Source organism: Micromonospora sp. NPDC047707 (assembly GCF_040704235.1).
Classification (GTDB): domain Bacteria; phylum Actinomycetota; class Actinomycetes; order Mycobacteriales; family Micromonosporaceae; genus Micromonospora.
The window spans coordinates 1-56,898 of the sequence record NZ_JBEYSU010000035.1; the positions used below are offsets into that span (position 1 = coordinate 1).

The window sequence follows — 56,898 nt, forward strand, 5'->3', positions numbered from 1 at the left end:
TTGACGGCGTCCTCTACGACCCCACTAAACATCGAGCCGCAGCAATGCTCAGCGCGCCTGTCGCGGCGGGAGGTTGACACAGGGGGTGTCATCGGTGGAGCCTTCCTACAGGGTCGAGCGGCGGGCGTACTGGCGGCGGATCTTCTCGACCAGCCAGGTCACGTCGGGGCGCTGGTCGGCCTGCCGTTCGGGGTCGACCTTCGTCGGCGTTGTCTCGGGCACCTCCGCCGTGCTCTCGTCCGCGACGACCGGCAGGTCCTCCGGATCCTGCTCCGGATCGGCCAGGTCAGGCGGGACCAGCAACTCGGTGTCGCCGTCGTAGGTGAGGGCGGCGACGTCCTGGCGCAGGTCGACGGGGGTCTTGCTGCTACTCGCGGTGGCGACCGCCAGCAGCCGGGCCCGGACGTCGTCGAGCCCGGGCCGGGCGGTCGGGTCATGGGCCAGCATGGCACCGAGCAACGGCACCAACTCGGCAGAGACGCCGGAGAGGTCGGGCAGGTCGGTCGGCTCGGTGATCCGCAGCAGGAGGTTCCAGGAGTTGGTCGGTGGGTAGAGGCCGTGCCCGGTGAGGGCGAAGACCAGCGTGGCGGCCAGGCCGTAGATGTCCACCGCCGGCGTGAGGTCGCGCTCGCCACGGACCTGCTCCGGCGACATGTAGGCGGGCGTACCGACGAGTGCGCCGGCTTGCGTCAGGTAGTGCTCGCGGTCGATCAGCACCGCCAGGCCGAAGTCGATCAGCTTCGGGCCGTCCGGACCGAGGATGATGTTCTGCGGCTTGAGGTCACGGTGCAGGAGACCGACCTGGTGCACCCTGACCAGCCCGTCGGCGAGCATCGCCCCGACCATCGCGGCCATCGACAGCGACAGCGGACCTTTCGCGTCGACGTGCTGCCGCAGCGTGGCACCGGGCACGTACTCGACGGCCAGCCAGGCGGGATCGCCCGTGGCGTCGGCATCCTCCAGGCGCGCGACCCGGGAGCCGTAGACGAGTTTGAGGCTCTCCACCTCGGCGGCGAACCGTTCGCGCATCTCGGAGTCCGCCAGCAGTTCCTTCTTGATCACCTTGAGCGCCACCCGATCGGCGGTGGGCGAGACCGCGAAGTACACGGTGCCCATGCCGCCCGAGCCGAGCGGCCGGACCACCTCGTATCCGCCGACCTTCTCCAGCGCCATCAGACCCCCCACGCAGTGACACCCACCTGCACCGATGCGCCCGCCGCCGGCCCCACGCCCGGCGGACGCATGACCGTACAACGTTGGACGATTGCGATGCCAGCAGCCGAACGGCGGTTCTTCCGCACCGCAAGTTTCATGCTCCGTCTTGCGGGCGGAGACTGCCCTGGGCCAGGCCATCGGCGGTGAGCTGCACCAGCTCGGCGCCCAACACGGCAGCTTGTCGGATTGCCGACTCGAACGCGTCCAGCCGCCGGACCGCCTCCCCGTGCGCCCGCTGCTCCTGCAGCGGCAGCCGCCGCACCAGCGCCCGCCGGATGTCGAAGCGCAGCGTCCCGGACAGGCTCGACGCCTGCTTCTCGTTCGCCGTGTTGCGCAGTTGCCCGGCCAGGAACCACGGGTCCAGCGCGGCCGGGTTGGGCCGCAACAGGTACATGTTCGGCCCGAGCACCGCCTTCTCGTCGGTGATGACGCGGGCGGTGATCCGGCGAGCCACAACCGGCACGACGACATCCCCCGGCGCGAGCTGGATCGGCTCCCCCGCCGGCCCGTCGCCACGTGATGACGGCCCGGTCCCCTCGATCACATCCCGCGCGTGCAGTACCGGAAGCTCCGACTCCCCATCGGTGTCGCGCGCCGCCCGTACCGGCCCGAGCAACTGCAACGCTCCCGTGCGGGCCAGCTCTGCGACCGGCACGGCCGGTGATGTCGCCCCGTCGGGTGTGGGCGTGACCTGCGGAATCAGCGCCGGCAGGTCCCGCACGACGGCGGCGAGGCGCTCTCTGGTGCGTACCATCTGCTCCCCCGTCCGCTCGCCCCCGCCAGCGGGTTGGCGGCGGGCGGGCGTGAGGTCGACCTCCTCGTCGAGCAGCTCGATGACCGGAACCGCGCGGGCGAAGCCGGCCTCCTCGACGTCCACCTCCGGGGCGGCGGTGAAGGCCTCCCAGGTGGCGAGGATCCGGGGCGCAAGCTCCGCCAGGTCGCCGTCGGCGGCGTCGACCAGCAGGGTCCGCGCCGGTAGCGGCGCGTCCGGGGCGGGGCGTCGCAGCACCCACAGATGAAGGGGTACGCCGTGCGGCGCGGCCACCCCGCTGGGCAGCGCGATGACGGCCCGGAGCGCGCCGCGGCGCAGCAGCTCCGCGCGGATCCGCCGACCGGTGCGGCGCCCCGCGGCGGTCGGCGGCATGAGCAGTACGGCGTGCCCGCCGGCGTTCAGGTGTGCCAGGCAGTGCTGCGCCCAGGCCAGCTCCGGTTCGGTACGGGGTGGCACCCCGCCGTACTCCCAGCGCGGGTCGTAGCTGAGCTCCTCGTGCCCCCAGGTGGTGACCCCGAACGGCGGGTGGCAGACCACCGCGTCGAAGGTGTGGCCGGGGAAGGCGTCGGCGCGTAACGAGTCACCGGGGCGGACGTCGCCGGGGACCTCGCGTAGCGCGAGCCACAGCCCGGCGAGGGTGGCGAGGTCCTGGTCGAGCTCCTGCCCGTACGCCTCGGTGCACCCGGCGCGGACCGCGGCCCGCAGGGTGGCGCCGGAGCCGGCGGCCGGGTCGAAGATCGTGCCATCGCCCGCGCCGGTGAGCCGGACCATGAGGTCGGCCAGTTCGTCCGGCGTGGCCCAGGGGCGGCCGGGGACGGGCGCGGAGAAGCGTTGCCACAGCTCGTCGAACGCGGCCGGTGGCGTGAGCTCGTCGGCGAGGGCGTCGATGTCCGGCAGCAGTGGCTTGACGGCCGGGTCGGCCGTTACACGTTTCCCGGCGCGCTGTCGACTCAGGAGCTGGGCGCCGACGCCGGCGAGCGCCGCCGCTGGGCTCTCGGTGACCGCGGCGAGGTGCCGCCAGAGCCGCTCGGCGCGGGACAGCTCGGGAAGCTTGCCCTGCTCGCGTAGCCAGGCCTCCACCTCGCCGAGGTCGAACTCGGGGCTGGCCGCCGTGCCGCCGACCGGGCTCGGGAAGTCCGGGTGGCGTTTGCGCCAGTTGCTGACGGCGGCGCGGCCGACCCCGGCGAGCCGGGCGATCTCCGCTGCCGTGATGGTCGGGTTCACCTGCATCTCCGCAGTGTGTCACACATGTCAAGCATCATGCTTGTTGACAGTGTTCACGGCTCATGCTCTTATTGACGCCGCAACGTTCACACCAGGAGGACAACGATGCGCAAGACCACCACGTTCGCCCTGTTCGCCACCGCCCTCATCGCGCTGGGCTGCGGCGCCGGCGCCACCGACGAGGCCGGCAGCTCGGGCGGCAGCGACACCGCCGCCAAGGGCGAGGACAAGCCCAAGACGGCGAAGATCGGCCAGGCCGCCCGGGACGGGAAGTTCGAGTTCACCGTGAAGTCGAACAAGTGCGGCGTCGCCAAGGTCGGCTCCGACCTGCTCGGCGACAAGGCCCAGGGCCAGTTCTGCCTGGTCACGGTCAGCGTCAAGAACATCGGCAAGGAACCGCAGACGCTGATCGATAGCAGCCAGAAGGCGTACGCCGCCGACGGCACGGAGTACTCCACCGACTCGGAGGCGGCGATCTACGCCAACAAGGACCAGCAGACCCTGTTCGCCGAGATCAACCCCGGCAACCAGGTGACCGGCGTCCTCGTCTTCGACATTCCGAAGAAGGTCAAGCTCGCCAAGCTCGAGCTGCACGACTCGCCCTTCTCCGGCGGCGTCACCGTCGCGCTGAGCTGACCCTCCCTATCCCACGCCGGGGCGGGCCGATCACGGTCCGCCCCCCAGTTACCCGACTCAGTTCACCGAGGGAGCACGAGTCATGAAGGATCCCACCCGTCCGCACGCCCCAGCCGAGGCCACGCCTTCGCCGAGCGCGGCCGATCTCGGTGAGCCGGCCGACCCGGAGGGCGCGCGCGTGGGCGGGAGGCGCAACGGGAAGCTGCTGGTAGCGGTGGCGGCGACCGCCGTGCTGTTCATCGGCGCCGGAGCCGCAGCCGCTCTCACTGGCGACTCCCGAGACGAGGGCGAAGCCGAGCCGAAGCCGTCCCGACTCGCCGCTGCCCGGGAGGCGTGCAGCCCCGGCGACAGTCTCTACGCGCAACTGGGTGACGACGGTAGGACCCTGACGCTTCAAGGCGCTGGCGAGGAAACCCGGGGCCTTGAATACAACATCCTCAAGTGCTACTGGCGAGCGCTCGATGTTCCGGACGCGATCGTCGCGGAGATCGGTGCCACCCGTGCACTCGACGGCCGGCAAAACGGCGAGTGGGACACGATGCGCGCCTCCTGGAGCTACCACCCGGATAACGGGCTCCAGATGGTCTTCACCACCTCCGAGTGATCGCACGGCCCGCCAACCCAGGTCCTTCCGCAAGAAGAACGGACAACGGTCCTTCGCGATCACGGTGCCGTGAAGCGCTGGCGCGAGCGGCTTCCTTCTTACCCTCCCCGCAGTCCGCAACAGGAGAAATCGCCATGAATGATCAAGGCAATCCGAGTCCCGAACACCCCGCCGAGCCGACTGTCCCCGCGCCGCAGATCCCCTATCCGCCGGTCAACCCCGCGGCGCCCTCGCCGGGTACGTCCCTCCCGCCGGGAGCCACGCTCCCGGGAGCCGCCATGCCGGGCAAGCGCTCCAACACGCGTGCCTGGCTGGTCGGCGGTCTCGCCCTCGTCGTCGCCCTCTGCTGCGGCGGTGCCGTCATCGGCGCGGTCGGTGGCGACGACCCGGAAGAGACCGCCGCCGCCAGCACGTCGCCGTCGGCCAGCCCGACCAGCGCCGCTCCCACCACGGCGGCGCCGACGTCCGCCGCCCCTACCACGGCCGCTCCCACGACGACCGCCCCGGAACCCACGACGCCTCCGCCGGCGCCCAAGCCGAAGGTGATCAAGGGCCGCGGCGACGACGTCGTCCGCATCGCCGAGCTGACCGACCTGGCCGTCATCAAGTTCACGTGCAAATGCTCCAGTAACACGATCCTGCGCAGCGACGGCGACGGCCTGCTCGTCAACGAGATCGGCTCGTACAACGGGAAGCGGTGGATCAACCTCGAGGATGGTTCGCTGACCACTCAGTTCGAGGTGGAGGCGTCTGGGTCGTGGACCTTGACGATCGGCACGGTGGACCAGATGGCCACCAAGGCCTTCTCCGGGAAGGCCGCCGGCAAGGGCGATGACGTGGTGGTCCTGGGCGGTGACGCCGCCGCCGCGAAGATCACCCACTCCCGCGGTGACTCGAACTTCGTCATCCACGCCTACTCGATGGAGACCGGTGAGGGCGGCCTGCTGGTCAACGAGATCGGTGGCTACTCCGGCGTCCGTCCTCTGGAGGCGCCCGCTCTCGTCCAGATCACCGCAGACGGCAACTGGACCATCGCGCCGGCCTGATCCGTCTGCGACATCAGCTCCAAAGCGCCGGGCGAGCACACTCTCTCGCCCGGCGTCCCTCCCCCATCCCCCGCGAGACGTCAGGAGGCGTCGTGCGTCCCGATGAGTTTCTGCGCGCCCTGGACCTGCTCCCCGCTCCCCTGCACGAGCGTGCCGTCGCGCTGCGCCACTACGCCCGGCCGACCCGCTGCGAGCACTGCCAGCGGATCGGCGACGCCGTGCGGCTCGCTCTCACCGCCGCGCACTGGGACGAGCTCGACTCGGCGCGGCAGCTGCTCGACACGGCCGAGGTGCAGGCCGCAGGGCACGGCTCGGCGTGCCTGCCGCGGTCAAACGACCAGCTCGGTCGCGGCCGGGTCGGGCGGTGGGCGGGGACGTCCGCGCCGCTGGTCGCCGCCACCGACGCGAGCTGGAAGGGGCGTGCCGGCGGCATCGCGTACGTCGTCAGCGACGGCCACTACGGCCTGCGCGGCCGGGGCACCGGCCCGCTCGACCCGACCGGGTCGTCCCGGGTGCTGATCAACGAGCTGCGCGCGGTCGACTTCCTGCTCTCCGGGTACGACGACGCACCGGCGGGGATGACCGTGCTGCTGGACAACCTGACCGCTCTGCGATACCTGCACCGCTGGCAGGCCGGCCGGACCGAGGCGATGCCGAGCGGCTACAGCCTGCGCCCGCGCCGGTCGGCACCCCAACCCACCCTCGTCCGGCTGGCGGAGCAGGTGAGCCGGCGGCCGGACCTGTCCTTCGCCCATGTGAAGGGGCACGCCGGCCACGCGCTCAACGAGGCCGCCGACGCCCTGTCACACATGGCGCGCCGCCGGATCACCGAAACCTTCGACGTACGCCCGCGGGCGCACACCCTGGTCGACGCGTTCCTGCACGACTGGCACGCCACGTGCTGACCACATCCGACTGCACCACGGGGAGAGCAATGTCGACGAGCCACAGCCCGAAGCCACAGCCCGAGGACGTGCCCGGCACCGACGACCAGGACGTGCTCGGCGTGGGTGCGTACCAGATCATGACCCGCCGGTACGTGGAGCGGCGGATCGCCGAACTGCCCGCCGGCCCCGGCGAGACCGAGGCCCGACTGCGCGGCCTGCTGGACATCTTCGACGACATCACCGCCAAGGGCCACCCCGAGCCGTTGAAACTGCTGGCGACCGTGCTGGGCATCCCGGTCGACACGCTCGTCACCCACCTGCGGGCCGCCGGCCGTCCGTGGGGTGACTCCCGGTGACCTACCAGCCGCCGCGCTACGAACCCACCCCGCCGGTCTCCGGCCCGCCCAACCCCTCCTTCCCCCTCCACCCGCGACGGTGCAAGGTCCGGCCACGGCATGGCCGTCGCCGGTCTGGTCCTGGGCTACGTCTTCGTCGGCCCGATGGTCGTCTTCACCATCCTGACGTTCTTCGGCGGCGCCCTGAGCGCGGCCACCCCCTGAGGCCCGCGTACCGATGGCTCACTGACAGATTGCCGGAGCTTCCGTCGTCGGACGGAAGGTGACGACCAGGTCGCCGGTATCCGAGGTGAAGCGCAACGTCTCCGTGGTCAGCAGGCGCATCGTGCCGGAGATCTGCCCGTCGTACCGCATCACCGTTGGATCGTTCGGATCAGGCCGCGCCCCCGGGTCGTCGACCGGGTGCTCCGCCTTCCACCGGCGGCCACGGAACTCGGTGACGTCGATCCCGCAGTGCGTCGAGAGGGTGACCGCATAGTCCCGACCGGTCTCGGCGTCGGCCGGCGCCGGCGCTGGTTCCGACGCGCCCTTCCGCTCGGCACACCCGGCCGCCGCCATTGTCAGCGCCGTCAACAGTGACGCTGCGGCGAGGGCGACGTCACGGGAGTCACGCACTGCCATGGGTTACGTCCTTCCGCTACTTTCCGTGACGACATCGCGGGCCGTTCAGTAGATGACGTGGGTCAACAGGTTGATGTCGTCGCTGGTCGGGTTCTGCGCCGAGCCCTGGGTCCGATAGATGCAGCTCGCCGTCGAGACGTTGTGCCCGACGCCGATGGCGTGGCCGACCTCGTGGCAGGCCGTGTTCCGGCGTTCGCTGTAGGTGTCGCTGTAGTGGTCGTTGAGTTGGATCTTCACCGAGCCGTCGACGAAGAACCGGGTCGTGGTGTTGTAGCTGTAGGACGTCTTCCCGGCCCATCCGGTTGCACCGTAGTTGCCGTTGTTGACCGTCACGCAGTGCGAGCCGGACGGGCAGGCGGAGGTGCGCCACCAGACGTCGATGTCGGGGCTGGTGTTCCAGGACGGCACGGCAGCGCTCACCGGCCAGTTCGCGCTCGAGTAGTCGCGGAAGTAGACCACCGGCCGCGCGCTCGACCACTGGATTGCCGGGCAGCGCCCGCTGTCGAGTGCGTACGCGGTGCCGTAGTAGCACTGGAACGGGTCGAAGGCCCTGGGCGACATCGGGTCCACCAGGCCGCGCACACCCGTCGCACGCAGCTTCGCGTGCAGCGCTTCGACGGAGACGCCCTTCGCGGGCGTGTACTGCGTGACCGAGACGACGTTCCCGACCACGGTTCTCGCGAAAACGTGGTGGTCGCCGTGGTCACCGTGGGCGTGGGACGGCGCCCCGGTGAGGGCAATGGCGGACAGGACGATCAGGAGCCCTGCGGCAACCCGATTCCTGATCAACTTGAAGACGGACATCGTCGACTCCCCGCTCGATGGACATCGATGCGGGGATCGTACGAGCGCCCCGGTCCGCCGGATGGCCCGCCCGAGGGCTTATGGCGAAGGACGCTCAAACCGTCTTATGTGAACCACCGTTCCCGATCCTCGCGCGTCGGACTCGTTCGACTCACGCTCCGACGGAGGAGACTTTTGTCGCGGCGGAGAAAAGTTGTGCCGTCGACGATGAAAGCTATGGACATCCAGGTATGTCTTTTGTAGCGTCGACGCGTACCGATGTGTTTCGTCGAGATGGAGCCCGGGTCGAGCAGCGGCTCGGCCGGGCCTGACCACGGTCGGGTCATCGGCACCGAACACCCGACCGTCCCGTACCTGATCCGTCCCCCACTCCCAGAAACGTCCGCCTGTCGCCCAGCCCGGTAGCGACGCCACCGACCGACCCGGCCGGCCGCGCACCGCAGCCCCGTGCGACGGGCGGCTCGACCCTGCCCGGGAGGAACCGTCGCCGACAGAGGAACGAGCAGGACCTGCCCCGACCCCAGTCCCGAGCACAAGGAGAGGCAGATGAAACGACGACTCGCGCTCGCCGTAGCGGGCCTGACGACCCTGGCGCTCGCCGCCACCCCCACCGTCGCGACGGCCGCCCCGACGGCCGCGCCGCCGGACAGCGCCTTCCAGAAGGTCACCCTCAACGACACCCCGGGCGAGCCGATGGACCTCGCCGTGCTGCCCGACAATCGGGTGCTGCACGTGACCCGCCCCGGTGAGGTCTGGCTGCACGACCCCGCCACCGGCCGCAACACCCTCGCCGCGATGTTGGACGTCTACCGGCACGACGAGGAGGGCCTGCAGAACGTCGCGATCGACCCGAACTTCGGCAGGGCCGGCAACAACTGGGTGTACCTGTACTACTCGCCGCCGATGGACACCCCGGTCGACGACCCGTCGACGCCAGACGTCAACGAGGGCGACGCGCCGGCCTGGGGCACGGCTGCGGACTTCGAGCGCTTCGAGGGAGTCATCCGGCTCTCCCGGTTCCGGTTCGTCAAGGACAAGCTGGACCTGACGACCGAGCAGCGGATCCTCGACGTGCCGGTCGACCGGGGCATCTGCTGCCACGTCGGCGGGGACATCGCCTTCGACGCCAGGGGCAACCTGTACCTGTCCACCGGGGACGACACCAACCCGTTCGAGTCCGGCGGATACGCGCCGATCGACGAACGCGCGGGCCGCAACCCGGCGTACGACGCGCAGCGCACCTCGGCCAACACCAACGACCTGCGCGGCAAGATCCTACGCATCACGGTGGGCCGGAACGGCTCGTACACCGTTCCGGACGGCAACCTGTTCCCGAAGGGCACCCCCGGCACCCGGCCCGAGATCTACCTGATGGGCCTGCGCAACCCGTTCCGCATCGAGCTGAACCGCGAGACCGGGGACCTCTACGTCGCCGACTACTCGCCGGACGCCGGTGAGCCCGACCCGTCGCGGGGACCGGCCGGGCACGGCAAGTGGCTCGCGGCCCGGAAGGCCGGCAACTACGGCTGGCCGTACTGCGCCACGGCGGAGCTGCCCTACCGGGACTACGACTTCGCAACCGGCGCTTCCGGGGAGAGCTTCAGCTGCGCGGCGCCGATCAACGAGTCGCCGAACAACACCGGCCTTCGGAAGCTGCCGCCGGTGGAGCAGCCGCAGGTGTGGTACAGCTACGGCACCTCGGAGCGATTCCCGGAGCTGGGCACCGGCGGCATCGGCCCGATGGCGGGTCCGGCGTACGACTTCGACCGGCGGGCGACGCGGGGACGCAACCCGGTGGCGTGGCCGGCGTACCACGACGGGAAGCCGCTGTTCCACGAGTGGACCCGGGACTACGTGAAGGCGCTCCAGCTGAACCGCCGCGGCGACCTGACCGGAATCGAGCCGGTGCTGCCCTCCGTCACCTTCGACAACCCGATGGACCTGGAGTTCGGCCCGGACGGCGCGCTCTACGTCCTCGAGTACGGCGACGGCTACTTCAGCGAGAACCCGGACGCGCAGCTGGCCCGGATCGACCACACCGGCTGGACCGGCAACCACACCCCGGTCCCCCGGGCCTCGGCCACGCCCACCGACGGGCTCGCGCCGCTGACCGTCGCCTTCTCCAGCGCGGGTACCAGAGACGAGGACGGCGACCGGCTGACGTACGAGTGGTACCTCGACGACGACGACCGGGTGGACTCGCGCGCGGCGAACCCGACGTTCACGTACCGGGAGAACGGCCGCTACGACGCCACCCTGAAGGTGACCGACCGGAGCGGACTGTCGGCCTCGGCGTCGGTCCGGATCGTCGTCGGTAACGCCACGCCCGTGGTGGAGCTGGTCAATCCGGTCGAGGGCCAGGCCTTCGCCTTCGGCGACACGGTGGAGTTCGAGGTACGGGTGACCGACGACCAGCCGGTGGACTGTGCGCGGGTCAGCGTCACGTACATCCTCGGTCACGACGACCACGGGCACCCGCAGACCACCGCGAACGGCTGCACCGGTTCGATCCAGACCACGGTGCCGTCCGGCCACGACCCGGAGAACGACAACCTGACGGGCGTCTTCGTCGCCTCCTACACCGACGCCGGTGGGGACGGACTGCCCGCCCTGACCGGCAGCGACCAGGTCGTTCTGGTTCCCACCATCAGCCACTGAGACACCGAAGGGGACACCATGTGTTACGGATACGACGGCAACGCCGCGCTGCGGCAGTCCCTCGGCCGACGGAGCCTGCTGCGCGGCTCGCTGGCGACCCTCGCCGGCGTCGGCCTCGCGTCCAGCGTCGGAGCGACCAGCGCGGCGGCGAGCGCCGACCACCGGGGCCGGCGCCACGTACCCCCGGGCCTGATCAGCATTCAACTGTGGACGGTGCGCGACGCGCTCTGGGGCTCGCCGGGGTACGACGCCACGCTCACCCACCTCGCCCGGATCGGCTACCCGCGAGTCGAGCTGGCGCTGGGCTACTTCGGGCGTACGGCCGCCCAGCTGCGCCAGTTCCTGGACGGCATCGGCATCAAGGCCAGCTCCAGCCACGACGGGATCAGCGCCGACGCCGCCGCCCTGGACGAGAAGATCCAGAACGCGCTCACCCTGGGCCAGCGGTTCATGGTGGTCCCGTACCTGAACTCGACCAGCGAGGACGACTGGAAGCGCTGGGCGGAGCAGATGAACGTCGAGGCCGCGGCGGCGCGGGCGGCCGGACTGCGCTACGGCCACCACAACCACGCCCACGAGTTCACCATCGACTTCGGGAACGGCCGGCGCCCGTGGGACGTACTGACCGAGGAGCTCGACCCGAGGCTCGTCCACCTGGAGATCGACATCTACTGGGCGGTGACCGGCGGCATCGAGTCCGGCGACGGGGTAGCCGACCCGGAGGGCTTCACGCTGGACGTCATCCGCTCCGCGCCGCAGCGCGTCCTGCAGTACCACGTCAAGGACCGGCACGAGTCCACCGGCGACATGGCCGACCTGGGCACCGGGATGGTCGACTTCGCCCGGATCTTCCGGAAGCACCCGGTGCTCGAGTACATCGTCGAGAACGACACCCCGGATGTGACGCCGCAGCGGACCGCCAAGGTCGGCTACCGCTACCTGCGCAAGCTCCGGTTCTGACGAACCCCGGCAGGCAGCGCTGACTGGCATCAGGGCCGGCGGGCCGGAACCGCCGGCCCTGGTGTCCAGCGAACGCGCCCCTGCCCGGAGCCCCGTGTTCAGTAACGGTCCCGCAGGATCCGCTTCATCAGGGTGATCTCCTCCTCCTGCGACCGGACGATCTTGTCGCAGAGTTCGACGATCTCCGGGTCGGTGATCTGCGACTCCTGACAGACGAGGACCGCCCGGGAGTGGTGCGGGATCATCGAGTGCAGGAATGCCTCGTTGCCGACGAGCGGCTCGGTGCGGACCGCCGCGAACCCGCCGATGAACAGGGCGATGAGCACGGCGTACGACACGATGGTGAGTCGCTTGTCGGTGAACATCTGGTGCATGACGCCGAGCATGACGACGCCCATGACCGACACCATGAGGATCGACATGTAGAAGTTGCTCAGGTTCAGGAAGAAGTCCGAGGGCCGCCGAATTTGAGACATCGTCAGCAGGAACATCAGCACCAGGCTGATCAGCAGGACGGCCCCGAACCGCAGGTAATTCTGCTTCATCTTGCTTTCGCCCCACTACCCTTGTCGGCTCCGGTCACTCGCTCTCGCCACGCTATCGATGCACTCGTCCGTTCATCCGGTGAACAGCGCAGTTCGCCGCCCGGTGGCGGCCCGACCGACGTGATCCGCCGGCACTCGTCGGGACGCCGGTACGGCCGTCCGGGAAGCACCCGGACGGCCGCCCCGCCTCCGGTCAGCCGTTGCCGCGGACCCGACGGACGGTGTCGCGGTACCAGAGCGCGCTGCGCTTCGGCGTGCGCCGCTGGGTGTCGTAGTCGACCCGGACGATGCCGAACCGCTTGTCGTAGCCGTACGCCCACTCGAAGTTGTCCAGCAGCGACCAGGCGAAGTAGCCCCGCACGTCCGCCCCGGCCTGGCGGGCCCGGGCCACCGCGCGCAGGTGCTCGGCCAGGTAGGCCACCCGGTCGTCGTCGGCCACGAAGCCGTCGGCGTCCGGCTGGTCGTCGAAGGCGGCGCCGTTCTCGGTGATCACCAGCGGCACGCCCGGGTAGTCGCGGCCGAGCCGGACCAGCAGGTCGGTGAAGGAGTCCGGCACGATCTCCCAGTCCATCGCGGTGCGGGGCAGGTCCCGGCGGACTACCCGCCGCACCGGCCGGCCCTCGTCGTCCCGCTCGCGCCCCTGCTCGTCCACCCCGGAGAAGAGCTGCCCGAAGTAGAAGTTGACGCCGAGCACGTCGATCGGGCTGGAGATGACGTCCAGGTCGCCCTCCCGCACCGGGATGCGTACCCCGTCGCGGGCCAGGTCGGCCACCACGTCCTCCGGGTACCGGCCGTGGATCAGCGGGTCCAGGTAGAGCCGGTTGCCGAGGCCGTCGGCGGCGCGGGCGGCGTCCCGGTCGGCCGGGCTGTCGGTGGCCGGGTCGGCCGTGGCCAGGTTGACGGTGATGCCGAGTTCCAGCGGTCGGGTGGCCGCCGCCCGCAGCCGCCCCGCCGCCAGCCCGTGGCCGAGCAGCAGGTGGTGGGCGGCGGCGATCGCGTCGCCCAGGTCGCGCCGGCCGGGGGCGTGCAGGCCGTACGCGTACCCGAGCATGGCCGAGCACCACGGCTCGTTCAGCGTGGTCCACGTCCGTACCCGGTCGCCGAGCGCGTCGAAGACCAGCTCCGCGTAGTCGGCGAACCGGTAGGCGGTGTCCCGGGCCGGCCAGCCGCCGGCGTCCTCCAGCTCCTGCGGCAGGTCCCAGTGGTACAGCGTGACCCACGGGTCGACCCCCCGGCCGAGCAGTTCGTCGACGAGCCGGTCGTAGAAGGCGAGCCCGGCGGCGTTGGCCGGCCCCCGCCCGCCGGGCTGCACCCGCGGCCAGGCCACCGAGAAGCGGTACGTGTCCAGGCCGAGGTCGGCGATGAGCGCCACGTCCTGCGGCATCCGGTGGTAGTGGTCGCAGGCCACGTCGCCGTTGTCAGCGTTCACCACCGCGCCGGGGACCCGGCAGAAGGTGTCCCAGATGGACGCCGTGCGACCGTCCTCGGCGACCGCACCCTCGATCTGGTACGACGAGGTCGCCACACCCCACCGGAAGGTCGGTGGCAGCGTGTCGATCGGGTCGGCCTCGGTCGACGTCGCCGGGCTGGTGGGGTTGCTGTCCATGGTTCTCCTCGCGGTCGCGGACGGTGAGTCGGAATCGGGCGTGCGGGCGTCCGCCGGGCCGGGGTGGCTCACCGGGTCACCGCGCCGGCGGCGGGATGCAGCCAGCAGGCGACGGTGCGTCCCGGGTGGGCGTCGACGGGTGCGCCGAGCACGGGAAGCGCGTTGTCGCACGGGGTGAACGCCCGGGGGCACCGCGGATGGAAGGCGCAACCGGCCGGCATGGCGCGCAGGTCCGGCGGGGAGCCGGGGATGCCGGCGAGCTCGCGCCGCGGCCCGCGCAGCGCGGGGAAGGAGTGCAGCAACCCCTCGGTGTACGGGTGCAGAGCGGCCCGGTACAGCTGCGCCGCCGGTGCCTCCTCGACGATCCGTCCGCCGTACATGATGGCGATCCGGTCGGAGAACTCGACCAGCAGGGACAGGTCGTGGGTGATGAACAGCACCGCGAAGCCGAGCCGCTCGCGCAGGTCGGCGAGCTGCCCGAGGATCTGCCGCTGCATGACGACGTCGAGCGCGGTCGTCGGCTCGTCCATGATGACGATCTGGGGTTCCAGCGCGAGCGCCATACCGATCATGACGCGCTGGCGCATGCCGCCGGAGAGCTGGTGCGGGTAGCTGTCCATCCGGTCGGCCGAGATGCCGACCAGCTTGAGCAGTTCGCGGGCGCGGGCGAGCCGGGCCGGAGCGCTCATGCTCGGCTCGTGCGCCTTGATGACGTCGAGGAGCTGGGTGGAGATCTGGTGGACCGGGTTGAGCGAGTTCATCGCCCCCTGGAACACGATCGACGTCTCCGCCCAGCGGAAGCGGCGCAGTTCGGCGGGGGAGAGCGCCATGATGTCGATGGGTTCGCCGTCGGACGGGTGGTAGCGGACGGATCCGCCGCGGATCACGCCGGGCGGCGGCAGCAGCCGGGTGATCCCGTACGCCAGGGTGGACTTGCCGCTGCCGCTCTCGCCGGCCAGCCCCAGCACCTCGCCGTGGCGCAGGGTGAGGTCGACGTCCCGGACCGCGCGCACGGCCTGGTCGCCGATCCCGTAGTCGACGTTGAGGCCCTTGATCTCCAGGACCGGTCGCGTCATCGAGGACCACCCTTCCGGTCGGTGCTGCTGAGGACGACCGCGTCGACCGGGACGGGCGGTGGGGCCGCCGCCGGCGGGTCGAGTACGGGGGTGAATCCGACCCGCATCTTCACGGTGCGCCCGGACGCGGTGCGGATCCGGGTCCGGCCGCTGCTGCGCAGGCGGGGACTGACGAACTCGTCGATGCCGAAGTTGATCAGAGCGAGCGCGGTGCCCAGCAGCGCGATGGCCAGGCCGGCGGGCACGAACCACCACCACGCCCCCTGCGCGAGGGCCTGCTGGCCCTGCGCCCAGAACAGGATGGTGCCCCAGTTCCACGACGTGATCGACGAGATGCCGATGAACGCCAGGGTGATCTCCGACATCACCGCGAAGATGACGGTGCCGACGAAGCCGGACGCGATGATCGCGGTGAGGTTCGGCAGGACCTCGAAGAGGATGATCCGCCAGGTCCGCTCGCCGGTGGCACGAGCCGCCTCGACGTAGTCGCGGCGGCGCAGCGACAGTGTCTGCGCGCGGAGCACCCGGGCGCCCCACGCCCACGAGGTGAGGCCGATGATGAGCGCGACCAGGGTGTCGCTGGCCCGCTCCACGATCGACGTGATGATGATGATCAGCGGCAGTGCCGGGATCACCAGGAACACGTTGGACAGGGCCGACAGGCCCTCGTCGGCCACCCCGGAGAGGTAGCCGGAGGTCACGCCGATGAGGATGGACAGGAGCGTCGCGACCACGCCGGCGATCAGGCCCACGACGACGACGCTTCGGGTGCCGACCAGGATCTGGCTGAAGATGTCCTGGCCGAGGTGGGTGGTGCCGAACCAGTGCTCCGCCGACGGCGCCTGCAGGACGTCGCTGCTCCGGGCGCTCGGGTCGTACGGCGCCACCCACGGCCCGATGATCGCGAAGAGGCCGTACACGGCCAGGACGACCAGGCCGGTCGCGACCTTGGCGTTGGCGATGAACCGGAGCCGGCGCCGCTTCGCCCGGCCCGGCGCGGCCGACGGCTGGGCCATGGCTCCCTGGCCGGGGATGACCTGCTCGATGCTCGACGGTGAGAATGTCATCGCTCAGCTCTTTCGGGTCCGCGGGTCGAGGAGCAGGTACGCGACGTCGGCGAGCAGGTTCGCGACCAGCACGGAGATCGTGATGATCAGGAAGATCCCCTGCATCAGCGGGTAGTCCTTGGCGCCGACCGCCTGGAAGAGCTGGTACCCGAGCCCCGGGTAGGAGAAGACGATCTCCACCAGCAGGGTGCCGCCGACGATGAACCCGAGCGACAGCGCGAAACCCGAGACGTTGGGCAGCAGCGCGTTGCGGGCCGCGTAGCTGAGCGCCACCCGCCGCTCCGACAGGCCCTTCGCGTGGGCGACGGTGATGTAGTCCTCCGAGGAGACGGTGACCATCATGTTGCGCATGCTGAGGATCCACCCGCTCATCGAGGAGACCAGGATGGTGGCGGCGGGCAGGATGCTGTGCTGGATGGCGCTCGGGATGAAGTACTGGTCGAACGCCGGCACGAGGCCCGGCTCGTAGCCGCCGGAGGACGGGAAGAAGCTCCCCGGCCCGGCGAACAGGGCGATCGCGACGAGGCCCAGCCAGAAGTACGGGATCGAGGAGAGGAACGTGGTGGCCGGCAGCAGGGCGTCGATCCACGAGCCGCGCCGCCAGCCGGCGCCGACACCGAGCGCGGTGCCGAGCAGGAAGCTGACGATCGTGGTGACGCCGACCAGACCGACGGTCCACGGCAGGCTGTCGCCGATCACCGTCGACACCGGCGTCGGGAAGAACGTGAAGGACAGGCCGAGGTCGCCCTGGACGAGCTGCCTCCAGTAGTCGACGTACTGCTCCCAGACGCTGTCGTTGTCGTCCAGGCCGAACAGGACGCGAAGCGATTCGATGGCGTCGGCGCTGATCCGGCCCTGGTTGCGGGAGATGAGGGACTGGACCGGGTCGCCGGGGATCAACCGCGGGATGAAGAAGTTGAGGGTGATGGCCGCCCACGCCGTGAACAGGTAGAAGGCCACGCGCTGCAGCAGGAACCTCATCTGCCGTCCCCCGCCCGGTCGTAGAGCCAGCACGCCGCCCAGTGGCCGGGCCGGTCGCCGATGGTGTGCCGGGGCGGCAGGTCGACGGTGCAGCGGGGCATGACGTGCGGGCACCGGGGGTGGAAGCGGCAGCCGGCGGGTGGGCTGATCAGGCTCGGCGGCTCGCCGTGGCCGCGGTCCGCCCCGCCGACGTCGGCGCCGCCGTCGCCGGTGATCCGGTCGGGGTCCGGCGCCGACCCGATGAGCAGCCGGGTGTACGGGTGGGCCGGGTTCTGGGTGACGGTCTCGCTGTCGCCGCCCTCGACCATGCGGCCGGCGTACATGACGATCGTCTCGTCGGCGAAGTAGCGGGCCGAGGCGATGTCGTGGGTGATGTAGAGGACGGCGAGGTCGAGCCGCTCCTTGAGGTCCCGCAGCAGGTTGAGCACGCCGAGGCGGATGGAGACGTCCAGCATGGACACCGGCTCGTCGGCGAGGAGCACCTCCGGGTCGGCCCCGAGCGCCCGGGCGATCGCGACGCGTTGCCGCTGACCGCCGGAGAGCTCGTGCGGGAACGCGTCCAGGTAGCGCTCGGGCGGTGTGAGGCTGACCCGGTTGAGCAGGTCGGCGAGGGCCTTGTCCAGGTCCTCGGCGGTGCGCCCGGCGTTGCCGTGGATCCGCAGCGACCGGGTGAGGTGGTAGCGGACGGTGTGCACCGGGTTCAGCGACGCGAACGGGTCCTGCAGGATCAGTTGGACGCGCCGCACGTACGCCCGGAACGCGCGACCACCGCGGACCCGGGTCGACGTGCCGTGCAGGCGGAGGTCGCCGGCGGTGCGCGGGTAGAGCTGGGCCAGCAGCCGGGCCACCGTGGACTTGCCGGAGCCGGACTCGCCGACCAGCGCGGTCACCTGGCCCCGGCGCAGCACGAACGAGACGTCGTCGACGGCGTGGACGGCGGCCGTCGAACGGGTGAGGAGGTCACGCAGCCGCCTGCGGACGGGGAAATGCTTGGTCAGGCCGACGGCCTCCAGCACCACCTCGTTGACCGGCGCCTCCGCGCTGTCGCTCGACGTCATGGCGAGTTCCTGTCTGGGGTGGATGTGGGTGCCCCTCCCCGGCCGGCGCTGGCCGGGGAGGGGCACCCGAGGGGATCAGCTGTTGGCGGGCCTGAGGTGCAGGACCACGTCCACCGCGTTGGGCTGGGTGGGCTGCATCGCGCCGTACGGGTTCGAGTCGTCGGGCCACCCGACCCAGTTCTTGGTGCTGTACGCGCCACCGATGTTGTCCGCGCCGACCGGGATCATCGGCATCTGCTCGACGAAGATCTTCTGCAGCGTGTTCATCGCGGTGGTCCGCGCGGCCTCGTCGGTCGCGTTCGCGTACGCCGTCAGGGCCTCGGTCGCCTGCGGGTTGTTGAAGCGGCCGAAGTTGCCCGCCGGGGAGGCGGTGCCGATCGGCTTCAGCACCCGGCCGTCCATGACGGTCCGGTAGATGTCGTACGGCGTGGCGCCGCCCTCGGTCCACCGGACGGTCGCGTCGAAGTTGCCCTGCTCGACGTTGCGGAACCAGGCGTCCTGGTTGGCCTTGTCGATCGTGGCGGCGATGCCGATCTTGGACAGGTTGTCCTTCACGATCTCCAGGCTGGTCTGGTAGTCGGACCAGCCGGCCGGGTCGGTGAGGGTCAGCGTGACGGCCTTGCCGGTCCGGTCCTTGAGGGTGTTGCCCTCCAGCTTGTATCCGGCGCCGGTGAGCAGCGCCTTGGCGCCCTCGACGTCGACCTTGTGCTCCTGGCCCTTGAACTCGGGGGCGATGAACGGGTCACCGGCGGGGCTGGGCAGGCCGGTCACGCTCTTCACCAGCGGGTGGAAGTACGCGGCCTCCGCCGTGGTGAAGATGTCCTCGCGGTCGATGACCATGTTCATCGCGCGCCGCAGCGCCGGGTCGTCGAACGGCTTCTTGATGGTGTTGATGTAGAGGCCGTGGATGCCGAGGATCGCCGGCGCCCACACCTTGTGGTTGGCCGGGTCCTTGTCGACGAAGACGGCCTTGTAGTTGGGGATGAAGACGAAGCTCCACTCCGACTCGCCGTTGGCGAGGGCGGTGGTCTGCGCGCTGTTGTCGGTGTACGACGTGAAGCGCAGCTCCTTGACCTTCGGCGGGTCCTGCCAGTAGCCGCTCTCCCGGACGGTCAGGGTGGTGGTGGCCGGGGTGAACGACTTCAACGTGTACGGGCCGCTGCCGATCGGCTGCTTGACCTGGTCGGTCGTCGGGTCGCTGATCTTCTCCCAGATGTGCTTGGGCACGATCGGCACCCGCCACAGGACCTTCTGCTGGTTGACGAACTGCGGGCTGGAGGTCTTGATCGTGACCTCGTTGCCGCTGGCGGTCGCCTCGGTGTACGGCACGCCCTGGTCGTTCAGCGCCGGGTACTTCTTGACCAGGTTGTACGTGAAGGCGACGTCCTCGGCCGTGACCTTCTGACCGTCCGACCAGGTGGCATCCGTCCGGATGGTGACCTTGACGGAGGTGTAGTCCGCCGACCACTCGGCCTTGGTGGCCAGCCACGGCTTCATCGGGTCGGCCGGCTTCACCGGGTTCCACATCATCAGCGGCTCGTAGATCTGCCACCGGTAGCCCAGCGAGGCGGCGGCCGACGTGGTGAGGAACGGGTTGTTGTTCTCGGCCTGCGGGCCGTTCGGCATGCCGACGTTGAGCACGGTGGCCGCCGGGCCGTTGTTCTTGTTCGCGTTCGGGCTGTCGCCGCAGGCGGCGAGGGCCGTGGCCACCGTGCCGGCCAGCACGATGGCGAGGAGCCGTCGTCTTCTCATGGAGGTCTCCCTCGATGCGGGTGTGGTGGATGGAGGGTGTGCGGTGTTGCCACCGGAGGGCGGGGCCCGCCGGCGTCGTCGGTGCGGGACAGCGTCAGGTGCCGCTGGTCGAGGCGCGCACGGTGAATCCGGTGGGGATGACGATGGGACTGTCGGGCAGCGGGGTGCCGTCGAGGTGGGAGATGAGGGTGCGGGCCGCCGCCTCCCCCATCTCCCGCAACGGCTGGCGTACGGAACTCAGTGGCGGGTGGGTGTGCCCCGCCAGGGGCAGGTCGTCGAAGCCGACGACCGCGACGTCGGCCGGCACCCGTCGGCCCGCGTCCATGAGGGCCTGCAGGGCTCCGGCGGCGGACAGGTCGTTGTGGGCGAAGACCGCGTCGAACGGCACGCCCGCGGCGAGCAGGCGCTGCACCGCCGTCCGGCCGCACTCGAAGGTGAAGTCGCCGTCCACGACGAGATCCGGGTCGATCGGCAACCCGGCCTCGGCGTAGCACTCGGCGAACCCGGCCGACCGCTCCTCCGTGCACCCGAACTGGGGCACGCCGGTGATGACGAGTGGTCGCCGCCGCCCGAGTTCCAGCAGGTGCGCCGCCGCGGCGCGGGCGCCGGCGTGGTTGGTCGTCCGCACCGAGGGGAAGCGCGGCCGGTGGACCCGGTCGTCGATGAGGATGACCGGCAGGCCCTGCTCGTGCAGGGCGGTGATGTGGTCCAACGTGCCCTCCGGCTCCACCACCAGCAGGCCGTCGAACGACTTGGCCGACACCTGGGAGGTGAACCGCCGCATCGACTGGTCGCCCCGGTTGCAGGTGAACAGCAGCAGGGCGTACCCCTCGTCCTCGACCACGTCGACCGCGCCCTGGAGCACCTCGCCCATCCACGGCCAGGTCAGGGCGGGCACGAGCATCCCGACGACCCGGGTCCGGCCGCGGGCCAACCCGACCGCCCGCGCGCTGGGCACGTAGCCGAGGTCCGAGATGACCGCACGGACCCGGTCCGCGGTGCCCTGGTCCACCTCGCCCTTGCCGTTGAGCACCCGGGAGACGGTCGTCTTGCTCACGCCCGCCCGGCTGGCGACGTCGGCGATGGTGATGGGCACGTGACACTCCACGGGGTGTGTGGAACCGGTTCCGGAACCGGTTGCGGAACCGGTTCCGTCGCAGTCAACTGGAGTGACGCCAGTCACGTCAATAAGCACCTGGTAACGAAAAGGAAACCTTCCAGATTCGCCACCGGCCGGCAGCGCCTAGTCTCGGCGCATGGCGCGGTACTACGACGTACACCCGGACAACCCGCAGCCCCGGATCCTGCGGCAGGTGGTCGACCTGATCCGGGACGGCGGCCTGATCGCGTACCCGACCGACTCGTGCTTCGCGCTCGGTTGCCAACTGGGCAACCGCGACGGGCTGGACCGGATCCGCGAGATCCGGCACCTCGACGAACGGCACCACTTCACGCTGGTGTGCCGGGACTTCGCGCAGCTCGGCCAGTTCGTGCACGTCAGCAACTCGGTCTTCCGCCTGGTCAAGGCGTCCACGCCGGGCAGCTACACGTTCATCCTGCCGGCCACCAAGGAGGTGCCGCGCCGGATGCTGCACCCGCGCAAGCGCACGGTCGGTGTCCGCGTACCCGATCACACCGTCACCCAGGCGTTGCTGGCCGAACTCGGCGAGCCGCTGGTGTCGAGCACCCTGGTCCTGCCCGGCGAGGACGAGCCGCTGACCCAGGGCTGGGAGATCAAGGAACGGCTGGACCATCTCCTCGACGCGGTCGTCGACGCCGGCGACTGCGGCAAGGAGCCGACCACGGTGGTCGACCTGTCACAGGACGAGCCGGAGATCCTGCGCCGGGGAGCCGGCGACCCCTCCCGCTTCGAGTGACGGGGCGTAGGCTGGCTGACGTGGATCAAGAGGACCGCATCGCCCTGTTCCTCGACTACGAGAACCTCGCGCTGGGGGTACGCGACCACGGCAACGGCGTGGCCTTCGACTTCCGTCCCATCGCCGACGCCCTCGCCGAGCGGGGGCGGGTGGTGGTGCGCCGCGCGTACGCCGACTGGTCGTTCTTCGACGAGGACCGCCGCATGCTCACCCGGTCCCACGTCGAACTCATCGAGATACCGCAGCGCATGGGCGCGTCCCGCAAGAACGCCGCCGACATCAAGATGTCCGTCGACGCCGTCGAGTTGGCCTTCGAGCGCGAGTACATCTCCACGTTCGTGATCTGCACCGGTGACAGTGACTTCACGCCGCTGGTGCACAAGCTCCGCGAACTCAACAAGCGCGTCATCGGCGTCGGAGTCGAGAAGTCCACCTCCGCCCTGCTGCCCCCCGCTTGCGACGAGTTCCTCTACTACGACCGCCTGGAGGGGGTCGAGATCCCGTCGCCCCGCGTCCGGCGCGGCCGCCCCGCCCGGCTGCCCAGCCCGGAACCGCTACGGGTCGAGCCGGAGCCCGAGCCGCAGCCGGAGGTCGAGGAACCGGCACGGGACGTCGACACGCTGTCGGCCCTCGTGGCGCAGACCGTGGCGGGTCTTCAGGGCAGCTCCGGTGGCGAGGTGACCGCCTCGCGGCTGAAGCGCACCCTGCTCCGGAAGGACCCGACGTTCAGCGAGTCGGACTACGGGTTCCGCACGTTCGGGGAACTGCTGCGGCACCTCGCCGACCGCAACGTGGTGGAGCTGGCCGAGGGCCCGGCCAAGGGCGACCCGGAGGTGTCCCTACCCGAGCACGGCGAACGGGAGGAGGCCTTCGGGCTGGTCCGTTCCGTGGTCCGGGATCTGACCGGCGGCGACGGCAGCGTGCCCCTGTCCGGCCTCAAGAACGCCCTGCGCCGGGCGAAGCCCGACTTCAGCGAGAAGAAGCTCGGCTACCGCAGCTTCCTCCAGTTCTGCCGGGCCGCCGCCACCAGCGGAGCAATCGAGCTGCGGTGGAGCCCCGAAACCGACGACTACCTCCTCACCGCCGCGCAGTCATGACAGACCTTCCGCGGACCGGCTGGCCAGGTCGTAGGCGGCGGGGACGACGCGCCCCCGGGGCGAGATCCGGTACCCGGTGCCGAGGCTCTCGGTCAGGCCGAGCTCCTTCAGCCGCCGCACCTGGCGCTTGAAGGTGTCGGTGGGCCAGCCGAGTTCGACGGCCAGATCAGGCGCCCGGACCGCGGGTCGCCGCAGAATCGCCCGTAGGACGGGCAGCACCCACGGCCCCCGCTGCGCCTGGTCGTCCATGCGCCGGAGCGCGGCCACCACACCCGCGAGTTCCGCCGGTTCCAGTTGGTCCTGCTCGCGCAGCCGGTTCCGGGGATCCGGACCGGCGTGGCGGATACCGATGCGGTAGATGTCGCCGCCGGGCCGGCCGGCGAGGAAGGTCAACAGGCTGTCGCGCGATTCGAACCCGGCCCGCCGCGCGTCCTCGGGGTCGATCTCCTCCGGCTGGACGACACCTACCGAGGTGATCTCGACGAGGCCGATCAGGGTGCGCAGCCGGGTGCCGGGCCGCACTCTCGGTCTGGTCCACCGCCGGAACGCCAGCGTCACGTCGCCTCGTTCCACGGCCTCCAGGGTCGTGGCGGGAAACAGCATGCTGACCTCGATTCGGACCGTGGTTGGATGGCGGGATGCAGTTCACGGTGATCGACGTGCCCGAGCGGGAGCGGTTCGAGGCACGGGACGAGACGGGCGTGACGGCCGGGCTGGTCACCTATCAGCTCACCGGCACCATCATCGCCTACACCCACACCGAGGTTGCTCCGGAGTTCGAGGGCCGGGGGGTCGGATCGACCCTGGCCCGCGCGGTGATGGACGACGCTCGGGCGAAACGGCGGACGGTCGTGCCGATCTGCCCCTTCCTCAGTGAGTGGCTGGGCAAGCACCCGGGGTACGACGACATCGTGGTCCGGTCGACGCGCAAGGTGAAGTAGCCCCGACCCCTGCTGTGACGCACGCGAACGTTGGCGGCCGGAGAGTCCGGGGGCTGGGCGGTCATCCCGCGCCACGCCGCTGATGATGTCCAGATCCCGCCAGACGACCAGCGGAAGCCACGGAAGGCTTCGGGATGCCACCACGCGCAACGGCCGGGACCGGCGCCCCGCCGGTGGCCGAACTCGCCGCCGCCGGCGTCGCCCGGATCAGTCTCGGTTCCGCGATCGTGCAGGCGGCCTACGCGGTCGCCGCCCGCGCGGCGGCCGAACTGCTGTCGACGGGCACGTACCGGTCGGTCGCCGAGACGGTCGCGTACGGCGAAATGAACGCCGCGCTCGCCGCCGGCTCGCGGTGACCCGAACGCCGGTCGGCGTCCTGGACGTCCGCCCTACGGTCGGATGTCCAGGGCGCCGATCAGACCGTCGCGGAGCGTGAACCGGTGCCGCAGCCGGACCGGGCTGCCCGGGAACGTGCCGGTGACCAGCGCCGTCACCACGAAGGTGTCCCCCGCCTCCGCCACGACCTCCTCCGGTACGGCGTCGTAGTCGTACTCGGCCGCGGTCCGCTCACGCCAGGCCCGGATCGCCGCCGGGCCGTCGTGGAGCCCGTCCTCGTCGGCGACGGTCGCGTTGTCGGTGAAACAGGCGACGAAGGCGTCGATGTCGCGTTCGCCGATGACGCGGTAGTAACGGGCGATCACATCGGGAACGGTGGTGGTCATGTGTCTCTCCTCAACTCGCAGTGCGGGAGCACGCCGGTGCGGCGGTGGGCGCCCCGTCAGTCGCCGAGCCGCCCGTCGGCGAGCCGCAGCCACCGGTCCACCCCGATCTCGGCGAGGAACCGCTCGTCGTGGCTGACTACCACGAACGCACCCCGGTACGCCTTGAGGGCGCTCTCGAGTTGCCCGACGCTGACCAGGTCCAGGTTGTTGGTCGGCTCGTCGAGCAGCAGCAGGTGCGGTGCCGGTTGCGCGTACAGCACGCAGGCCAGCGTGGCGCGCAGCAGCTCGCCGCCGGAGAGGGCGCCGACCGGTAGATGGGCCCGGGCGCCGCGGAACAGGAAGCGGGCCAGCAGGGTCATCCGTTCGGCCTGCGGCCGGTCCGGGGCGTACGCGGCGAGGTTCTCCGCGACCGTACGGCCGGGGTCGAGCAGGTCGAGGCGCTGGGACAGGTACGCCACCCGCCCCCCGGCCCGGCGCACCGCACCCGACTCCGGGGTGAGGGAACCCTCGACCAGGCGCAGCAGGGTCGACTTGCCGGCGCCGTTGGGGCCGGTGAGAGCGATGCGCTCGGGTCCCCGGACGGTCAGCTCGACGCCGTCGTCGGCGAAGAGACCCCGGACCTGCATCCGCTCCCCCACGAACAGGGTGCGGCCGGCGGGGACGGTGGTGTCGGGCAGGTCCAGCGTGAGGACGGCGTCGTCGCGGAGGGCGCGGCTGGCCTCGTCGAGGCGGGCCTGGGCCTCGCCGACCCGGTTGGCGTGGGTGTCCTGGGCCCGCCCGGCCGACTCCTGCGCGCTGCGCTTGAGACCGCCGGCGACGATGCGGGGCAGGCCCGCGTTCTTGAGGTTGCGGGCGGCGTTGCTGGCGCGGCGTTCGGCCCGCTCGCGGGCCTGCTGCAGCTCCCGCTTCTCCCGCTTGACCTCCAGCTCGGCGCTGCGGACCGTCCGCTCGGCGGTCGCCCGGGCGGCCTGCGCGGCCTCCTCGTACGCGCTGAAGGTGCCGCCGAAGAACGACACCGACCCCCGGTCGAGCTCGGCGATGCGGTCCATCCGGTCCAGCAGCGCCCGGTCGTGGCTGACCACCAGCAGGCAGCCGGGCCAGTCGTCGAGCGCTGCGTACAGGCGGTGCCGGGCGTCGAGGTCGAGGTTGTTGGTGGGCTCGTCGAGCAGCAGCACGTCGGGCCGCTTCAGCAGTTGCGCGGCGAGGCCGAGGGAGACGACCTGGCCGCCGCTGAGCGTACGCAGGCGCCGGTGGAGCGCGACGTCGGCGAGGCCGAGCCGGTCCAGCTCGTGGCGGGTGCGCTCCTCGACGTCCCAATCGTCGCCGACGGTGGTGAAGTGCTCCTCGGCGGCGTCGCCGGCCTCGATGGCGTGCAGGGCGCGCAGCACGGCGTCGACGCCGAGCACCTCGGCGACGGTCAGCTCACCGTCGAGCGGCAGGGTCTGCGGCAGGTAGCCGAGCACGCCGTCGACGGTGACGGTGCCGCCGGTCGGTGCCAGCTCGCCGGCGATCAGCCGTAGCAGGGTGCTCTTGCCGGCGCCGTTGGGCGCGACGAGGCCGGTGCGGCCGGGCGGCACGGTGACGGACAGGTCCTGGAGGACGGGGGTGTCGTCCGGCCAGGAAAACGACAGGTGGGAACAGACGACGCAGGCGTCGGACATCGGACGGATCCTCGGGGCGAGACGGACGGGCGATGGTCGCCCGGATGACGACGGGGGCGGGCGCTGGCGCGCCCGCGGGTGGGGTCACCCGGAGATGTCGTCGTCCCCGATGAGCATGTCGAACTCCTCGATCCGGTCAGCGCCGTCAACCCTAACAGCGCGGGCGGTGACCGCCCACGCCTTTCCGCCGCGTCGGCCGGCCGGCCCCCGGACGGCCGGCCGGCCGACGCGGGCGACGGTCAGCCGAAGTCGGCGGCCGTGAACTCCTTGCGCTCCACCAGCACCAGCCAGTTGCCGGAGTTGTCCCGGGCCACCGCCTCCACCCCGTACGGGCGCTCGGCCGGCTCCTGGAGGAACTCGACGCCCTTGCTCCGCAGCTCGTCGTAGGTCTTGCGGCAGTCGTCGACGCCCATGCCGAGGCCGAACAGCCCGCCCTCGTCCTGCGCGCGGCGGACCGTCTCGGCCAGTTCCGGCGACAGCGGTGGCCCGGGCAGGGTCAGGTGCACCTCCAGCTCGGGCTGGCTGGGGTGCTTGACGGTGCACCAGCGGTACGAGCCGTCGGCCAGGGTGATGTCGGTGTGCTCCTCGAAGCCGAGGACGTCGATGTAGAACGCCTTGGCGGCGTCGATGTCCTTGACGAAGACGCTGGTGATGGAGACGTGGGTAATCATGGGGCCAGGTTAGGAAGGATCCCCCGGGGGCGGCTTCTCCTCGCTTGCGGACGCGCCGCGCCGTTCCGCCAGCCCCCACATGAAGACGAAGCAGCCCGGGATGTGGGGTGCGCCGGTCCGGGCCCAGCGGCGCTGGAAGTCCCGGGGCGGCTCCCCCACGATCTCCCGGAACCGGCTGCTGAACGAGCCGAGGCTGGCGAAGCCGACCGCGTGGCAGACCTCGGTGACCGTCAGGTTGGTGGCGCGCAGCAGGTCCTGCGCCCGTTCGATGCGCCGCCGGGACAGGTACGCCGTTGGCGACACCCCGTACGTGATCGTGAAGAGGCGCTGGAAGTGGAACCTGCTGAGACCGGCGACCGCCGCCACGGTCGCGAGGTCCACCGGCTCGGTGTAGTGGCGGTCGATGTGGTCACGGGCCCGCCGCAGGTGGACAAGCAGGTCACCCGGGGCGCGGCGGGGCGGTGTACTCATCACCGCCCAGCCTAGGTCCGATCACGCCGCCGGAGCCGGGTGGGCCGGTCGCTCCGCCACACCGCTGACCCGGAGTCGTCACGGCGACACCGTCGGTGGAGCATTCGGGCGAACGGGTGCCCGATCCGGGCGGCCGGACGCTAGGGTCCGCCCGTGCACGTCAACACCGAAATCGTCGAGTCGCTCAAGGCGGATCCCGCCGCCGCCGCGCTCCGCCGGTCGCTCGAGCTCTCCTACGGCGATCCGGCCCGGGCGGCGGCGATGGACCGCTTCTACGCCCAGTTCGTCAGCGCCGGTGACCTGGTCATCGACGTCGGCGCCCACGTGGGCGACCGGACCGGCAGCTTCCGCCGCCTGGGCGCACGGGTGGTCGCGGTGGAGCCGCAGCCACTGTGCGCGCGCGCCATCCGGGCCCTCTACGGCGGGGACGACCAGGTCGTCCTGGTCGAGGCGGCGTGCGGCGCGACCACCGGACTGCTCGAACTCCACGTCAACTCCGCCAACCCCACCGTGTCGACCGCGTCGCCGCAGTTCATCCAGGCGGCGGACGGCGCCGACGGATGGCGGCAGGAGATCTGGGACGCGCGGCTCGACGTGCCGTCCACCACCCTCGACGCCCTCGTCGCGGAGCACGGCGTACCGGCGTTCGTGAAGGTGGACGTGGAGGGCTTCGAGGACGCCGTGCTGGCCGGGCTGACCCGCGTCCTCCCGGCGCTGTCGTTCGAGTTCACCACCATCGAGCGGGCCGTCGCCCGCCGCGCCCTCGACCGCGCCACCGCGCTCGGCTTCACCCGTTTCAACCTCGCCATCGGCGACACCATGGGGCTGGCCGAACCGTCGTGGATGTCCGCGACCGCGATGGCGGCGGTCCTGGGCACCCTTCCCCACGCCGCGAACTCCGGCGACGTGTACTGCCTGCCTTGACGTTCTCCCCGCCCTAAAGGACGGGGATTCCCTCCGCGCTGCGCGCGGAACACGCGGCGCCCGGGTGGATTACCGCTTCCCTGCGCACCGCCGGCACGAGTGCCGGTCTTACGTGCGCTCCACGGTCGTTTAGGCTCTCCGCCCGTCCGGCGGCCAGCACGTTGATGGCGGCGTTGACGTCCCGGTCGTGGGCTGCTCCACAGGGGCAGTCCCACGATCGGACATTTAGCGCAATCTTCTCGTTGATCCGTCCGCAGTCGGAGCACATCCGGGTGGACGGGAAAAACCGATCTACCCGGGCAAAGGTCCGCCCGTACCGAGCGGCCTTGTACTCCAACATTGCGGTGAAGCTGGCCCAACCGGCATCGTGCACCGATGTGGCGAGCCTCGTCCGGCCGAGACCGACTACGCACAGGTCTTCGACGTACACCGCTTGGTTGTCGCGGATGATCGCCGTGGACAGCTTGTGCTGCCAGTCGCGCCGGGTGTCGGTCACCCGGGCATGCGCCCGCGCGACCTTGACGACGGCCTTCTTCCGGTTCTGACTGCCTCGCTGCTTGCGGGACAGGTCCTGCTGCAACCGCTTGAGCTTCCGTGCGGCGCGGCGCAGGAACTTCGGCGCGGCCACCTTCGTGCCGTCCGACAGCACCGCGAAGTGCGTCAAGCCCAGGTCGACGCCGATCTCCGAGTCCACCTCGGGGAGCGGTTCGTCCGTCGTGGTCACCACGAACGAGGCGAAGTACCTCCCGGCCGCGTCCTTCACGAGCGTCACGCTGGATGGGTCGGCCGGCAGCTCGCGGGACCAGCGGACGTCCAGGTCGCCAATCTTCGGCAGCCGGAGCCGACCGTTGTCCAGCACCTTGAACCGGGCGTTGGCGGTGAACCGGATCGCCTGCCGGTTGTCCTTGCGCGACCGAAACCGCGGCGGCGCCACCTTGCGACCCTTGCGCTTGCCGGTGACCGAGGCGAAGAAGTTGCGGTACGCGGTGTTCAGGTCGGCCAACGCCTGCTGCAAGACGACCGCAGAGACCTCGCCCAGCCACGCCCGCTGCGGCGTCGTCTTGGCCTGGGTAATGACCTGCTTGGACAAATCCCCGTCCGAGACGTATGGCAGGCCCTCGGCTCGCGCCTCCTGCCGTACGCGCAGCGCGTCGTTGAACACCACCCGAGCACAGCCGAACGACCGCGCCAGCGCCTCGCGCTGGGCTGCGTCCGGGTACACCCGGTAGTTGTAACGAAGCTGCACGATCGCACCGTACCGTTGGTTTATGGCTGATCTCGAACGGAGCACTGACGCGCACTCTGGTAGCGGTCACGTAGCGGGCTCGGGCTGGGCGGGCACCGGCGGGCGGACGGCGGGCGCCGCGTCGTAGCCGGCGGCCTGGAGGGTGAACAGGTCGGCGTAGCGGCCGTCGGCGGCGATCAGCTCGTCGTGCGTGCCGGACTCGACCAGGGCGCCCTCGTGCAGCACGAAGATGCGGTCGGCGTGGCGGACGTTGGCCAGCCGGTGCGTGATGAGGATCGTCGTCGCCCGACCGTGCCGGTCCCGGATGGCCTGGAAGAGGGCGTCCTCGGCACGCGGGTCGAGGGCCGAGGACGGCTCGTCCATGATCAGCAGGTCGGCGTCGCGGAGGAACCCGCGGGCGGCCGTGATCCGCTGCCACTGCCCACCCGAGAGGTCCTGCCCCTTGGCGAACGTGCGGTCGAGCAGCGTCTCGTACCCGTACGGCAGGCCTTTGATCATCTCGTGGGCGGCCGCGCGGGCGGCGGCGGACTCGATAAGGTCCTGACGCGCCTCGCGGTCGACGTCGCCGACGGCGATGTTGGTGGCGGCGGTGAACGGCCACCTGTGGTACTCCTGCGTGACGACCGCGATGCGCGCGCGGACCGGCGCCAGGTCCCACTCCGCGACGGGGCGGCCGTTCCACTCCACGGCGCCGCCCGTGGGGGTCCGCAGGGTGGCGATCATCGCGGCGAGGGTGGTCTTGCCGGAACCGTTCTCCCCGACGAACGCGACCGTCTGCCCGGCGCGGACGGCGAGGGTGACGCCGTCGACGGCGGACGTGTCCCGCTCCGGGTAGTGCAGGGTCACCCCCCGGACGGCGACCTCGCGCAGCGGGCCCGGGGCCGGTCGCGGCGTGCCGGCCGGGTCCGGCAGGTACCCGGCGGCGCGTGCCATGAAGCCGGTGTAGTCGCCGAAGTGCTGGCCCTCGGTGTAGACGGCGTCGATCTGGAAGGTGACCGTGCTGAGCGACCGTTGCGCGGCCTGGACGGCGATCACGCAGGTCGCCGCCGCGGCGAGCGGGATCTGCCCCTCGATCAGCAGGAGCCCCAGCAGGACGTAGACGACGGCGGTGGCCAGGCCGCCGACCAGCGCGCCGACGGCGGTGGTCGTGGTGACCCGGCGGGCCAGGGCGAGCTGGATACCGGTCTCGGTGTCCATGACCCGGTCGTACTGGTCGAGCAGGAACCGGCGCAGCCCGTACGACCGCAGCTCCGGCGCGGACGCCCGCTCGGCCATCAACCGGTGCAGGATCCACAGGCGACGGCGGCGGACCGAGCCGGCGATGTACGTCCGGTACCGCAGGTGCCCGGCGCGCAGCGCCGCCCACGCGTTGGGCACCGTCGCGACCAGCAGCGCGACGAGCAGCAGCGGGTGGACGACCAGCACCGCGACCGCCACCGCGAGCAGCCCCACCAGGCCGGCGATCAGGTTCATCGAGGACTGCACGAGCGAGATCGCCGAGTCGGTGCCCCGGGTGGCACGCTCCATGTCGTCGGCGAACGCGTCGGCGTCGAACGCGTCCAGCCGTACCGCGGTGGTGACCTCGAAGAGGCCACGCTCGACCTCCCGGTCGACCCGGGGCGTGAGGCCGTTGACCGCGTACCCGGTGGCGATGCCCAGGCCGGCGCGGATCCCGGTCACGGCGGCCAGGACGGCGAGCGCCGGCAGCGCGGCGAGCACCTTGTCCGCGGTCGGGCCGCCGGCGAACAGTTCCACCAGCGCCCGTTGCGTGGCGAGCAGCCCGCCGGCGGCCATCGCGCCGGCCCCGATCGTCGCGACGGCCACCACCGACGTGCGGAGCCGGTCGGCCCGCCAGCTGATCGCCACGGCCTGGGCGACCAGCCGTGGCAGCTCGGCGAACACGGCGAACAGCCCCGCCTCGGCGCGGGCTCGCACGCCGGTCTCCCACCACATCGTGCGCAGCTCCGGCAGCACGGACTCGGGCTGGCTCACGGCGGGACGGTCGCGGGTGGACGATGACACGGGCGCCTCCTCCTCGTGATGGAAACATCACCGATGGTGGCAGGAGGATGCGTCAAACCCGTGCCGGAGGAAGGCGGTTCGCACCGCCTGTCGGATGCCGGTCAGCAGGCGGACAGCGGTGCGCCGGCACTACCCGTGGCAACGTCCGTCACCTGGCCCCCGTGCGGCCGGTCCGCTTGCTTCCGAACGACTCCATGGTGGTCGCCTTCCGCGCCGGCGCCTTCTTCCGCGCCGCCGTCGTCGCCGGCGCCTTCTTCGCCGTGGCCTTCGTCGCGGGCGTCCGCTTCGCCGGCGGCGCCGTCCTCGCCGTGGCCTTCGTCCCGGGCGCCTTCTTCGCGACGGCCTTGGTCGCCTTCCTGGCCACCGCCGCCTTCTCGGTCGGCCGGCGGGTCGGGGCGGCCGTGGCCGAGGTGGCCTTCTTCCGCGCGACGCGGGTCGTGGTCGGGGTCGGCTTCTCACCCGCGGACTTGGCCGCGGTCGCTCCGGTGGCGCGCTTGGTGGCGGTCGCGACCTTCTTGGCCGCCGCCCTCCGACTCATCGGGGCCTTCTTCGCCCCGGTGGCCTTCCTGGCCCCGGTCGGCCTGCTGCCCGCCGGGCTCGCGCTCCTGCCGTCGGCCATCCTCACTCCTCCTCGGCGACTCGCCCGCCACGTCGGCGCCCCGCCGGCAGCCGGGCGCTACGAAACGGCGTCCCACCGACGGTCGCGTCCGCCCGGTCTTCCCGCCGGCCAGGTGGGCAAACGTCACCGGCCGGCATCCCGGGTCCCGTCGGCGGCCCCCGGCCCGGCCCGACGCTCATGGTGCGATTCCGGACGGATTGACACGCACGGTCGTACGGACTGCACTGGTGGTGACGGTGGGCGCCGGCCGCGGATCTGCCGGTGACGCCGCGGGAGACACCGGAGGCGATCATGGACGTCTCGCCTGCCCGACGGCCGCAGGACGCGCAGACGGTACGCCGGCTCCGGCTCGGCATCGGCGTCGTCGGCGTCCTCCTGCCAATCCTGCTGGTCGTCGGCCATTCGCTGGTCAGCGGCCGGTTCGCGCTCCTCAGCTCGCTCAGCGCGTACTACTACACCGAGCTGCGGGACGTCTTCGTCGGCAGTCTGTGCGCGATCGGCGTCTTCCTGATCTCCTACCGGCACCGGAGGCTCGACGACCTGCTCAGCACCGTCGCCGGCGGGCTGGCGATCGCGGTCGCCCTGTTCCCGGCCGCGACGCAGCAACCCGGTTCGGCGATCACCTCGAACGACGTGCTCGTCGGCCGGGTGCACCAGGTCGCCGCCGCGGCGCTCTTCGTCATCCTGGCGATCTTCTGCATCGTGCTGTTCCCCCGCCGCGATCCGCGTGAGGCGCACGGCCGGGTGCGCCGCGGCCTGTACCACGCCTGCGGCGGCCTCATCCTCTGCGCGATCGCGGTCGCCGTGGCGAGCAACGCGCTTCCGGACCCGACCCGGGACGCGCTCCGGCCGCTGTTCTGGTGCGAGGTGGTCGCCGTACTCGCGTTCGGTGTCGCGTGGTTCGCCAAGGGCGAGGCGTTGTTCGGCGCCGGCGGTCAGTAGCTGCCGGCGGCACCGACCCGCGCGGCCACCCGCTCGTGCAGCGCGGCCAGCCCGGGGCTGACCGTGGCGGTGAGCGGCTCCGGCTCCGCCAGCCGCCGCGCCGGCCCGGGAAGCCAGGCCAGGTCGGCGTCGAAGCGGTCCCGCGCGGCACGGACCGCGGCGGCCGGGTCGGCGGCGTCGAGCCGCCGCCCGCCGCGCATGACCGGTACGAGCAGCGGCTCGCGCCCCGGCGGTGGCGGCTCCTCGCGCAGCCCGACGATGTCCCCGGCGGCGCCGGCGCGGTCCCGGAAGACCTGCTTGGCGGCCGGGAGGGTGGCCTTACCCGGCGACAACTTGAGCACCGGCCGGTCGCCGTAGGCGACCAGCTTGTAGGCGCTGTCCAGGGACGGGGCGTCGTAGGAGACCCCCATCTTCGTGCCGACGCCGTACGCGTCGATCGGCGCGCCGGCGGCGACCAGTCCCGCGATGACGTCCTCGTCGAGGCTGCCGCTGGCCACGATCTGCACCTGGGCCAGCCCCGCCGCGTCGAGGATCGCGCGGGCCTCGCGGGCGAGGGCGGCGAGGTCTCCCGAGTCCAGCCGTACGCCGAGCGGCCCGGTCAGGCCCAGCTCCGTGATGACGTCGACGGCGGCCCGCACCCCGGCGGGCGTGTCGTAGGTGTCGACGAGGAAGATCGGGTTGACCGGGAAGTCCGCGGCGAAGGCCCGGAACGCCGCCCGCTCGTCGGGGAACGCCTCGACGTACGAGTGGGCCATCGTGCCGGACGGTCGCAGCCCGTACCGGCGGGCGGCCTCGACGTGGCTGGTCGCGGCGAAGCCGGCGATCGCGGACGCCCGCGCCACGCCGGCACCCGCCTCCACCCCGTGGGTACGGCGGAACGCGAAGTCGACCAGCTGCGCGCCGCCGGCGGCGAGACGGCAGCGGGCCGCCTTGCTGGCCACCGTGGTCTGGAAGGTGACCACGTTCAGCAGGCCCGTCTCGACCAGCTGCGCCTCGGCGATCGGCGCCGTCACCTCGAGCAGCGGCTCGTCGGCGAACACCACCCGCCCCTCCGGCACGGCCCACACGTCACCGGTGAACCGCAGCACCGACAGCGCCGCCAGGGTCGGGGTGTCGAACCCGACGACGTCGCGCAGGTACGCCACGTCGTCGTCGTCGAACGCGAACGTCTCCAGGAACGTCAGCGCCTCGTCGAGCCCGGCGGCGACCAGGAAGCCCCGCCGGTGCGGCAGCCGGCGGGCGAAGAGGCTGAACGTGGCCCGGTCCGTCATGTCCCGGCGCACGTAGCTGGCGGCCATGCGCAGCTCGTACAGGTCGGTCAGCAGCCCGGTCATGTCACCTCCTCGCCCGCCGCCGTGCGGGGCGGCCCGGAACGCGTCACGCCCCCACTGTGGTGGACCCGGCACCGGCGTGTACCGGAAACGCCACATCCACCGGGGCCGGCGGGCTGGCTCACCGGGCGGGCAGGTCCGCCGGGGCGGTGCGTAACGGACGGGCCTGGCCGGGCGCTCTACGCGGGTGTAGACAGAGAACTGATCATGACGGTGTGCCGCGCGCCCCGTCGACGGTGGAGGGCGGGGGGAGGGCCAGGTGCAGGGCGAGCTGCAACGGATCGTCGACGCCGTCGCCGCCCACGCCGGCCGCCCGGCGCTGATCGAGGACCGGCGGCAGCGGGTCGTGGTCTACAGCGAGCAGACCGGGCTGATGGACGAGGTCCGGCGGGCGTCCATCCTCCGCCGGCAGACCACGCCGGAGGTGATCGCCTGGCTCCGCGAGTTCGGCATCGCCGACGCCCGGACGCCGGTGCGTACCCCGGCCCACCCCGGGCTGGACCTGCTGCCCCGCCTCTGCGTGCCGGTGCGCCACGACGACCTGCTCCTCGGCTTCGTCTGGTTCATCGACCCCGACGGCACCATGGCCGACGTCGACCTGGCGGCGACGGGGCTGCTCAAGGAGCTGTCCCTCGCGCTGTACCGGGAGAACCTGCTCGGCGAGCTGGCCGCGCAGAGCGAGACCGAGGCGGCGCGGACGCTGCTCGCCGACAGCCCGGAGACCCGTGACCAGGCGGTCCGGACACTGCTGGAGGCGGGCATGATCGCCGCGGACGGCCCGACCGCCGCGCTCGTCGCCCGGCTCGTCGCGCCCCGGGAACGGCAGCCGGACGAGCGAGCCCGGATCGCGCTGGAGCAGTCGCTGGTGGCCGCCCGGCGGCGGGCCGGCATCCGCGAGGCGCTGCACCTGGTCCGCCACGACCACGGGGTGTTGCTGCTGCCCGCCGAGCCGGCCGCCGGGCGGCCCACGCCGGAGGCCGCGGCCCGGCACCTCGACGACGACCTGCGGCAGGTCACCCGCGCCCTCGGCTCGGTCGAACGGACCGTGGTCGGCGTCGGCCGGACCCGGCCGCGCCTCGTCGACGCGGTCGAGTCGTACGCCGAGGCGCTGCACGCCGCGCGGGTCGGCGCGCGGCTGCCGGCGCTCGGCCGCGTGGTCCCCTGGTCGGGCCTGGGCGTCTACCGGGTGCTGGCCCGGATCGACGAGCACCACCTCGACGTGGCGGACGTCCATCCCGGACTGGCCCGGCTGCTGGACGCTCCGGGCAACCAGGCGCTGCTCGCGACGCTGGAGCGGTACCTGGACCTGGCCGGCAACGCCCATGCCACGGCGGCGCAGCTCCGGCTGCACCGCACGACGCTGTACTACCGGCTGCAACGCATCGAGGAGCTCGCCGGCACCGACCTCAAGGACGGGGGCGAGCGGCTCTGCCTGCACCTGGCGCTGAAGCTGGCGCGGCTGACCGGTCACGACCGGCCGGCGGAGTGAGCCGGCGGATGCGACAGGCGTAGCAACTCGGATCCGAGATCTTCGACAGGTGCCCGATGACCCCGGGTCGGCGGGGTTCGTAGGTTCGGCGAAACCCGAACGACAGGGGGTGGTGCGGTGGCCGGGCGGTGGCTCGGGCGGTACCTGGTGCCCGCCCTCGTCGCGGCGCTGTTCGCCGCCCCGCTGTGGTTCATGGTGGTCGGCTCCCTGCGGCCCGCCGGCTCCCCACCGCCCCGCACGCTGGAGCTGTGGCCGGCCGAGCCCACGACGGCCGCGTACCAGCGCCTGCCGGAACTGGTCCCGCTGTTCCGCTACCTGGCGAACTCCGCGCTGGTCGTGGCGCTGGCCGTCCCGCTGACCGTGCTGGTCGCGTCGCTGACCGGCTTCGGGTTGCGGCTGCTGCCCCGCCCGGCCCGCCGGCGGGCGCTGCTCGGGCTGCTGGCGCTGCTGCTGGTGCCGGTCACCGCCGTGTGGGCCACCCGCTTCGAGCTGTTCCGGCTGGCCGGGGTGGTCGACACGTACCTGCCGCTGCTGGCCCCGGCGTTGCTCGCCGTCAGCCCGTTCCTGGTCCTGCTGTACGCGTGGAGCTTCGGCGGCGTACCGGACAGCCAGTTGCACGCCGCCCGCCTGGAGGGCGCCGGATGGCTCACCATCTGGCGGCGGCTGGCGCTGCCGCAGGTCAAGCCCGCGACCCTCGCCGTGGCGGTGCTCGCCTTCACCTTCCACTGGGCCAACTTCATCGACCCGCTGCTGTACCTGACCAGCGGCGACCGTTACACGTGGCCGCTCGGGCTGCGGTTCCTGCTGCTGCTCAACCCCACCGACTGGCCGCTGCTGATGGCCGGCTGCGTGGTCGCGACCACGCCGTGCGTGCTGGTGTTCCTGCTGGCGCAGCGGATCCTGCTGTCCGACGACCCCCTCGCCGCACTCCGAGCGAAAGGACGCCGATGACCCCCAGGTGGCGACGCGCGTGCGCGGCCCTGGCCTCCGTGCTGCTGCTCGGCAGCGGGTGCACCTCCGGTGCCGCCGAGGACCGGGCCGGCATCACCGTGGTGCTGTTCGGCGACGCCGAGGAGGTCGCCGGTTACCGCACCCTGGTCGCCGGCTTCACCGCGGCCAACCCGGACGTCGACGTGACCCTCTCCCCCGTGGCCACCCAGGACGAGCTGATGGCGCGGCTCACCACGTCGTTCGCGGGCGGCCGGCCGCCGGACGTCTTCCTGCTGAACTACCGCCGGTACGGGCAGTTCGCCGCGCAGGGCGCGATCGAACCGGTGCAGTCGTACCTGGACGCCAGCAGCGCGATCCAGGAGAGCGACTTCAGCCCGCGGGCCCTGGACGCGTTCCGGTTCGACGGCAGGGCGCTCACCTGCCTGCCGCAGAACCTGTCCTCGCTGGTCGTCTACTGGAACGCCGACCTGTTCCGGGCCGCCGGCGTCCCGGCGCCGGCCGCCGGCTGGACGTGGGACGACCTCCTCGCCGCCGCGAAGGCGCTCACCCGCGACGGCCGGTACGGGGTGGGCGTCGAGCCGTCGATCGCCCGGCTCGCACCCTTCGTCTGGTCCAACCGGGGTGAACTGGTCGACGACCCGACCCGGCCGACCGAGCTGACCCTGCGCGGCGACCCGGCCACCCGGAAGGCCGTGGACTGGTTCCTCGACCTGCAACTGCGACACCGGGTCGTGCCGCCGGACGCCGAGGAGCAGAGCGAGTCCAGCGAGGCGCGTTTCCTGCGCGGCACCCTCGGCATGTACCTGAGCAGCCGGGTCGCCGTGCCGACCCTGCGCACCATCGACGGCTTCACCTGGGACGCGGCGCCGCTGCCGGTCGCCCCCGGCGGCGTACCGGCGTCCATCCTGCACAGCGACGCGTACTGCATGAGCGCCGGCCTGCCGGACCACCGCCCGGCGTGGCGGTTCATCGAGTACGCGATGGGCGCCACCGGGCAGCGCACGCTCGCCGAGTCCGGCCGGACCGTCCCGTCCCGACTCGACGTCGCCGGCTCCCCCGCGTTCCTCGACCCGGCGAAGCCGCCGCGGTCGTCGCGGGTCTACCTCGACGCCGAGCCGCACCTGCGGGCCACCCCGCGCACCGCCACCTGGGCCCGCGTCGAGAAGGAGGCGGACGTGCTGCTGGAGGAGGTGTTCTACGGCCGGGTCGACCGGGAGGAGGGGCTGCGCCGGCTGGAGACGACCGTCCGCCCGTTGTTCACCCTGCCGGTGGGCAAGTGAGCGGGCTACGTGGCGTCATCCGGCTGGAGGGGCTGACCCGCTCGTACGGGCGGACCACCGCCGTCGACGGCGTCGACCTGGAGGTGCGGGCCGGGGAACTGGTCACCCTCGTCGGGCCGTCCGGGTCGGGCAAGTCGACGATCCTGCGGCTGATCGCCGGCCTGGACCGGCCGGACGGCGGCCGGGTCCTGGTCGACGGCGTGGACGTGGCCGGGGTGCCGCCGCACCGGCGGGCGGTGGCGATGGTCTTCCAGGACTACGCGCTCTTCCCGCACCTCACCGTCCACGGCAACCTGACGTTCGGGCCGCGCGTCCGCCGGGTACCGCGCGCCGAGGCCGACCGGCGGGCCCGCGCCGCCGCCGAGCGGCTCGGCATCGGCGACCTGCTGGACCGCTACCCCGACCAGATGTCCGGCGGGCAGCGGCAGCGGGTCGCGCTGGCCCGGGCGCTGCTGCGCGACCCCAGCGTCTACCTGCTCGACGAGCCCCTCGCGAGCCTGGACGCGCCGCTGCGCTTCGCCACCCGCGCCGACCTGCTCGCCCTGCACCGGGAACTGCGCACGACCACCGTCCACGTCACGCACGACCAGCACGAGGCGATGACCCTCGGCGACCGGGTGGTCGTCCTCGCCGACGGGCGCGTCCGGCAGGTGGGCCCACCCCAGCAGGTGTACGACGAGCCGGCCGACACGTTCGTCGCCGGGTTCCTCGGCAGCCCGCCGATGAACCTGGTGAGCGGCGGCGGCGTGCTCGGCGGCGACCCGGGCCTGACGCTCGGCGTACGCCCGGAGGACCTCACGCTCGACGGCGACGGACCGGTGGCCGCGACCGTCGAGGCGGTCGAGGCGCTGGGCAGCGAGGCGATCCTGCTGACCCGCTGCCCGGACGGCACCCGGCTCACCGTCCGCACCGGCCCCCGCCCGGGCGTCGCCCCCGGCGACGACGTGCGGCTGCGCGCCGACCGGCTGCACCGGTTCGACGCGGCCACCGGGCGGCGCCGGTGAGCCGCCCCCGGCCGCCGCTGACCGGCTGGGCGTTCCTCGCCCCGTACGCGGTCGCGGTGGCCCTGCTGGTAGCGGTGCCGGCGCTGCTCAACGTGGGCTACGCGGTCACCGACCACACCGGGTTGACCCGCGACCCGCGGTTCGTGGGGCTGGCCAACGTACGGCGGATGCTCGACGACGGGTTCCTGCTCGACAGCCTGCGCGCCTCGCTGGTCCACGTGGCGCTCGCGGTGCCGGTGCGGTTCCTCGCCGCGGTGGGGCTCGGTCTGCTGCTCGCCGCCCCGCGCCCCGGCGGCCGCTGGTTCCGCACCGCCGTCTACCTGCCCACGGTCATCCCCGACGTGGCGCTCGCGGTGCTGTTCCTGTGGGTGCTCAACCCGCTGTACGGGCCGCTCAACCAGGTGCTCGGCCTGTTCGGGCATCCCGGCTTCACCTGGCTCGCCGACCCGACCACCGCCCGGGTGGGCGTGGTGCTGATGCTGGCGTTCCCGATCGGCGAGGGGTTCGTCGTGGTCCTCGCCGCCCGCCGGCTGCTCGACGGCCGGCTGTACGAGGCGGCGGCGCTGGAGGGGTGCGGGCCGTTCGGGCAGCTGCGCCGGATCACTCTGCCGCTGCTGGCGCCGGTGCTGCTGCTGCTGGCCGTCCGGGACACCGTCCTCACGTTGCAGGTGAACTTCGTGCCGGCGTACGTGCTCACCGACGGCCGGCCCGCCAACGCCACCCTCTACCTGCCCGTCTACATCTTCGACCAGGTCTTCGAGTTCTCCGGGTTCGCGTACGGCTCGCTGCTCACCATCCTGCTGATGCTGGTCACCGCCGTGATCATCACCGGCCTGCTGCTCGCCGTCCGGCGGTGGCGGGTGCTGCGCTGACCGTGACATCCTTGCTGCCCATGAGACTCCGGGCCCTCGGTGCCGTCGCCGTCCTCGCCGTGCTGGCCGGATGCGGCGGCACGGCGGAGGCGCCGGCCGGTGGCAACCGGGACCTGCTGGCCAACCTGCCGAGTTGCGACCGGGTGCCGCTGGACCAGGAGCCGGAGGTGGCCGCGGACGTGCCCGGCCTCGTCCTGCCCGACGGGGCCCGGGTGACCAGCGTGGTCGTGCAGGGCGCGCTGACCAGTGTGGAAGCCACCGTCCGGATGTCCCCGCTGGACGTCCGCGCCCACTACGAACAGCGCACCGACGTCGACCTGCTGCGCATCGAGGACGAGATCTTCGAGACCGAGGTCCTCGCGCGGGCACGCGACCGGCGCATGTACCTGCGGGCCACCGCCCTCTGCGCCGACGGCACCACGCTCACCGCGATGGTCGCCCCGGACTCCGACGACGCGGGCCTCCCCGAGTTCCGCACCGGCTGACGGCCTCGACACCTGTCCTAACCGGCCGGCCCGTTTCCCGACAGATGATCGGTGACGTTCACCGATGCGCTGTCTAGCGTGCGCAGACAGGACCGTCCGCGTACGGACAGGAGAGCCCCATGACCCTCACCCTCGCCCGAAGTCGTCGCGGGCTGACGGCGACGGCGCTGCTGGCGCTGACCGCCACGGTCGCGCTGACGGCGTCGTCCAGCCCGCCACCGCCCGCGCAACCCTCGCTGGCCACGAGTTCCCCCACCGGCCCCATGGAACTCCCCGACGAGTGGATGACCGCTCAGCGGATGAGCGACGGCAGCACCGACCTGTCCGCCGCCAAGTACGCCCGCGCCCGCGGCGAGGCCAACCAGCTCGCCGCCCGGACCCGCAGCGTCTACCGGCCGCTGGCCGAACGGGACTGGTCCTTCTTCGGGCCCACCGACATCGGCGGCCGGGTGGTCGACATCGCGGTGGACCCGCAGGTGCCCGACCAGGTGTTCGTCGCCGCCGCCTCCGGCGGCGTGTGGAGGTCCGGCGACGCCGGCGCCACCTTCACCTCGGTGTGGCCGGACGGCTGGGGCCAGGCGATCGGCGCGGTGGCCATGACCAGCGACGGCGTCCTCTTCGCCGGCACCGGCGAGGCCCAGCCCGGCGGCGGCTCCATCACCTTCGGCGGCGACGGTGTCTACCGCTCCACTGACCGGGGCGCCACCTGGGAGCGGGTCGGCCTGGCCGACAGCCACGCCATCGCCCGCTTCGCGATCGACCCGGGCAACGAGGACCGGATCTTCGCGGCGGCCAGCGGCAACCTGTTCGTCCCCGGCGGCGAGCGCGGTGTCTACCTCACCGAGGACGGCGGCGACAGTTGGCGGCAGGTCCTGGTCCCGCCGAATGCGACCACCGGCGCCACCGAGGTCCTCATCGACCCGAGCGACCCCGCCCGGGTGTACGCGGCGATGTGGGACCACCTGCGCGAGCCGAACCAGCGCACCTACGGCGGCCCCGGCTCCAGCCTCTGGCGCTCCGACGACGGTGGACGGACCTGGGCCCGGATGACCACCGGCCTGCCCACCGACGCCGACCAGGGCCGCTGGGGCCTGGCGCTCGCCCCGAGCAACCCGAAGCGCCTGTACGCGTACGTGGGCACCGCCCTCGGCCCGTTCCGGGCGTTCTACCGCTCGGACGACGGCGGCGACACCTGGACGCAGACCCCGGTCACCGCCGGGCAGGCGTCCCAGTCGACGTTCAGCTGGTGGTTCGGCAAGCTCTTCGTCGACCCGGCCGAGCAGAACCACGTCTTCCTCATGGGCGTCAACCTCATGCGCTCCACCAACGGCGCGCAGAGCTTCTCCCCGGTCGGCGGCGTCCACGCCGACCAGCACGCCATGCGCTGGGACCCGAAGGTGCCCGGCCGGGTCTACCTCGGCAACGACGGCGGCTTCTACCGTTCCGAGGCCAACGGCGCCGGTAGCTGGGTGAAGGCCACCGACGAGCGGTACACCCAGTTCTACACCGTCGACGTGGCGCAGACCGACCCGCGCCTGAAGGTCGGCGGCACGCAGGACAACGGCTGCAACCGCGGCTACAACGGCGCCGGCGGGCCGTGGGACCCGATCGGTTGCGGTGACGGCCTCCAGACGCTCATTCACCCGGAGAACCCGAACATCGTCTTCGGGTGCAGCCAGTACGGCTCCTGCTACCGGTCGGAGAACGCCGGCGCCAGCCCGCGCGCGCCGATCGGCGCCGGCCAGACCACCTCCCAGCGGCGCAACTGGCTCACCCCGCTGCAGTTCGACCCGAGCGACCCGAACGTCATGTACTACGCCGGCAACATCGTCAACCGGTCGACGGACAACGGTCGCACCTGGACCGCGATCAGCCCCGACCTCACCGGCGGCGGCCCCAACGACCCGGCCGGCTACCCGTGGGGCACGATCACCACGATCGCGGCCGCACCGACCGACGGCGACACCCTGTACGCCGGCACCGACGACGGCAAGCTCTGGTGGACGCACGACCTCGGCCGGAGCTGGAACGAGGTCGACCCGGCCCAGCTCCCCGGCACCTGGGTCACCCGCGTCGCGGTGCATCCCACCGACGCGAACATCGCGTACGCGACGTTCTCCGGCTTCCGCTCCGGCAGCGACCGGCCGCACGTGATGCTGACCCGTGACGGTGGCCGGACCTGGACCGACATCGGGCGTGGGCTGCCCGACGCGCCGGTCAACTCGGTGGTCCCGACGGCCGACGGGCTGCTGCTGGTCGGCACGGACGTCGGTGTGTTCGTGTCGGCGTGGAACGGCGGCGAGTGGGCGACGCTCGGCGCGGACCTGCCGAAGGCGGCGGTCATGTACCTGCGGTGGCACGAGCCGACCCGCCAGCTGACGGCGGCGACGTTCGGCCGGGGCATCCACGACATCACGGTGCCGCGCTGCCCGGCGGCGTCCACGAAGCTGCCCCTGAAGCGGCCGGGGGTCGGCGTGGTGGGCGTGCTGTCGTCCTGCCGCGCCGGCTGACCGGCCACGGAGGCCACCTGCCCGTCGGGGGAGGTGGCCTCCGCGCGTCGATGGCCGGCGTCACGCCTCAGCGCAGCCGCCGGGCGGGGAATCGCACCGGCGGGTCGGCGATCGCGTCCTGGGCGGCGACCAGCTGGAGCTCCCGGGTGCCCGCCGCGAGTGTCGCCTCGAAAACGGCGAAGATCGACGACGTGGTGCGCTCCAGGGCCGTCGCGGGCGAGGCGGCCGTCGACAGGTGCGCGAGGTACAGGGCCGCGGTGACGTCGCCGCCGCCGTTCGGGCTGATCGGCAGCAGCGGTGTGGTCACCGCCCAGGCGCCCTCGTCGGACACGGCCACCATCTCCAGCGACCCCTCCGGCACGTCCCCGTGGAGCACGCTCGTGACGAGCACGTGCCGCGGCCCGGTCGCCCGCACCGCGTCCACCGCCGCCAGCACCTCGTCCAGGGACGTGGTCGTACGGCCGGCCAGGAAGTCCAGCTCGAACTGGTTCGGCGTGATGATGTCCGCGCGCGGGACGACCACGTCCCGCAGGTACTCCGGGATGCCCGGCCGGACGAACATGCCACGGCCGACGTCACCCATCACCGGGTCGCAGCAGTAGACGGCGTCCGGGTTGGCCGCCTTCACCAGGGTCACCGCGTCGAGGATCACCGCACCCATCGCCGGGTCGCCCTGGTAGCCCGACAGCACCGCGTCGGCGTCCCCCAGGACCCCACGGTCCGCGATGCCCGCGATCACCTCGGCGACGTCGGCCGGCGCGAGCAGCGGCCCGCGCCACGCGCCGTACCCGGTGTGGTTGGAGAAGTGCACGGTCAGCACCGGCCAGACCTCGTGCCCGAGACGCTGGAGGGGGAAGACGGCGGCGGAGTTGCCGACGTGGCCGTACGCCACCGACGACTGGATGGACAGGATCCTCACCGGCCCATCATGGCGGTTGCCACCGTGGCCGTACGCACGACCCGGCCCGCCGCCCTCAGCCCCGGGACGCCCGCCCGGTCCGGCCGGCCGTGACCCGCCGCGCCGACCTGCCCGTTTACGGGTGCCGGTAACGGGTGAAGGTAGGGTCAGTACCAGCTCATGAGGGGGGCCGCACCATGTCCGACACCAGCCACGACCGGGCTGACCGCCACGACCGCCCGGACGAGGTGACCGACCCGCTGCTGTGGGGGCTCGCCCTCGACGTGGCCGACGCGCACCAGCCCGACCAGGGCGGGGCCGACTGCGTCAACCTGCTCTGCGCCGGCCACGGCTGGCCCTGCGCCGCCTGGGAGAACGCCCAGCGCGCGCTGCAGGTGGCCCAGGCGTCGCCCGAGCAGCGGCCGGCGACCGCCCCGGCCGACCGGTCGGACGACGCGCTGACCGGATGGTCACCGGTGCCCGCGCGCCAGCTGCGCCCGGCCGCTCCGGCGCCGGCGAGCCGCACCGGCGCCGCCGCCTGACGCCGCGCTGACCAGCGACGACGCAGCCCGGCCGTCGACCGGAATCGATCGGGGGACGGGCCGATGGAAGTTCCATCACGGACCGCCCTGACGGTGTCCTTTCCGACAGATCCGGCGGGTTGTCGAACTGGCGGATGGCGGCGTGACCGGCCGGACCGTTAGGCTCAACTGCCGAGTGGAGTCGTTCACCGCCGATCAATCATCTTCGCTCTGGGCCGACGTGACGGATATTCGCTGGTCAGCAGCACCGGAAGGCAGGCTGGAGTGGGCCGAGCAGGGGAGCCTGGGACCGAATTCGCCTATCGCGCGGACAGCAAGCGACTGGCGTTCGAGGTCTCGGGTGCGCCGGACGGACACCCCGTCTTCCTGATGCACGGCACACCGGGCAGCCGCAAGGGGCCGAAACCGCGCGGCATCGTTCTGTACCGGTTGGGCGTGAAACTGATCACCTACGACCGTCCCGGCTACGGCGGGTCCGACCGGGTCGAGGGCCGCGACGTGGCCGATGCCGCACGCGACGTGGAGGTCATCGCCGACCATCTCGAACTGCCCCGGTTCGCCGTCGCCGGCCGGTCCGGCGGCGGTCCGCACGCCCTCGCCTGCGCCGCCGACCCGGCGCTGCGCCACCGGATCACCCGCGTGGCGGCGCTGGTCGGGTTCGCCCCGTCCGACGCGCCCGAGCTGGACTGGTTCGCCGGGATGAACGACGACAACCTCAACGGCTTCGGCGCCGGCCGCTCCGACACGTCGGCCGTGGTGGAGGAGATCCGCCGCCGGGCGCAGCGGGCCAGCGAGGACCCGCGGCACCTGCTGGAGGACCTCATGGCGCAGATGACCATGGCGGACCGGCGGGCGGTGCGGGATCCGGCGCTGCGGAGAATGCTCGCCGACACCTTCGAGGACGCGTTACGCGCCGGCCCGTACGGGTGGATCGACGACGTGCTCGCGCTCCGCCGGGACTGGAAGTTCGACCTCGGCCTGATCGACACGTCGACGACCAGGGTGAAGCTCTGGCACGGCGCCGAGGACACCTTCGCCCCGGTCGGCCACACCCACTGGCTGGCGTCCCGCATCCCCGGCGCGGAGCTGGAGGTGCAGGCCGACGCGGCGCACTTCGACGCGATGGAGGAGCTGCCGCGCATCCTGCGCTGGCTCACCGCCGACGACGATGCGGTGGCGGTGAGCCGCGACCTGCTGATCGGGGCCCGTCCCGGTCAGTAGGGGTGCGGGTCGAGCACCCGCCGCACGTACCGTCCCTCCCGCAGGTTCACCACGCTCGGGTGGTGCTGCCCGATCCGGTTCGCCAGCCGGTCCGCGAGCCGCATCCGCTCGATGCTGCCGGCGCCGCCGGTCGCGGTCTGCTCGGCGACCGCCAGGTTTCCCCGCCCGCGGAGCGTGTCCGGATGGTCCTCACCCAGGGTCTCGCGCAGCCGGCCGACGACGATGCGCAGCTGCTCCCGCCCGGCCTCCAGCTCGCCGTGCAGGATCGTGAAGACGGCGAGGTTGTTGGCGACCGCCATGGTCAGCGGGTGGGTGCCGCCCAGCGCCGCGGTGACCGCCGCCGCCGTCCGCGCCGCCAGCTCCCGGGCCGGCACCACCTCACCGGCGTCCCACATCGCCACGCTGCGGTTGTTGCGGCACACCAGCACGTACGGGTGCCCCTCGCCGAAGACCTGCGCGAACTGCTCCTCGGTCTCGGTCAGCTCGAGGCGGGCCCGCTCCCCCTCGCCCTGCAGCATCAGGTTCGCCGCGCGGGACAGGCGGCTGAACAGGGTGTCCGGGTTGAGCGGCCCGAACCCGGTGAGCAGATGCTCGTACGCGTCGTCGAGCAGCCGCGCCGCCTCGGCGATCTCGCCGGTGCTGCGCAGCGACGCGGCGAGGTTCGTCTGCGCGGTGAGCACGTTGCGGGACTGGTCGCCGAACAGGTTGCGGTACCCGGCCACCACCGTCTGGAGCAACGCCACCGACCCCTCGTAGTCACCGGCCTCCCGCAGGTCCCGCGCCAGGTTGTTGGCGGTGAGCAGGGTGCGCGGGTGGTCCGGCCCGAGCACCACCCGCAGCCGGCGGTAGGTGGCCTCGTCGCCGTCGAGGGCCCGCCGGAAGTCACCCATCAGCCGGTAGGACGCGGCCAGGTTGTTCGCGGCGGTCAGCGTACGGCGGTGGTCCTCGCCGAACACCTCCACCGAGGCGGCGTACGTGCGCAGGTCCCGTTCCAGCGCGTCCGAGTAGCGGCCGATGGCCCGCAGGTCGCCACCGTAGCCGCCCGCCGTCATCAGGGTGTACGGGTGGCTGGACCCGATCAGCTTCTCCTGCGCGCCGAGCGTCTCCTCGTCGAGACGGCGGGCGTCGTCGAACCGGCCGAGGCCGCGCAGCAGGTTGGCCCGGTTGAACCGCAGGTGCAGCAGCTGCACCTGCAACGCCCGGTGGTCCGGCGTGTCCCGGGCGAGCTGGGCCAGCAGCCGCGACCAGGCGGCGTCGGCCTGCTCGGCGTACCGGTGGCCCTGCGCGTACCCGCCGTTGAGGTAGATGTAGCGGATCCGGTCGATGATGAGCTGACGCACGTCGTCGTCGGGCGAGGAGAGCGCGTCGGCGCCGTCAAGGTGCGGCCAGAGCAGGCGCAGCCGCGCCTGGGCGGCCGGGTCCTCCACCTCACCGGACGGGCGGGAGCCGGCGAGGATGCGGTGCACGTCCTGCTTCACGCCGGCCAGTTCGTCGGGCGTCATCCGGGCGCGCAGCGCCGCCTGGAGCAGCCGGTGCACCTGGACCTGCTGGGCGTGCAGGTCGACCTTGACCAGGGCGAGGCGGTTGATGCGCTGCACGAGCGCGGCGGCGATGTCCCGCTCGGAGACGCGGTCGGCCACCCGGGCGGCCACCACCGGGTCGTGCGCCGCGATGACCTTGGCGACCTGGTCGCTGTAGAGCAGCTCCAGGGAGATCTCCGGGGCGAGCACCGACGCGAGCTGCAACAGCCGGTACGCGCCCGCCGACCCCTCCCGCAACCGCTGGAGGGAGAAGTCCCAGATGTCCTCCGCCGGGCCGGTGCGCTCCAGGCCGGTCAGGTAGTCGGCGACCGGGGTGCCGGTGTCGGCCAGCCACGCGCCGGCCATCGCCACGAAGATCGGCACGTTCTCGACCGCGTCGGCGACCTGCTCCGCCTCACCTTCCGTGATCGACCGCTCGCCGACGCGGGCCCGCAGGTGCGCGACGCTCTCCGCCCGCTGGAACGCCTCGACGTCCAACGCCCGGGCCAGGTCGCCCCAGTCCGGGTTGCGGGTGGTGACCAGCACATGCCCGACGCCCTGCGGCAGGTAGTCGCGGACGTGCTCGTACTGGTCGACGTTGTCGAACACGAGCAGCCACTGCTCGGGCGGACCGCCGTCCGGGCGGCGCTCGGGGCGGCTGAGCCGCTGCCGCACCGCCCGCGTCATCTCCGGGATGGTGGGCTGCCGGGGCAGGCCCAGCTCGGCGCCGAGGTCGGCCACCCGGACGTCGACGAACTGCGGCGGGTCCGCCTGGACCCACCAGATGACGTCGTACGCGCCGCGGAAGCGGTGCGCGTACTCGATCGCCAGCTGCGTCTTGCCGATGCCCGGACCACCGCGCAACGCCACCGGGATGCCGATGCTGCCGGCGGCCTTCAGCTCCTCCCGGAGCTGGCGCAGCAGCTCCTCCCGGCCGGTGAACCGCAGGTTGCGGCTGGGCGGGTTGAACACCGGCGCCCGGGAGCCCGGGTAGCGGGCGGCGCGCACCACCGGACGGCCGTGGCCGGGCGGCGGGGTCACCCCGACCAGCTGCACGAGCCGGTCGACGGCCTCCTCGGCGGCCAGCTCGTGCAGCGACACCCAGCTGCCGATCGGGGCGTCCGGCGAGGGGGTGGTGCTGTCCACGTACACGATCAGTGCCGCGCCCGACCGGCGCGGATCGACCTGCTCGTCGTGTGCGGCCCGGTAGGAGCGGGAGACCAGCGTGACGTCACGGGTCACCGTGCCGGCCCGCACCGGCGACAGGTCGTCCACCGCCGCCGTGGCCACCCGCAGGTCCACGGCCGTGAGCACGGCCTGCACCCACTCCGCCCAGGCCTGGTCCTCCGGGACGTGTCGCAGCACGATCAGCTCGTCGGCCACGGCCGGCTTGCGCTCGAAGCGGGCGACGGTACGCCGGCGCAGCGCCTCGTCCATCCGCGGCAGCGCGGCGAACCGGCCACCGGTGATGTGACCCGTCAACGTCTCGTACGCGGACAGCAGGGTGGTGCGGCCGCCCGGGATGTCGCCGAAGGTGGCGAGGGTCTCCTCGTACGCGTAGTAGGCCCGGTAGGGCACCTCGACGGTGAGCCAGTACTCGCGCCGCTCGGCGTCGGTCATCCCGCCGGGGAGCCCGGCGAAGCGCTGCATCGCCACCGCCCGGCCGGCGTCGGCCTTGCCCTTCTCCCCCTCGTCCACCCGCATCGGCACCGGCAGCACCCGCCGGGCCCGCCGCCCCTCGTAGCCGCGGACCCGGGCGGCGACCGTGGCGGCGCCGTCGATGCCCTGGTCGCTCAGGGTGAAGCAGTCGACCAGCACGTCCGGCAGGTGGATGGTGCAGATCTCGGCGACGTCGCTGATGCCGGTGCGGCTGTCGATCAACGTCCAGTCGTAGTGGCGCTTCATGTCCTCGCGCAGCGCGTCGAAGAACAGCGCCCCGCCCAGCCGGTTGTAGAAGTTGTCCCAGTTCAGGCCGGTGACGCTGCTCGCGTAGTCCGGGTTGTGCCGGCCGGCGAGCAGCAGGTCGAGGCTGCCGCCGCCGGGGAACTCCCAGTTGACGGAGAACGCGTACTTCTGCACCTTGGCCAGGTGGCGGTGCCAGTCGCTGGGCCGGGACTCCACCGGCTCGGCGAGCCCGGCGGCCTCCGCCTCCCGGCGGCGCTTCAAATTCGCCCACTCGTACTCGACGATCAGGTCCATCACGCCGCCGGTGGAGGCGACCTGCTCGTGGTCGAGGAACGGCGTGAAGAACCGGTGCAGCCCCGGTGACTCCAGGTCCCAGTCGGCGACGAGGACCCGCTGGCCGTTCGCGGCCAGGATCCAGGCCGTGTTCGCCAGGGCCATCGTGCGGCCGGTGCCGCCCTTGTACGAGTAGAAGGTGACGACCTGACCGTCGCGCCGTTCCGTCATCGGTCCTCTCCTCGTCGCCGCTGGTCGGATGGGTCGGTCGGGCGCAGGCTGGGCCGCGGTGCGCCCGGGGTGTCCTGCGGGTAGAGCGGGCCGTGCCGGAGGAACTGCTTCCGTGCCTCGATCACCAGCAGCGGCGCGCTGCGCTCGAACTCGTCCACGCCGTGGACCGGCCGCACCTCCGGGAACCGGGCCTCGCGCAGCGCGGCGTCGATCTCGTCGGCCCCCGCCGCCCGGGCCGCCCCCCCGGGTGCGGCGTCGGCGCCGGCCACGACCAGCGGCACGACCCAGCGCGGCAGCCCGGCGACCGCCTCCCGGACCGCCGCCGCGCCCAGCTCGGCGTCGATCAGCAGGACGGTCGGGCTGTCCGGGGCGTGGTCGCGGGCGCCGGCGAACTCGACGACCCGGGTCGGCAGCCCCAACCGTTGCGCGGTGGCGGCCACGTAGTCGGCGATCGTCAGCACGTGCCGCCCGGCGAACGGCCGCCACTGCCGCCCGTCCGGCCCGGCGAGCGCGGTGACGACCAGCGCCGGGTCACCACGGTCCTCCACCCGGGCGGCGCCCAGCGGGGCGGCCCGCGAACGGCGCAGCGGCGCGGTCTCGGTCACCGCGATGATCCGCTCGGCGAGGGCGCTGAGCACCAGGTCGTACTGCCGCCGGTAGGCGCTGAGCTTGCACAGTGCCCGCAGCCCGTTCTCCGCGTACTCGGCGGGGCCGCCGACCAGCTCCACGGCCTCGGCCATCTCCGGCCGGTCGTCCCAGGGCGGAAAGGGGATCCACAGCACCGGCAGGATGTGCCGGCCCGCGTCGGCCGGCGGCAGCAGGCCCAGCCGGGACCGGAAGGCGGCCCGCTCGCCGACCGCCCAGGCGTTGCTGAAGTAGTTGGGCGAGTAGAGCGGCACGAAGACGTGGGTGAGGCTGAGCGCGTCGGTGAGCGCCTGCTTCAGGTCGGCGCCGGGGGCCACGAGCCCGTCGAAGAACCCGATGTCGAGGTCGCCGGCGCGGCGCGCGCCCCGCTGCACGGCGGCGTGCAGGTCCTGGAAGAACCGGCTGACCCAGTAGTCGGTGTCCGGACGGGCCGCCGCCGACAGCGGCACCGAATGGGCGTAGCTGAGGAAGAAGTACGTCTCCCGGCCGGCGCGGGAGCCGCTGGTGTCAGTCCAGCTCATCGCCGGCCTCCTCGAACCCCTCGCCGAGCTCCTCGATGCGCGACACGTACGGCTCGACCCAGTGCGTGTCCACCGCACGCACCACCCGCTGCGCGAGCCGCCACACCACCGCGTCGTACGCGTCCTTGCCGTTGCGGCCCAGGCTGAGCAGGCCGTAGATGCCCTCCTGCTGGTACTGCGGGGCGATGTCCGGCGGCAGCCCGGTCGGGGAGAACATCTGCCGCCGCCGGATCGCGTCCGGCAGGTGACGGCGGCCCATCACCGACCAGTTCACCGGGATGATCGGCCGCTCCCCCGGGGTCGCCCGCGCGTCCGGGCGGCGCACCTGCCGGCGGCGCACGAACGCGTTCCACTCGCGGGCGCACCAGACGCTGCGCAGGTACTGCGGGGAGATCAGCGGGATGAAGACCTGACAGTGGCCGGTGGCGAAGGCCAGGTCGTCCGCCCACACCTGGCCGCCGTCGAGGACCCGGTCGAGGAAGCCGGCGGTGCTGCCCGCCGGCAGGCCCAGCAGCTCCGACACGTGGTCGGAGAGGTCGACGTAGAGCTGGAACACCTTCTGGTTGGTGTCCCGGGGCGGCTCGGCCGGCCGCTGCTTGGCCCGGGCGTAGCTGAGGAAGAACACGGGGGCGCGCGGGTCGACCCGGAACTCCTCCTCGCTCACCCGCCGCTCCCGTCCGAAGGGGACACTCCCGCGGCACCACAGTATCGGCAGTGGCAAACCCGGAGCCGCCCTCGTGTCCGGTGCCCGCTCATCCACCGGCCGGCGAAGTCGACGGCCGCACGCACCGGCAGCAGCCGGCCGGTGCCGGCGCCGACCCGGCCGCGCCGCACCTCCGGCCGGCGGTCCAGCGCCGCGCCGATCCGGGCGAAGTCGGAGTCGTCGAGATCGAGGGCGAGGAAGTCGCGCCGGACCCGGCGGCCCGCCTCGTCCCGGACGTAGCAGCGGTACGGACGTGAGGCGGGCGGTGGGTCGAGGCGGTACTCGGCGAGGTGGAAGGCCGTGCACGTGGCGTAGTCGACGCCGAGCAGCAGCACCAGGGCGTCGGCGGCGTACAGGGCCGCCTGCGGGGACCGCTCGCCCAGGTGGCACTCCAGGTCGTGGACGACGGTCAGGGCGGCGGCGGCCGGGCCGAGCGCCGCGAAGGACGTCTGCGGGTGCCGGCTGCGCACGGCCCCGGGCTGCCGTCGCACGTGCTCGGCGAACGCTCCCATGCCCTCGGACGGGCTGCGGTCCGGGTCGAACGGCGGGATCCGGGCCTCCACCTCGGCCGCCTCGCGCGCGGTCAGGCCGGCGGTGGCGGTGCGGAACGCCGGCGACGTGTTCGAGTTGCCGGCGGTCTGCGTCGGCACCACCACCGTCCCGGCCGGGCCGAGCACGTCGCAGAGGGCGGCCAGCACGGCCGCCGGGCCGCCCGCCACCGGCCCGATCCGGCGCAGCGACGCGTGGACCAGCACGGTCGCGCCGATCGACAGGCCCAACGCCCGCAGGTCGGCGGCGAGCCCGGCGCGCCCGACGGTCATGACCAGCTGTCCACCGTGGCGCGCATCCGGGCGGCGAACCGCTCCCCCGCCGGTGTCAGCACCCCCAGCCCGAGCAGGGCGTCGAGCGCGCCGTCGGTCCAGTCGCGGTACCGGCGGTGGTGGGCGGCGGCCTCCGCGCCCGGCCGCCGGCGCCACACGTCCGCGACGCCGAGGTGCGCGTACGTGCCGTGCAGCACGCCCTCCACCGGACGCGGGTCGTCCCGCCACGGCACGGTGAGCAGCCGGGAGTCCCACCGGTCGACCAGTTCGCAGACGTCGAGCACCCCGTCGAGCTTCAGGTGCTGCACCTCGTGGACGAGCAGCACGGCGAGGGCCGCGTCGTCGGGGACCGGCGTGACGGCGACGGCGCCGAAGGCGGACGCGGCGGCGGCGCTGCGCTGGCGGCCCCGCCGGTCCGGCCGCGCCGGGACGACCGCGCGCAGCAGCGCCCGCACCCCGGGGGCGTACGCCTGCGCCTCGGCGTCGATCCGGCCCACCGCCGCGGTGAGGTGGGCGGCCCACCGGGCGGCGGCGTCGGCGGCCAGCCGCGGCGCGACCACGAGATCCTGGTAGCTGTCCCGGTACGGGTCGGTGTCCTCGATCAGCACGTCGGCTGCGCCGGCGCGGCGCACCGGGCGCCAGACGGATGTCTCCTCGCCGGGCCGGACGTCGACGGAACGCCCGGCCCCGCGCACCCGGAATCCCCCGTCCACCGTGGTCAGCAGGACGGGACCGGGCAGCTCCGGCAGGGCGAGCGCCCCGAGCGTGGGCAGGGCGAGCACGCCGTCGCGGACCGGCACGTCCAGGTCGACGCGGGCATTCGCGCGGACCGCCGCCGCCGCGGCCACCGCCGCGAGGCGAGCGACGTCGGCCAGCGCCGGCCGTTCCAGACACCGGTGCGCCCAGCGGCGGACGAACGGGTGGCCCAACACGTCCCGTACCGCCCCCGGCGCGGTGACGTCCAGGTCGACCAGGTGCTCCCAGGCCGCCGCCGCGACCGGGTGCCCGGCCGTGGCCGGGCTGAGCGCGACCAGCAACGCCCGGGTCTTGGCCAGGTGGACGGCGGCGAGCTGGCGTACCGAGGCGTCGGTGCCGTGGCCGGTGCCGAGGTCGTCGAGCACCTCCGGGGCCAGCACGTCGGGCCCGCCGCCGTCGTCGTCGGCCGGCTCGGCGGCCGGGTCGGCGGCCGGGTCGGCGCGGTCGGCGGCTTGGTCGACGCGGTCGCCCGCCGCTGATCGACTCGATGCCGGCGGCATCGCCGCATCCGGACCACCCGGACCGGCCGATGCCGCCGGCATCGCGGCGGACCCGGCCGGGCGGGCCGGTGGCGAGGGTGGGCCGCCGGTGACGCCCTCGATCAGGTGGGCCAGGTCGGCGCAGTAGACCGAGGGGTTGTCGAAGCCGGTGCCCGGACGGTACCGGTGGGCGAACAGGCCGCCGCCGCACTGGCGGACCACCGGGCAGGCGCGGCAGGTGGCGGAGAGGCCGGCGAGCCCGGCCTGCCGGACGGCGACCATCGGGTGGGCGGCGACCACGTCGACCGGATGGGTGAAGACGTCCAGGCCGGTGGCCGGCGCACCGTCGTACGCGGACTTGAGCGAATCGACCTGCTCGTAGCTGCCGTCGGTCTCGACGACCGCCAGGTCGGCGGCGGCCAGCCCGACCGCCTCGGTGCGGGTGACGCCGCCGGCGGCGGTGGCCAGCAGCGAATCCAGCAGCCGGATCGGCACCGGTCGCCCGTCGGCCGTCCAGGCCCGGTGCACGGCGAGCAGCCAGTCGGCGTACGGGGTGGGGACGCCGGCGGGGCGCGGCGGGGGGCGCTCCCAGTTGGCGTGCGGCAGGAGGAAGTCGATGTGCGGCGGGTCCTCGGCGAGCAGCGCCCGGTAGACGGCGACGGGATCGTTGGCGAGGTCGACTGTGCAGAGCAGCCCGGCGTAGCACGGCCGGAACTCGGGGCGGCGCAGCAGCGCCAGCGCCCGCAGCACCTTGGCGTGGCTGCTCGCGCCCGAGGCGTACCGGCGGTGGCGGTCGTTGGCGACCCGGTCGCCGTCGAGGGAGATGCCGACCGCGACGCCGTGGGTGACGAGCACCTCGGCGATCTCCTCGGTGAGCAGCACGCCGTTGGACTGCATGCGCAGGTCCAGCCGGGTCACCGGGTCGAGCCGGCGGCGCAGCTCGGCGGCGGTGGCCGCCAGCCCGGCGGCGCCGGCGAGCAGCGGCTCACCGCCGTGCAGCACCACCCGCACGGCGTCGAGCCGGTGCGCGACCGCGTGCTCGGCGATGCGCCGGGCGGCGGCGGCCACCGTGGTGAGCGCCATGGTGTGCGGCTGGCGGCGCCAGGACTGGTCGGGATGCTCGTAGACGTAGCAGTGGTCGCAGGACAGGTCGCACCGGCTGACGATCTTGAGAACGAACTGACTCAGCGCTACGGCCGACGCGGGCCGTCCGGGCGTCGCGGGCTCACCGGCCTCAGATCGAAGAGCCGAAGGCTGCGACATCGACGCGGGCCGGCTGGTCCACGGTGCGGGTGTCGGGCAGCGCCACGGTGCGGGCGCGGGAGAGCGGAATCTTGCCGAGCGGAGTGTGCCGGAGATCGGCCAGCGGAGCGGTGGTCGTCGACCGGCCTGCGTTGCGATCCACGTGAGTCCCCCCATCGGACTTGTGGGTCAGCGGGAGCCACCCGGGACGGCGGCCCTAGACAACTGTCGATGAGTCTACAACACGCCGAGTAGTCTCAGCGGCGCGGTACGCCATCTTCTTCAAGGGTTCTCGCCATCCAGACCTCATTGGACAGTGCGATGAGACGTTCCGCCTCGGCCACGACCGCGTCGTCGTCGGCCCAGCCGTCCCCGTCCCGCCGGGCGCGGAGCAGCCGGACGAGCTGGTCGGCGGTGCGCGCGTACTCGATCTGCTGGTGCTCGTACTGCTGGGCCGCGCCGTACCCCACCACCGCCGTCGTCACCGTGGCGACGACGCCCACCCACGCGGCGAGGCCGAGCCCGTCCCCGAGCACGCCGACCACCGCGGAGAGCACCGCGCCGGCCGCGGTCAGGCCCGTCGTGACCACCCGGACCCGGCGGGCTGCGGCGCCCGTCCGGCGGGCCTCCGGCAGGTAGTACCGCTCGACCTGCCGGTCCACCCGCCGCAGCAGGTACGACGGGACGTCCGACACCTCCGGCAGGGGTCGGGACCGCGGTGCGACGTCGACCGTGTGCCCGACCAGGTCACCCGCCTCGTCCACGATCGCGTCCACGCGGCTCAGCAGCACCGCGTCGCGGTCCGGCCCCCGGTACGGGGCGACCCCGGCGAGGTGGCGGTGCACCTCGGCCTTCAGCGACTCGGCGACCGACCGCAGCCGCGTCCAGACCTGCACCGGCTCACGGGCCGTCGGCCGGGCGGCCAACGGAACGAGGCCCAACGCCGCGGCGGCGATGATGGCCAACGCCCGGCTCGCCGCCAGGTGCACGCCGCCGAGCTGTGCGGCGGCGGTGCCGGCCACGGCGGCGACCACGGTCAGGGCGGCGACCAGACGGCGGCCCCGGACGATCCGTCGCCGCGCCGCGTCCGCCGCCCGGGACCACACACCCTGCTGCTGCCAGACCGTGTCGAGCACGGCTGGGGGATCGACGGTCGACACTCCCCGAATGGTAGGGCACCCGGTCCGCTCCCCCGGCCGCGCGAGCACCTTGCGCTCTGGCTGCCGGCCACCGGCCGCACCGACGACGATCCGCCGCCGGCGACGTCACCGCTCCGACGCGTCCGGGCAGCAGACGGTCAGCGCGCCGGGCACCACGCGGACCTTGAGCTTCGTCACCGCACCCCGGGCACCGCCGTCCAGCTCGTACGTCCGGGGCGCGGCGAGCCTGACCTGCACCCGGCGGCCCCGGGTGATGCGCACGAACGGCGACTCCGCGGAGCGGCCGGCCGCCATCCGGCCGAGCGTCCGCGCCCAGTCGACCGCACCGTTCGCGGTCGACACCCCGACCTGCAGGGCGCCGTCGTCCGGGCGGGCGTCGTCGAACGCCGGGATGCCGCCGGTGATCGTGCCGACGTTGCCGAACAGCACGCAGCTCGCCTCGCCGTCGAACCACTCGGCGCCATCGACCGTGATCCGGGTGGGTACCAGTTCGCCCCGTACGTGCCGCAGCCCGGTCCACAGGTAGGCGATCCGGCCGAGCCGGCCCTTGAGCTTCCGGTCGGCCTCCCGGATCAGGTCGCCGTCGAAGCCGGCGCCGGCCATCACCGCGAAGTGTTCGCCGTTGAGCTTCCCCAGGTCGAGGGCGCGACGCGGGCCGTGCAGACCGATCCGGACGGCCTCCGGCAGGTTCTCCGGGATGCCCAGGTTCGCGGCGAAGAGGTTCGCCGTGCCGGCGGGCAGGATCGCCATGGGCGTGCCGGTGCCGGCGAGGGTGTCGGCGCAGCGCTGCACCATCCCGTCACCGCCCCACACGAAGACCAGGTCGGCACCCTTCTTCAGCGCCTTGCGCACCTTCTTCGGCGCCTTGCGGCTCTTCGGCACCTCGTACCAGATCAGGTCGTCGACGCCCGCCGCAATCAGGTCGGCGCGCAGGGCGTCCAGGCCGCCCCCGAGGCTCTTCTTCCGGTGCGCGACGACCGCGACCGTGCCGACGCCGG

The 56,898-nt window shown here is 72.7% G+C and carries 52 protein-coding genes (1 of these 52 only partly in view); 22 read left to right on the forward strand and 30 right to left on the reverse strand.

Going from position 1 to position 56,898, the window contains the following annotated elements:
- Positions 1–105: 105 nt before the first annotated feature.
- Together AB0873_RS26650 and AB0873_RS26655 are read right to left on the reverse strand one after the other, a co-directional pair.
- Positions 106–1,185: a serine/threonine-protein kinase gene (locus AB0873_RS26650; protein WP_366603040.1), complete on the reverse strand. Its 1,080-nt coding sequence runs from the start codon at positions 1,183–1,185 to the stop codon at positions 106–108.
- Positions 1,186–1,309: 124 nt separating this feature from the next.
- On the reverse strand, positions 1,310–3,217 hold the full coding sequence (locus AB0873_RS26655) for an N-6 DNA methylase (RefSeq protein ID WP_366603041.1): 1,908 nt from the start codon (positions 3,215–3,217) through the stop codon (positions 1,310–1,312).
- Between the two features lie 99 nt (positions 3,218–3,316).
- Between AB0873_RS26655 and AB0873_RS26660 the strand changes: the two genes are divergently transcribed.
- From AB0873_RS26660 to AB0873_RS26680, 5 genes are all read left to right on the forward strand, one after another.
- Positions 3,317–3,847, forward strand: a complete 531-nt coding sequence (locus tag AB0873_RS26660) for a DUF4352 domain-containing protein (RefSeq protein WP_366603043.1) — start codon at positions 3,317–3,319, stop codon at positions 3,845–3,847.
- Positions 3,848–3,929: 82 nt separating this feature from the next.
- Positions 3,930–4,451 (forward strand): hypothetical protein, encoded by a 522-nt coding sequence (locus tag AB0873_RS26665; RefSeq protein ID WP_366603045.1) that lies wholly within the window; start codon positions 3,930–3,932, stop codon positions 4,449–4,451.
- A 278-nt stretch (positions 4,452–4,729) separates the two neighbouring features.
- The gene (locus AB0873_RS26670; protein WP_366603047.1) at positions 4,730–5,497 is read left to right on the forward strand and encodes a hypothetical protein; all 768 of its coding nucleotides are present in this window, start codon (positions 4,730–4,732) and stop codon (positions 5,495–5,497) included.
- 92 nt (positions 5,498–5,589) lie between these two features.
- Positions 5,590–6,402, forward strand: coding sequence for a hypothetical protein (locus AB0873_RS26675; protein ID WP_366603049.1), 813 nt, complete (start codon positions 5,590–5,592; stop codon positions 6,400–6,402).
- A gap of 29 nt (positions 6,403–6,431) precedes the next feature.
- Positions 6,432–6,740, forward strand: coding sequence for a hypothetical protein (locus tag AB0873_RS26680; protein WP_366603051.1), 309 nt, complete (start codon positions 6,432–6,434; stop codon positions 6,738–6,740).
- A gap of 222 nt (positions 6,741–6,962) precedes the next feature.
- On the opposite strand, the gene AB0873_RS26685 is transcribed toward AB0873_RS26680, so the two are convergent.
- A complete protein-coding gene (locus tag AB0873_RS26685) occupies positions 6,963–7,361 on the reverse strand; it encodes a hypothetical protein (RefSeq protein WP_366603053.1) in 399 nt (132 codons plus the stop codon).
- A gap of 45 nt (positions 7,362–7,406) precedes the next feature.
- The gene (locus AB0873_RS26690) at positions 7,407–8,165 is read right to left on the reverse strand and encodes a hypothetical protein (RefSeq protein WP_366603055.1); all 759 of its coding nucleotides are present in this window, start codon (positions 8,163–8,165) and stop codon (positions 7,407–7,409) included.
- A gap of 546 nt (positions 8,166–8,711) precedes the next feature.
- Between AB0873_RS26690 and AB0873_RS26695 the strand changes: the two genes are divergently transcribed.
- Both AB0873_RS26695 and AB0873_RS26700 read left to right on the forward strand, forming a co-directional pair.
- Positions 8,712–10,823 (forward strand): PQQ-dependent sugar dehydrogenase, encoded by a 2,112-nt coding sequence (locus AB0873_RS26695; protein ID WP_366603057.1) that lies wholly within the window; start codon positions 8,712–8,714, stop codon positions 10,821–10,823.
- 18 nt (positions 10,824–10,841) lie between these two features.
- Entirely contained in the window at positions 10,842–11,783 is a 942-nt protein-coding gene (locus tag AB0873_RS26700) for a sugar phosphate isomerase/epimerase (RefSeq protein WP_366603059.1), read from the forward strand.
- Between the two features lie 98 nt (positions 11,784–11,881).
- Here the strand turns inward: AB0873_RS26700 and AB0873_RS26705 are convergent, their stop codons facing one another.
- The 8 genes from AB0873_RS26705 to AB0873_RS26740 all read right to left on the reverse strand — a co-directional run bounded on the left by AB0873_RS26705 (position 11,882) and on the right by AB0873_RS26740 (position 20,964).
- Entirely contained in the window at positions 11,882–12,328 is a 447-nt protein-coding gene (locus AB0873_RS26705) for a DUF305 domain-containing protein (protein WP_366603061.1), read from the reverse strand.
- A gap of 193 nt (positions 12,329–12,521) precedes the next feature.
- Positions 12,522–13,934 (reverse strand): GH1 family beta-glucosidase, encoded by a 1,413-nt coding sequence (locus AB0873_RS26710; protein ID WP_366603063.1) that lies wholly within the window; start codon positions 13,932–13,934, stop codon positions 12,522–12,524.
- Positions 13,935–14,002: 68 nt separating this feature from the next.
- Positions 14,003–15,010 (reverse strand): ABC transporter ATP-binding protein, encoded by a 1,008-nt coding sequence (locus AB0873_RS26715; RefSeq protein ID WP_366603065.1) that lies wholly within the window; start codon positions 15,008–15,010, stop codon positions 14,003–14,005.
- Positions 15,007–16,077 carry an ABC transporter permease gene (locus AB0873_RS26720; protein ID WP_366603067.1) on the reverse strand — a complete coding sequence of 357 codons (1,071 nt, stop codon included), beginning with the start codon at positions 16,075–16,077 and terminating at the stop codon, positions 15,007–15,009. Before AB0873_RS26720 ends, AB0873_RS26715 begins: the two co-directional genes overlap by 4 nt.
- Positions 16,078–16,080: 3 nt before the next feature.
- Entirely contained in the window at positions 16,081–17,058 is a 978-nt protein-coding gene (locus AB0873_RS26725) for an ABC transporter permease (protein WP_366603069.1), read from the reverse strand.
- Positions 17,055–18,116, reverse strand: a complete 1,062-nt coding sequence (locus AB0873_RS26730; protein WP_366603071.1) for an ABC transporter ATP-binding protein — start codon at positions 18,114–18,116, stop codon at positions 17,055–17,057. The genes AB0873_RS26725 and AB0873_RS26730 overlap by 4 nt, the downstream gene beginning before the upstream one ends.
- Positions 18,117–18,191: 75 nt before the next feature.
- Positions 18,192–19,868 carry an ABC transporter substrate-binding protein gene (locus tag AB0873_RS26735; RefSeq protein WP_366603073.1) on the reverse strand — a complete coding sequence of 559 codons (1,677 nt, stop codon included), beginning with the start codon at positions 19,866–19,868 and terminating at the stop codon, positions 18,192–18,194.
- A 94-nt stretch (positions 19,869–19,962) separates the two neighbouring features.
- On the reverse strand, positions 19,963–20,964 hold the full coding sequence (locus tag AB0873_RS26740) for a LacI family DNA-binding transcriptional regulator (RefSeq protein WP_366603075.1): 1,002 nt from the start codon (positions 20,962–20,964) through the stop codon (positions 19,963–19,965).
- A 160-nt stretch (positions 20,965–21,124) separates the two neighbouring features.
- On the opposite strand from AB0873_RS26740, the gene AB0873_RS26745 reads away from it, so the two are divergent.
- Both AB0873_RS26745 and AB0873_RS26750 read left to right on the forward strand, forming a co-directional pair.
- Positions 21,125–21,745, forward strand: a complete 621-nt coding sequence (locus AB0873_RS26745) for an L-threonylcarbamoyladenylate synthase (protein WP_155331984.1) — start codon at positions 21,125–21,127, stop codon at positions 21,743–21,745.
- A 20-nt stretch (positions 21,746–21,765) separates the two neighbouring features.
- On the forward strand, positions 21,766–22,842 hold the full coding sequence (locus AB0873_RS26750; RefSeq protein ID WP_366603077.1) for an NYN domain-containing protein: 1,077 nt from the start codon (positions 21,766–21,768) through the stop codon (positions 22,840–22,842).
- On the opposite strand, the gene AB0873_RS26755 is transcribed toward AB0873_RS26750, so the two are convergent.
- Positions 22,837–23,445, reverse strand: a complete 609-nt coding sequence (locus tag AB0873_RS26755; RefSeq protein ID WP_366603078.1) for a hypothetical protein — start codon at positions 23,443–23,445, stop codon at positions 22,837–22,839. The genes AB0873_RS26750 and AB0873_RS26755 overlap by 6 nt on opposite strands.
- A 35-nt stretch (positions 23,446–23,480) precedes the next feature.
- Between AB0873_RS26755 and AB0873_RS26760 the strand changes: the two genes are divergently transcribed.
- Both AB0873_RS26760 and AB0873_RS26765 read left to right on the forward strand, forming a co-directional pair.
- Positions 23,481–23,783: a GNAT family N-acetyltransferase gene (locus tag AB0873_RS26760; RefSeq protein ID WP_155331981.1), complete on the forward strand. Its 303-nt coding sequence runs from the start codon at positions 23,481–23,483 to the stop codon at positions 23,781–23,783.
- Positions 23,784–23,917: 134 nt separating this feature from the next.
- The gene (locus AB0873_RS26765) at positions 23,918–24,139 is read left to right on the forward strand and encodes a hypothetical protein (RefSeq protein ID WP_366603080.1); all 222 of its coding nucleotides are present in this window, start codon (positions 23,918–23,920) and stop codon (positions 24,137–24,139) included.
- Positions 24,140–24,172: 33 nt separating this feature from the next.
- On the opposite strand, the gene AB0873_RS26770 is transcribed toward AB0873_RS26765, so the two are convergent.
- The 4 genes from AB0873_RS26770 to AB0873_RS26785 all read right to left on the reverse strand — a co-directional run bounded on the left by AB0873_RS26770 (position 24,173) and on the right by AB0873_RS26785 (position 27,308).
- Complete coding sequence (locus AB0873_RS26770; RefSeq protein ID WP_366603082.1) at positions 24,173–24,505, reverse strand: nuclear transport factor 2 family protein; 333 nt, start codon at positions 24,503–24,505, stop codon at positions 24,173–24,175.
- 56 nt (positions 24,506–24,561) lie between these two features.
- A complete protein-coding gene (locus AB0873_RS26775; RefSeq protein ID WP_366603084.1) occupies positions 24,562–26,166 on the reverse strand; it encodes an ABC-F family ATP-binding cassette domain-containing protein in 1,605 nt (534 codons plus the stop codon).
- Between the two features lie 239 nt (positions 26,167–26,405).
- On the reverse strand, positions 26,406–26,837 hold the full coding sequence (locus AB0873_RS26780) for a VOC family protein (protein ID WP_155331976.1): 432 nt from the start codon (positions 26,835–26,837) through the stop codon (positions 26,406–26,408).
- Positions 26,838–26,846: 9 nt separating this feature from the next.
- Positions 26,847–27,308, reverse strand: coding sequence for an AraC family transcriptional regulator (locus tag AB0873_RS26785; protein ID WP_366603085.1), 462 nt, complete (start codon positions 27,306–27,308; stop codon positions 26,847–26,849).
- A 153-nt stretch (positions 27,309–27,461) separates the two neighbouring features.
- On the opposite strand from AB0873_RS26785, the gene AB0873_RS26790 reads away from it, so the two are divergent.
- Positions 27,462–28,232 (forward strand): FkbM family methyltransferase, encoded by a 771-nt coding sequence (locus tag AB0873_RS26790; RefSeq protein ID WP_366603086.1) that lies wholly within the window; start codon positions 27,462–27,464, stop codon positions 28,230–28,232.
- Between the two features lie 13 nt (positions 28,233–28,245).
- Here the strand turns inward: AB0873_RS26790 and AB0873_RS26795 are convergent, their stop codons facing one another.
- From AB0873_RS26795 to AB0873_RS26805, 3 genes are all read right to left on the reverse strand, one after another.
- Positions 28,246–29,478, reverse strand: a complete 1,233-nt coding sequence (locus tag AB0873_RS26795) for an RNA-guided endonuclease TnpB family protein (RefSeq protein WP_155331973.1) — start codon at positions 29,476–29,478, stop codon at positions 28,246–28,248.
- A gap of 66 nt (positions 29,479–29,544) precedes the next feature.
- Positions 29,545–31,431, reverse strand: a complete 1,887-nt coding sequence (locus tag AB0873_RS26800; protein WP_366603124.1) for an ABC transporter ATP-binding protein — start codon at positions 31,429–31,431, stop codon at positions 29,545–29,547.
- 217 nt (positions 31,432–31,648) lie between these two features.
- The gene (locus AB0873_RS26805) at positions 31,649–32,038 is read right to left on the reverse strand and encodes a hypothetical protein (protein ID WP_366603088.1); all 390 of its coding nucleotides are present in this window, start codon (positions 32,036–32,038) and stop codon (positions 31,649–31,651) included.
- Between the two features lie 342 nt (positions 32,039–32,380).
- Between AB0873_RS26805 and AB0873_RS26810 the strand changes: the two genes are divergently transcribed.
- Positions 32,381–33,061: a DUF998 domain-containing protein gene (locus tag AB0873_RS26810; RefSeq protein WP_366603090.1), complete on the forward strand. Its 681-nt coding sequence runs from the start codon at positions 32,381–32,383 to the stop codon at positions 33,059–33,061.
- On the opposite strand, the gene AB0873_RS26815 is transcribed toward AB0873_RS26810, so the two are convergent.
- Positions 33,055–34,395 carry a nicotinate phosphoribosyltransferase gene (locus AB0873_RS26815; protein ID WP_366603092.1) on the reverse strand — a complete coding sequence of 447 codons (1,341 nt, stop codon included), beginning with the start codon at positions 34,393–34,395 and terminating at the stop codon, positions 33,055–33,057. The two genes, AB0873_RS26810 and AB0873_RS26815, sit on opposite strands and share 7 nt — an antisense overlap.
- A gap of 256 nt (positions 34,396–34,651) precedes the next feature.
- On the opposite strand from AB0873_RS26815, the gene AB0873_RS26820 reads away from it, so the two are divergent.
- The 7 genes from AB0873_RS26820 to AB0873_RS26850 all read left to right on the forward strand — a co-directional run bounded on the left by AB0873_RS26820 (position 34,652) and on the right by AB0873_RS26850 (position 42,983).
- Positions 34,652–35,881, forward strand: coding sequence for a helix-turn-helix domain-containing protein (locus AB0873_RS26820; RefSeq protein ID WP_155331969.1), 1,230 nt, complete (start codon positions 34,652–34,654; stop codon positions 35,879–35,881).
- Positions 35,882–35,998: 117 nt separating this feature from the next.
- The gene (locus AB0873_RS26825; RefSeq protein ID WP_366603094.1) at positions 35,999–36,832 is read left to right on the forward strand and encodes a carbohydrate ABC transporter permease; all 834 of its coding nucleotides are present in this window, start codon (positions 35,999–36,001) and stop codon (positions 36,830–36,832) included.
- On the forward strand, positions 36,829–38,112 hold the full coding sequence (locus tag AB0873_RS26830; protein ID WP_366603096.1) for a sugar ABC transporter substrate-binding protein: 1,284 nt from the start codon (positions 36,829–36,831) through the stop codon (positions 38,110–38,112). Before AB0873_RS26825 ends, AB0873_RS26830 begins: the two co-directional genes overlap by 4 nt.
- On the forward strand, positions 38,109–39,116 hold the full coding sequence (locus AB0873_RS26835) for an ABC transporter ATP-binding protein (protein WP_155331966.1): 1,008 nt from the start codon (positions 38,109–38,111) through the stop codon (positions 39,114–39,116). Before AB0873_RS26830 ends, AB0873_RS26835 begins: the two co-directional genes overlap by 4 nt.
- Positions 39,113–39,988 carry a sugar ABC transporter permease gene (locus AB0873_RS26840; RefSeq protein ID WP_366603098.1) on the forward strand — a complete coding sequence of 292 codons (876 nt, stop codon included), beginning with the start codon at positions 39,113–39,115 and terminating at the stop codon, positions 39,986–39,988. Before AB0873_RS26835 ends, AB0873_RS26840 begins: the two co-directional genes overlap by 4 nt.
- A 20-nt stretch (positions 39,989–40,008) precedes the next feature.
- A complete protein-coding gene (locus tag AB0873_RS26845) occupies positions 40,009–40,473 on the forward strand; it encodes a hypothetical protein (protein ID WP_366603100.1) in 465 nt (154 codons plus the stop codon).
- A 119-nt stretch (positions 40,474–40,592) separates the two neighbouring features.
- On the forward strand, positions 40,593–42,983 hold the full coding sequence (locus AB0873_RS26850) for a glycosyl hydrolase (protein ID WP_366603102.1): 2,391 nt from the start codon (positions 40,593–40,595) through the stop codon (positions 42,981–42,983).
- 67 nt (positions 42,984–43,050) lie between these two features.
- Here the strand turns inward: AB0873_RS26850 and pdxY are convergent, their stop codons facing one another.
- Positions 43,051–43,902: a pyridoxal kinase PdxY gene (gene pdxY, locus AB0873_RS26855; protein ID WP_366603104.1), complete on the reverse strand. Its 852-nt coding sequence runs from the start codon at positions 43,900–43,902 to the stop codon at positions 43,051–43,053.
- A 176-nt stretch (positions 43,903–44,078) separates the two neighbouring features.
- Here pdxY and AB0873_RS26860 point away from each other — a divergent pair, with 176 nt between their 5' ends.
- Both AB0873_RS26860 and AB0873_RS26865 read left to right on the forward strand, forming a co-directional pair.
- Positions 44,079–44,423 carry a hypothetical protein gene (locus AB0873_RS26860; RefSeq protein ID WP_366603106.1) on the forward strand — a complete coding sequence of 115 codons (345 nt, stop codon included), beginning with the start codon at positions 44,079–44,081 and terminating at the stop codon, positions 44,421–44,423.
- Positions 44,424–44,687: 264 nt separating this feature from the next.
- Entirely contained in the window at positions 44,688–45,644 is a 957-nt protein-coding gene (locus AB0873_RS26865; RefSeq protein ID WP_366603108.1) for an alpha/beta hydrolase, read from the forward strand.
- On the opposite strand, the gene fxsT is transcribed toward AB0873_RS26865, so the two are convergent.
- From fxsT to AB0873_RS26905, 8 genes are all read right to left on the reverse strand, one after another.
- On the reverse strand, positions 45,638–49,573 hold the full coding sequence (gene fxsT, locus AB0873_RS26870) for an FxSxx-COOH system tetratricopeptide repeat protein (protein WP_366603110.1): 3,936 nt from the start codon (positions 49,571–49,573) through the stop codon (positions 45,638–45,640). The two genes, AB0873_RS26865 and fxsT, sit on opposite strands and share 7 nt — an antisense overlap.
- Positions 49,570–50,739 (reverse strand): TIR-like protein FxsC, encoded by a 1,170-nt coding sequence (locus AB0873_RS26875; RefSeq protein WP_366603111.1) that lies wholly within the window; start codon positions 50,737–50,739, stop codon positions 49,570–49,572. Before AB0873_RS26875 ends, fxsT begins: the two co-directional genes overlap by 4 nt.
- Positions 50,726–51,403 carry a TIR-like protein FxsC gene (locus tag AB0873_RS26880; protein WP_155331959.1) on the reverse strand — a complete coding sequence of 226 codons (678 nt, stop codon included), beginning with the start codon at positions 51,401–51,403 and terminating at the stop codon, positions 50,726–50,728. Before AB0873_RS26880 ends, AB0873_RS26875 begins: the two co-directional genes overlap by 14 nt.
- Entirely contained in the window at positions 51,400–52,263 is an 864-nt protein-coding gene (locus AB0873_RS26885; protein ID WP_366603113.1) for an AAC(3) family N-acetyltransferase, read from the reverse strand. The genes AB0873_RS26880 and AB0873_RS26885 overlap by 4 nt, the downstream gene beginning before the upstream one ends.
- Complete coding sequence (locus AB0873_RS26890; RefSeq protein WP_366603115.1) at positions 52,260–54,761, reverse strand: FxsB family cyclophane-forming radical SAM/SPASM peptide maturase; 2,502 nt, start codon at positions 54,759–54,761, stop codon at positions 52,260–52,262. Before AB0873_RS26890 ends, AB0873_RS26885 begins: the two co-directional genes overlap by 4 nt.
- Positions 54,733–54,933, reverse strand: a complete 201-nt coding sequence (locus tag AB0873_RS26895; protein ID WP_167999458.1) for an FXSXX-COOH protein — start codon at positions 54,931–54,933, stop codon at positions 54,733–54,735. The genes AB0873_RS26890 and AB0873_RS26895 overlap by 29 nt, the downstream gene beginning before the upstream one ends.
- A 64-nt stretch (positions 54,934–54,997) precedes the next feature.
- Positions 54,998–55,900, reverse strand: coding sequence for a DUF4231 domain-containing protein (locus tag AB0873_RS26900; RefSeq protein WP_366603117.1), 903 nt, complete (start codon positions 55,898–55,900; stop codon positions 54,998–55,000).
- A 105-nt stretch (positions 55,901–56,005) separates the two neighbouring features.
- Positions 56,006–56,898, reverse strand: partial view of a diacylglycerol kinase family protein gene (locus AB0873_RS26905; protein WP_366603119.1) — the 3' portion only. 43 nt of this gene lie beyond the right edge of the window; 893 of the gene's 936 nt are visible here — the last part of the coding sequence; the start codon falls outside the window, past its right edge; the stop codon is at positions 56,006–56,008.

Coding starts and splice junctions, on each gene's coding strand:
- AB0873_RS26655 (WP_366603041.1), bottom strand. CDS start 3,217: ATGCAGGTGAACCCGACCATCACGGCAGCGGAGATCGCCCGGCTCGCC.
- AB0873_RS26660 (WP_366603043.1), top strand. CDS start 3,317: ATGCGCAAGACCACCACGTTCGCCCTGTTCGCCACCGCCCTCATCGCG.
- AB0873_RS26665 (WP_366603045.1), top strand. CDS start 3,930: ATGAAGGATCCCACCCGTCCGCACGCCCCAGCCGAGGCCACGCCTTCG.
- AB0873_RS26670 (WP_366603047.1), top strand. CDS start 4,730: ATGCCGGGCAAGCGCTCCAACACGCGTGCCTGGCTGGTCGGCGGTCTC.
- AB0873_RS26680 (WP_366603051.1), top strand. CDS start 6,432: ATGTCGACGAGCCACAGCCCGAAGCCACAGCCCGAGGACGTGCCCGGC.
- AB0873_RS26685 (WP_366603053.1), bottom strand. CDS start 7,361: ATGGCAGTGCGTGACTCCCGTGACGTCGCCCTCGCCGCAGCGTCACTG.
- AB0873_RS26690 (WP_366603055.1), bottom strand. CDS start 8,165: ATGTCCGTCTTCAAGTTGATCAGGAATCGGGTTGCCGCAGGGCTCCTG.
- AB0873_RS26695 (WP_366603057.1), top strand. CDS start 8,712: ATGAAACGACGACTCGCGCTCGCCGTAGCGGGCCTGACGACCCTGGCG.
- AB0873_RS26700 (WP_366603059.1), top strand. CDS start 10,842: ATGTGTTACGGATACGACGGCAACGCCGCGCTGCGGCAGTCCCTCGGC.
- AB0873_RS26705 (WP_366603061.1), bottom strand. CDS start 12,328: ATGAAGCAGAATTACCTGCGGTTCGGGGCCGTCCTGCTGATCAGCCTG.
- AB0873_RS26710 (WP_366603063.1), bottom strand. CDS start 13,934: ATGGACAGCAACCCCACCAGCCCGGCGACGTCGACCGAGGCCGACCCG.
- AB0873_RS26715 (WP_366603065.1), bottom strand. CDS start 15,010: ATGACGCGACCGGTCCTGGAGATCAAGGGCCTCAACGTCGACTACGGG.
- AB0873_RS26720 (WP_366603067.1), bottom strand. CDS start 16,077: ATGACATTCTCACCGTCGAGCATCGAGCAGGTCATCCCCGGCCAGGGA.
- AB0873_RS26725 (WP_366603069.1), bottom strand. CDS start 17,058: ATGAGGTTCCTGCTGCAGCGCGTGGCCTTCTACCTGTTCACGGCGTGG.
- AB0873_RS26730 (WP_366603071.1), bottom strand. CDS start 18,116: ATGACGTCGAGCGACAGCGCGGAGGCGCCGGTCAACGAGGTGGTGCTG.
- AB0873_RS26735 (WP_366603073.1), bottom strand. CDS start 19,868: ATGAGAAGACGACGGCTCCTCGCCATCGTGCTGGCCGGCACGGTGGCC.
- AB0873_RS26745 (WP_155331984.1), top strand. CDS start 21,125: ATGGCGCGGTACTACGACGTACACCCGGACAACCCGCAGCCCCGGATC.
- AB0873_RS26755 (WP_366603078.1), bottom strand. CDS start 23,445: ATGCTGTTTCCCGCCACGACCCTGGAGGCCGTGGAACGAGGCGACGTG.
- AB0873_RS26760 (WP_155331981.1), top strand. CDS start 23,481: ATGCAGTTCACGGTGATCGACGTGCCCGAGCGGGAGCGGTTCGAGGCA.
- AB0873_RS26765 (WP_366603080.1), top strand. CDS start 23,918: ATGCCACCACGCGCAACGGCCGGGACCGGCGCCCCGCCGGTGGCCGAA.
- AB0873_RS26770 (WP_366603082.1), bottom strand. CDS start 24,505: ATGACCACCACCGTTCCCGATGTGATCGCCCGTTACTACCGCGTCATC.
- AB0873_RS26775 (WP_366603084.1), bottom strand. CDS start 26,166: ATGTCCGACGCCTGCGTCGTCTGTTCCCACCTGTCGTTTTCCTGGCCG.
- AB0873_RS26780 (WP_155331976.1), bottom strand. CDS start 26,837: ATGATTACCCACGTCTCCATCACCAGCGTCTTCGTCAAGGACATCGAC.
- AB0873_RS26785 (WP_366603085.1), bottom strand. CDS start 27,308: ATGAGTACACCGCCCCGCCGCGCCCCGGGTGACCTGCTTGTCCACCTG.
- AB0873_RS26800 (WP_366603124.1), bottom strand. CDS start 31,431: ATGTGGTGGGAGACCGGCGTGCGAGCCCGCGCCGAGGCGGGGCTGTTC.
- AB0873_RS26805 (WP_366603088.1), bottom strand. CDS start 32,038: ATGAGTCGGAGGGCGGCGGCCAAGAAGGTCGCGACCGCCACCAAGCGC.
- AB0873_RS26815 (WP_366603092.1), bottom strand. CDS start 34,395: ATGACCGGGCTGCTGACCGACCTGTACGAGCTGCGCATGGCCGCCAGC.
- AB0873_RS26830 (WP_366603096.1), top strand. CDS start 36,829: ATGACCCCCAGGTGGCGACGCGCGTGCGCGGCCCTGGCCTCCGTGCTG.
- AB0873_RS26845 (WP_366603100.1), top strand. CDS start 40,009: ATGAGACTCCGGGCCCTCGGTGCCGTCGCCGTCCTCGCCGTGCTGGCC.
- AB0873_RS26850 (WP_366603102.1), top strand. CDS start 40,593: ATGACCCTCACCCTCGCCCGAAGTCGTCGCGGGCTGACGGCGACGGCG.
- AB0873_RS26860 (WP_366603106.1), top strand. CDS start 44,079: ATGTCCGACACCAGCCACGACCGGGCTGACCGCCACGACCGCCCGGAC.
- fxsT (WP_366603110.1), bottom strand. CDS start 49,573: ATGACGGAACGGCGCGACGGTCAGGTCGTCACCTTCTACTCGTACAAG.
- AB0873_RS26875 (WP_366603111.1), bottom strand. CDS start 50,739: ATGAGCTGGACTGACACCAGCGGCTCCCGCGCCGGCCGGGAGACGTAC.
- AB0873_RS26885 (WP_366603113.1), bottom strand. CDS start 52,263: ATGACCGTCGGGCGCGCCGGGCTCGCCGCCGACCTGCGGGCGTTGGGC.
- AB0873_RS26890 (WP_366603115.1), bottom strand. CDS start 54,761: ATGTCGCAGCCTTCGGCTCTTCGATCTGAGGCCGGTGAGCCCGCGACG.